Source organism: Stenotrophomonas sp. 62841_Sma, from assembly GCF_056482945.1.
This window is the reverse complement of sequence record NZ_CM151224.1, coordinates 2,507,743-2,564,793: the sequence shown is the minus strand read 5'-3', so window position 1 is coordinate 2,564,793 and position 57,051 is coordinate 2,507,743. Positions and strand designations below refer to the sequence as shown.

General features: G+C 65.8%; 51 protein-coding genes (1 of these 51 only partly in view). 27 read left to right on the top strand and 24 right to left on the bottom strand.

What is annotated here, in order from left to right; translation table 11 throughout:
* The 3 genes from ACZK5G_RS11930 to ACZK5G_RS11920 all read left to right on the top strand — a co-directional run.
* A protein-coding gene (locus tag ACZK5G_RS11930) for an FdhF/YdeP family oxidoreductase (RefSeq protein WP_478463446.1) crosses the window boundary here: on the top strand, positions 1–331 show its 3' portion. It extends 1,955 nt beyond the left edge of the window; 331 of the gene's 2,286 nt are visible here — the last part of the coding sequence; the start codon falls outside the window, past its left edge; it ends in the stop codon at positions 329–331.
* 25 nt (positions 332–356) lie between these two features.
* On the top strand, positions 357–692 hold the full coding sequence (locus ACZK5G_RS11925; protein WP_478466518.1) for a hypothetical protein: 336 nt from the start codon (positions 357–359) through the stop codon (positions 690–692).
* Between the two features lie 116 nt (positions 693–808).
* Positions 809–1,348, top strand: a complete 540-nt coding sequence (locus ACZK5G_RS11920; RefSeq protein ID WP_478463445.1) for a DUF411 domain-containing protein — start codon at positions 809–811, stop codon at positions 1,346–1,348.
* A gap of 172 nt (positions 1,349–1,520) precedes the next feature.
* Here the strand turns inward: ACZK5G_RS11920 and blaL1 are convergent, their stop codons facing one another.
* The 4 genes from blaL1 to ACZK5G_RS11900 all read right to left on the bottom strand — a co-directional run bounded on the left by blaL1 (position 1,521) and on the right by ACZK5G_RS11900 (position 6,362).
* Positions 1,521–2,393, bottom strand: coding sequence for a L1 family subclass B3 metallo-beta-lactamase (gene blaL1, locus ACZK5G_RS11915; protein ID WP_478463443.1), 873 nt, complete (start codon positions 2,391–2,393; stop codon positions 1,521–1,523).
* Between the two features lie 95 nt (positions 2,394–2,488).
* Positions 2,489–4,918: a TonB-dependent receptor gene (locus ACZK5G_RS11910; RefSeq protein ID WP_478463441.1), complete on the bottom strand. Its 2,430-nt coding sequence runs from the start codon at positions 4,916–4,918 to the stop codon at positions 2,489–2,491.
* Positions 4,919–4,989: 71 nt separating this feature from the next.
* Positions 4,990–5,841 (bottom strand): FecR family protein, encoded by an 852-nt coding sequence (locus ACZK5G_RS11905; RefSeq protein WP_478463439.1) that lies wholly within the window; start codon positions 5,839–5,841, stop codon positions 4,990–4,992.
* Positions 5,838–6,362, bottom strand: coding sequence for an RNA polymerase sigma factor (locus ACZK5G_RS11900; protein WP_478463438.1), 525 nt, complete (start codon positions 6,360–6,362; stop codon positions 5,838–5,840). The genes ACZK5G_RS11905 and ACZK5G_RS11900 overlap by 4 nt, the downstream gene beginning before the upstream one ends.
* A gap of 203 nt (positions 6,363–6,565) precedes the next feature.
* On the opposite strand from ACZK5G_RS11900, the gene ACZK5G_RS11895 reads away from it, so the two are divergent.
* A complete protein-coding gene (locus ACZK5G_RS11895) occupies positions 6,566–6,832 on the top strand; it encodes a hypothetical protein (RefSeq protein WP_478463436.1) in 267 nt (88 codons plus the stop codon).
* Positions 6,833–6,841: 9 nt separating this feature from the next.
* The gene (locus ACZK5G_RS11890; protein WP_478463435.1) at positions 6,842–8,014 is read left to right on the top strand and encodes a low temperature requirement protein A; all 1,173 of its coding nucleotides are present in this window, start codon (positions 6,842–6,844) and stop codon (positions 8,012–8,014) included.
* A 99-nt stretch (positions 8,015–8,113) separates the two neighbouring features.
* Here ACZK5G_RS11890 and ACZK5G_RS11885 read toward each other — a convergent pair whose 3' ends face one another.
* The 7 genes from ACZK5G_RS11885 to ACZK5G_RS11855 form a co-directional block, all read right to left on the bottom strand.
* The gene (locus tag ACZK5G_RS11885) at positions 8,114–8,659 is read right to left on the bottom strand and encodes a DUF1697 domain-containing protein (RefSeq protein ID WP_478463433.1); all 546 of its coding nucleotides are present in this window, start codon (positions 8,657–8,659) and stop codon (positions 8,114–8,116) included.
* Positions 8,656–9,297, bottom strand: coding sequence for a response regulator transcription factor (locus tag ACZK5G_RS11880; protein ID WP_478463432.1), 642 nt, complete (start codon positions 9,295–9,297; stop codon positions 8,656–8,658). Before ACZK5G_RS11880 ends, ACZK5G_RS11885 begins: the two co-directional genes overlap by 4 nt.
* A complete protein-coding gene (locus ACZK5G_RS11875) occupies positions 9,290–10,345 on the bottom strand; it encodes a sensor histidine kinase (protein WP_478463430.1) in 1,056 nt (351 codons plus the stop codon). The genes ACZK5G_RS11880 and ACZK5G_RS11875 overlap by 8 nt, the downstream gene beginning before the upstream one ends.
* A gap of 524 nt (positions 10,346–10,869) precedes the next feature.
* Positions 10,870–11,607 (bottom strand): MgtC/SapB family protein, encoded by a 738-nt coding sequence (locus ACZK5G_RS11870; protein ID WP_478463428.1) that lies wholly within the window; start codon positions 11,605–11,607, stop codon positions 10,870–10,872.
* Between the two features lie 31 nt (positions 11,608–11,638).
* Entirely contained in the window at positions 11,639–14,398 is a 2,760-nt protein-coding gene (mgtA, locus tag ACZK5G_RS11865; protein WP_478463427.1) for a magnesium-translocating P-type ATPase, read from the bottom strand.
* 62 nt (positions 14,399–14,460) lie between these two features.
* Positions 14,461–14,760 (bottom strand): hypothetical protein, encoded by a 300-nt coding sequence (locus ACZK5G_RS11860; protein WP_032129479.1) that lies wholly within the window; start codon positions 14,758–14,760, stop codon positions 14,461–14,463.
* Between the two features lie 293 nt (positions 14,761–15,053).
* Positions 15,054–15,353 carry an EF-hand domain-containing protein gene (locus ACZK5G_RS11855; protein ID WP_201116233.1) on the bottom strand — a complete coding sequence of 100 codons (300 nt, stop codon included), beginning with the start codon at positions 15,351–15,353 and terminating at the stop codon, positions 15,054–15,056.
* 297 nt (positions 15,354–15,650) lie between these two features.
* Here ACZK5G_RS11855 and ACZK5G_RS11850 point away from each other — a divergent pair, with 297 nt between their 5' ends.
* The 4 genes from ACZK5G_RS11850 (at position 15,651) to ACZK5G_RS11835 (ending at position 20,770) form a co-directional block, all read left to right on the top strand.
* Entirely contained in the window at positions 15,651–16,358 is a 708-nt protein-coding gene (locus ACZK5G_RS11850) for a CS1 fimbrial subunit B flags: Precursor (protein WP_478463425.1), read from the top strand.
* 110 nt (positions 16,359–16,468) lie between these two features.
* Complete coding sequence (locus ACZK5G_RS11845) at positions 16,469–16,963, top strand: CS1 type fimbrial major subunit (protein ID WP_478463424.1); 495 nt, start codon at positions 16,469–16,471, stop codon at positions 16,961–16,963.
* Positions 16,964–17,030: 67 nt separating this feature from the next.
* Positions 17,031–19,535 (top strand): TcfC E-set like domain-containing protein, encoded by a 2,505-nt coding sequence (locus tag ACZK5G_RS11840; protein WP_478463423.1) that lies wholly within the window; start codon positions 17,031–17,033, stop codon positions 19,533–19,535.
* 23 nt (positions 19,536–19,558) lie between these two features.
* Positions 19,559–20,770 carry a hypothetical protein gene (locus ACZK5G_RS11835; protein WP_478463421.1) on the top strand — a complete coding sequence of 404 codons (1,212 nt, stop codon included), beginning with the start codon at positions 19,559–19,561 and terminating at the stop codon, positions 20,768–20,770.
* Positions 20,771–20,864: 94 nt separating this feature from the next.
* Here ACZK5G_RS11835 and pip read toward each other — a convergent pair whose 3' ends face one another.
* Positions 20,865–21,812, bottom strand: coding sequence for a prolyl aminopeptidase (gene pip / locus ACZK5G_RS11830; protein ID WP_478463419.1), 948 nt, complete (start codon positions 21,810–21,812; stop codon positions 20,865–20,867).
* A 112-nt stretch (positions 21,813–21,924) separates the two neighbouring features.
* Here pip and ACZK5G_RS11825 point away from each other — a divergent pair, with 112 nt between their 5' ends.
* Positions 21,925–22,596, top strand: a complete 672-nt coding sequence (locus tag ACZK5G_RS11825; RefSeq protein WP_478463417.1) for a TraX family protein — start codon at positions 21,925–21,927, stop codon at positions 22,594–22,596.
* A gap of 120 nt (positions 22,597–22,716) precedes the next feature.
* Positions 22,717–23,142 carry an organic hydroperoxide resistance protein gene (locus tag ACZK5G_RS11820; protein ID WP_478463416.1) on the top strand — a complete coding sequence of 142 codons (426 nt, stop codon included), beginning with the start codon at positions 22,717–22,719 and terminating at the stop codon, positions 23,140–23,142.
* Between the two features lie 49 nt (positions 23,143–23,191).
* Here the strand turns inward: ACZK5G_RS11820 and ACZK5G_RS11815 are convergent, their stop codons facing one another.
* A complete protein-coding gene (locus tag ACZK5G_RS11815; protein ID WP_478463414.1) occupies positions 23,192–24,061 on the bottom strand; it encodes a lysozyme family protein in 870 nt (289 codons plus the stop codon).
* A 216-nt stretch (positions 24,062–24,277) separates the two neighbouring features.
* On the opposite strand from ACZK5G_RS11815, the gene ACZK5G_RS11810 reads away from it, so the two are divergent.
* Positions 24,278–26,950, top strand: a complete 2,673-nt coding sequence (locus tag ACZK5G_RS11810) for an ATP-binding protein (RefSeq protein WP_478463413.1) — start codon at positions 24,278–24,280, stop codon at positions 26,948–26,950.
* 32 nt (positions 26,951–26,982) lie between these two features.
* Positions 26,983–30,360 (top strand): hybrid sensor histidine kinase/response regulator, encoded by a 3,378-nt coding sequence (locus tag ACZK5G_RS11805; RefSeq protein ID WP_478463411.1) that lies wholly within the window; start codon positions 26,983–26,985, stop codon positions 30,358–30,360.
* A gap of 20 nt (positions 30,361–30,380) precedes the next feature.
* On the opposite strand, the gene ACZK5G_RS11800 is transcribed toward ACZK5G_RS11805, so the two are convergent.
* Positions 30,381–31,034, bottom strand: a complete 654-nt coding sequence (locus ACZK5G_RS11800) for a response regulator (RefSeq protein WP_478463409.1) — start codon at positions 31,032–31,034, stop codon at positions 30,381–30,383.
* A gap of 89 nt (positions 31,035–31,123) precedes the next feature.
* Between ACZK5G_RS11800 and ACZK5G_RS11795 the strand changes: the two genes are divergently transcribed.
* The 11 genes from ACZK5G_RS11795 (at position 31,124) to ACZK5G_RS11745 (ending at position 42,134) form a co-directional block, all read left to right on the top strand.
* Positions 31,124–31,789 (top strand): response regulator, encoded by a 666-nt coding sequence (locus tag ACZK5G_RS11795; RefSeq protein WP_478463407.1) that lies wholly within the window; start codon positions 31,124–31,126, stop codon positions 31,787–31,789.
* A 25-nt stretch (positions 31,790–31,814) separates the two neighbouring features.
* On the top strand, positions 31,815–32,102 hold the full coding sequence (locus tag ACZK5G_RS11790) for a hypothetical protein (protein ID WP_478463406.1): 288 nt from the start codon (positions 31,815–31,817) through the stop codon (positions 32,100–32,102).
* Between the two features lie 152 nt (positions 32,103–32,254).
* Positions 32,255–33,181, top strand: a complete 927-nt coding sequence (locus tag ACZK5G_RS11785) for a hypothetical protein (RefSeq protein WP_478463404.1) — start codon at positions 32,255–32,257, stop codon at positions 33,179–33,181.
* An 83-nt stretch (positions 33,182–33,264) separates the two neighbouring features.
* Entirely contained in the window at positions 33,265–33,954 is a 690-nt protein-coding gene (locus tag ACZK5G_RS11780; RefSeq protein WP_478463403.1) for an outer membrane protein, read from the top strand.
* 165 nt (positions 33,955–34,119) lie between these two features.
* Positions 34,120–34,677, top strand: coding sequence for a fimbrial protein (locus tag ACZK5G_RS11775; protein WP_478463402.1), 558 nt, complete (start codon positions 34,120–34,122; stop codon positions 34,675–34,677).
* Between the two features lie 51 nt (positions 34,678–34,728).
* Entirely contained in the window at positions 34,729–35,475 is a 747-nt protein-coding gene (locus ACZK5G_RS11770) for a fimbrial biogenesis chaperone (protein ID WP_478463401.1), read from the top strand.
* A 91-nt stretch (positions 35,476–35,566) separates the two neighbouring features.
* A complete protein-coding gene (locus tag ACZK5G_RS11765; protein ID WP_478463400.1) occupies positions 35,567–38,164 on the top strand; it encodes a fimbria/pilus outer membrane usher protein in 2,598 nt (865 codons plus the stop codon).
* Positions 38,165–38,208: 44 nt separating this feature from the next.
* Positions 38,209–39,228, top strand: coding sequence for a fimbrial protein (locus ACZK5G_RS11760; protein ID WP_478463398.1), 1,020 nt, complete (start codon positions 38,209–38,211; stop codon positions 39,226–39,228).
* Positions 39,229–39,402: 174 nt separating this feature from the next.
* Positions 39,403–40,110 (top strand): fimbrial biogenesis chaperone, encoded by a 708-nt coding sequence (locus ACZK5G_RS11755; protein WP_478463397.1) that lies wholly within the window; start codon positions 39,403–39,405, stop codon positions 40,108–40,110.
* 72 nt (positions 40,111–40,182) lie between these two features.
* Positions 40,183–41,193, top strand: a complete 1,011-nt coding sequence (locus ACZK5G_RS11750; protein ID WP_478463395.1) for a fimbrial protein — start codon at positions 40,183–40,185, stop codon at positions 41,191–41,193.
* 575 nt (positions 41,194–41,768) lie between these two features.
* Positions 41,769–42,134: a hypothetical protein gene (locus ACZK5G_RS11745; protein WP_478463394.1), complete on the top strand. Its 366-nt coding sequence runs from the start codon at positions 41,769–41,771 to the stop codon at positions 42,132–42,134.
* Positions 42,135–42,306: 172 nt separating this feature from the next.
* Here the strand turns inward: ACZK5G_RS11745 and ACZK5G_RS11740 are convergent, their stop codons facing one another.
* Positions 42,307–44,502: a TonB-dependent receptor gene (locus tag ACZK5G_RS11740; protein ID WP_478463392.1), complete on the bottom strand. Its 2,196-nt coding sequence runs from the start codon at positions 44,500–44,502 to the stop codon at positions 42,307–42,309.
* 239 nt (positions 44,503–44,741) lie between these two features.
* Between ACZK5G_RS11740 and ACZK5G_RS11735 the strand changes: the two genes are divergently transcribed.
* Positions 44,742–45,326 carry a TetR/AcrR family transcriptional regulator gene (locus ACZK5G_RS11735; protein ID WP_279912130.1) on the top strand — a complete coding sequence of 195 codons (585 nt, stop codon included), beginning with the start codon at positions 44,742–44,744 and terminating at the stop codon, positions 45,324–45,326.
* Between the two features lie 53 nt (positions 45,327–45,379).
* The gene (locus ACZK5G_RS11730) at positions 45,380–46,492 is read left to right on the top strand and encodes a DNA glycosylase AlkZ-like family protein (RefSeq protein ID WP_478463390.1); all 1,113 of its coding nucleotides are present in this window, start codon (positions 45,380–45,382) and stop codon (positions 46,490–46,492) included.
* 255 nt (positions 46,493–46,747) lie between these two features.
* Here the strand turns inward: ACZK5G_RS11730 and ACZK5G_RS11725 are convergent, their stop codons facing one another.
* From ACZK5G_RS11725 to ACZK5G_RS11705, 5 genes are all read right to left on the bottom strand, one after another.
* Positions 46,748–47,026, bottom strand: a complete 279-nt coding sequence (locus tag ACZK5G_RS11725) for a DUF3325 domain-containing protein (protein ID WP_478463388.1) — start codon at positions 47,024–47,026, stop codon at positions 46,748–46,750.
* The gene (locus ACZK5G_RS11720; protein ID WP_478463387.1) at positions 47,023–48,633 is read right to left on the bottom strand and encodes a PepSY-associated TM helix domain-containing protein; all 1,611 of its coding nucleotides are present in this window, start codon (positions 48,631–48,633) and stop codon (positions 47,023–47,025) included. Before ACZK5G_RS11720 ends, ACZK5G_RS11725 begins: the two co-directional genes overlap by 4 nt.
* A complete protein-coding gene (locus ACZK5G_RS11715) occupies positions 48,630–48,929 on the bottom strand; it encodes a DUF3649 domain-containing protein (RefSeq protein ID WP_032129500.1) in 300 nt (99 codons plus the stop codon). Before ACZK5G_RS11715 ends, ACZK5G_RS11720 begins: the two co-directional genes overlap by 4 nt.
* A 52-nt stretch (positions 48,930–48,981) precedes the next feature.
* Complete coding sequence (locus ACZK5G_RS11710) at positions 48,982–51,159, bottom strand: TonB-dependent receptor (RefSeq protein WP_478463385.1); 2,178 nt, start codon at positions 51,157–51,159, stop codon at positions 48,982–48,984.
* Between the two features lie 195 nt (positions 51,160–51,354).
* A complete protein-coding gene (locus tag ACZK5G_RS11705; protein WP_012511171.1) occupies positions 51,355–52,191 on the bottom strand; it encodes a siderophore-interacting protein in 837 nt (278 codons plus the stop codon).
* A 170-nt stretch (positions 52,192–52,361) separates the two neighbouring features.
* Between ACZK5G_RS11705 and ACZK5G_RS11700 the strand changes: the two genes are divergently transcribed.
* A complete protein-coding gene (locus tag ACZK5G_RS11700; RefSeq protein ID WP_478463383.1) occupies positions 52,362–52,970 on the top strand; it encodes a TetR/AcrR family transcriptional regulator in 609 nt (202 codons plus the stop codon).
* Between the two features lie 427 nt (positions 52,971–53,397).
* On the opposite strand, the gene ACZK5G_RS11695 is transcribed toward ACZK5G_RS11700, so the two are convergent.
* From ACZK5G_RS11695 to ACZK5G_RS11680, 4 genes are all read right to left on the bottom strand, one after another.
* Positions 53,398–54,324: an ABC transporter six-transmembrane domain-containing protein gene (locus ACZK5G_RS11695; protein ID WP_285303698.1), complete on the bottom strand. Its 927-nt coding sequence runs from the start codon at positions 54,322–54,324 to the stop codon at positions 53,398–53,400.
* Positions 54,325–54,512: 188 nt separating this feature from the next.
* Entirely contained in the window at positions 54,513–55,589 is a 1,077-nt protein-coding gene (locus tag ACZK5G_RS11690) for an ATP-binding protein (protein ID WP_478463382.1), read from the bottom strand.
* 3 nt (positions 55,590–55,592) lie between these two features.
* Positions 55,593–56,363, bottom strand: a complete 771-nt coding sequence (locus ACZK5G_RS11685; RefSeq protein WP_478463380.1) for a response regulator — start codon at positions 56,361–56,363, stop codon at positions 55,593–55,595.
* Positions 56,360–56,926, bottom strand: coding sequence for a hypothetical protein (locus tag ACZK5G_RS11680; protein WP_478463378.1), 567 nt, complete (start codon positions 56,924–56,926; stop codon positions 56,360–56,362). Before ACZK5G_RS11680 ends, ACZK5G_RS11685 begins: the two co-directional genes overlap by 4 nt.
* Between the last annotated feature and the right edge of the window lie 125 nt (positions 56,927–57,051).

The following is a 57,051-nucleotide window of genomic DNA, read 5'->3' as shown; positions in this document are numbered from 1 at the left end:
GTACAACACCACCATCTACAGCTACAACGACCGCTACCGCGGCGTGTACAACGATCGCATGGTGCTGTTCATGAACATCGAGGACCGGCTGGCGCGCGGGCTGGAGAAGGAGGCGCTGGTCAGCCTGGAGACCATCAGCGGTGATGGCGTGCAGCGGCGCATCGAGGGCCTGACCGTACTGGACTACCCGATGCCACGCGGCGCCCTGGCCGGTTACTACCCCGAGTTGAATCCGCTGCTGCCGCTGGACTACTACGATCGGGTCAGCGGTACCCCGGCGGCCAAGTCGATCCCGGTGCGGATGAGCGCAATGGTGGCGGCGATTGCGTGACGCGCGCATCGGCTATCATCAGCGGGTGAATCTGCCTGGCCTTCTGCTGCGATGGATGCTCCTCCTTGCCCTGGTGCTGAATGCACCGGCGCTTGCGGTTGCCTCATCCTCGTACGCGGCGCAGTCCAGCGCGGACCACTGCGCCGCACCGCATCCGGCGGCCATGGCCGGATGCTGCGACGAGGCAGCATCAACGGTCTGCCAGAGCAATGAGTGCGAATGCCCACCGGCCAGCCTCGGCATGCTGGCCACCCTGAGCGGAACGCCAGCGTTACCCTGGCGCGAGGCGCCTTTGCCAGCCAGCACCCAGCAACGCGCTCCGCCGCCGTTGCCGGATCCGCTACGGCCGCCCATCGTGTGATTCCCTGCAGGCCTCAAGCGCCTGCCGTAGCTGCTCGACTCATTCTCGACTCTGCCTGTGCCTTCGATGCGCAGGCAGCGGGCCGCGTTGCCCGCATCTGCAAAGGAATCAACACCATGAACCGTTCTCTCTCCCTCGGCCTGCTGCTTGGCACCGTGCTGGCCACCACCGCCTGCGCGCGTGCTGCCGAAGAATCGCCTGCCGCGCCGGTTGCCAGCGAAGCCCCGGCGGCACCGATCAAGGCCAGCCCGTCGCAGGTGGATCCGGCACTGCCCATCGCCATCGTGCACAAGACCGCCAGCTGCGGCTGCTGCGGTATCTGGGTCGACCACCTGAAGGCCGAAGGCTTCCAGGTGGATGTGCGCGATACCGATGACATGAACCCGATCAAGGTCCGGCTGGGTGTACCGGTCGGCAAGGCGTCCTGCCACACCGCCGAGATCGGTGGTTACGTGGTTGAAGGCCACATCCCGGCCGAGGACATCAAGCGACTGCTGGCGGAGCGGCCGGCAGCGCGCGGCCTGGTGTTGCCGGGCATGCCGGCCGGCTCGCCGGGCATGGAAATGCCGGACGGCTACGTGCAGCCGTATACCGTCGAGCTGGTGCGCACCGATGGCACCACCGAGCCGTTCGCGCAGCACGGCCAGGGCGGCTGATGGTCACGGGTGCCGGTCGTATTGACCGGCACCCTTCCACGCGTCCTGTGTAGAGCCTAGCCCACGCTCGGCTTGCTCTTTGTAGAGTCGAGCCCACACTCGACTTGCTTTTTTGTAGAGTCGAGCTTGCTCGACTGCTCTGCTTCAGTCGAGCAAGCTCGACGCTACAGAATCAGCGGGCGCGGGCTGTTTCCTTGGCCAGCTGTGCGTCGAACTTCTGTTCGGCCGCATCCGCGTAGGCCTTGCAGGTCAGTGCCTTGGCGCTGGCCTTGCTGCCGGAGGCGTAGTCCCAGTTGCTGGCACCCGGATGAGGGGTCAGCAACACGTCACAGGGCAACGCCCGCACCGTCGCGAAGCTGCGCTTGTAGTCATCGACCAGGCGCGGATAGCGCGCATTGCCCTGCAGCTGGTAGCCCGGTGCACTCAGGCTGTCGGCATAGGCGATGCGCACCGGCTTGCCCTCGCGGGTATCGGTCCAGGTCCATGCGGTGCTGCCCGGGGTGTGCCCCGGCATGAAGTGCGCAGTGAACGCGATGCCGCCCACGGTGACCACTTCGCCATCCATGATGATGCGATCGACACTGGCTGGCGGATAAGTGATGTCATCACCGAAGTGCAGATCGTCGCTGCCACCGCGCGCCAGCAGCACCGCCGATTCGGCGTTGGCCGCTACTTTGGCGCCCGTACGGCGCTTCAGCTCCGCCACCGGCCCGGCATGGTCGGCGTGTGCGTGGCTAAGCAGGATCAACCGCAGGTCCTGCGGGGCCACGCCGCGCGCCTTCATGTTGCTGATGAGGTGGCCGGCCATCTGTGGCATGCCGCCGTCGAGCAGCACCGCGCCCTCGGCGGTCTGCACCAGCAGTGCGGTCAGGTTCTCGGTGCCGATCTGCCAGGTGTGGTCAGCAATCTGCAGCGGTGCCATCGGCTGCAGCCACGAGGCGTCCACGGTGTAGGCCCGCAACTGCGGCAGGGGTGCCTCGGCTGCGCTGGCGTGCGCGACCGGAAGAACAGCGGCCAGTGTGACGGCGAGCAGGGAAAAACGCATGGTTCACGTCCGTTTGAAGGAGGCCCAGAAACTAGCATGGGCCTCCTTCATCGCGTCGCGCATAGATTTCATGGCTCCCATAAGGGCGCTATGGTTCAGTACCGGTACTGCCACCCCAGCGTCAGCACCCGGCCACGGCCCGAGAAATAGCTCGGGTTCGACGGCGTGGTCTGCGAGTAGTAGCTGATGTACTGCTTGTTCGCCAGGTTCTGCACGCCCAGGGTGAAGCTGTGCTTGTCCAGTACGTAGCGAGCCACCAGGTCCAGCGTGGTGTAACCCTCGAACTCCGCCACCCGCGCGCCACGCAGGTCGAAGTCGCGGTCGAAGGCGTGGCTGGCCTGCAGGCGGGTGCTCAGCTGTGGTGTCCAGCTCTGCTCCCAGAACGCGGTCAGCCGGTTCGGCGCGATGTTGACGCCGGCCAGGTCGCTGTCGAGGCGGCCGTCGACGTCGGCATCGTAGCGGCCGTTGGCGCGTGCATAACCCAGGCCCAGCCGGCTGTCGCCCAGGCGCAGGCGCAGGTTGCTTTCGAAGCCCTCCACGCGGGTGGCCTGGCGCTGCACCGCATAGGCGTCGATGCCCGGATCGTAGATCAGCACCGAGCCCAGCTTGGATTCGGAGGTGTAGTAGGCGATGTCACCGCTGAAACGACCATCGTCGTACTCCAGGCCGATCTCGCGGTTGTCCGACACCACCGGTGACAGGTCAATCAGATTGTCAACGCGCTGGCCGTCGCGGTTGATCGCGCGCAGTACGCGACCGACGTCGGCCACGGTGTAGCCTTCCGAATACGAGGCGTAGGCATTGAGGCGATCGTTGATGTACCAGACCGCGCCGAAGTTGGGCAGGGTCTCGCTCATGGTCGGCTTGCCGCCAGCCACCTTGCGTGCGCCGTAGCGGGGCAGGGTGGTGTAGTCGCCTACTTCCAGCTCGCCCTTTTCGTAGCGCAGGCCGCCGGACAGCATCAGGTGGTCGGTTGGCCACCAGTGCAGCTGCAGCAGCGGCGACAGGCTCTGGTAGGTGGTCTGCGGCACCCAGTTCATGCCGCTGGCCAGCAGCACCTGGTGGGTGCGGTCGCGCAGGCCGTCCAGGCCCAGGGTCACGTCCAGCGTGGTGTCGGCGATGCGGGCCCAGCTCTGGGTCAGCTTGAAGCCGCGCTTGTCCGATTCGTTCTGGGTCTGGTCCCAGGCGGCGTTGGCGCCGGTGTTGCCCCACGGGTCCCACTGGCTGGCGCCATAGCGGCCTTCGAAGTCCACCGCGAAGGCCTGCGCCTGGAAGCGGCCACCGAGCAGGTCGGCGGCGCTGTAGTCCAGCGTCAACGAACGCGAGCGGTTCATCGGTGGATCCAGCGGCGTATCGCCGGGCACCGATATGGTCGGGCGGCCGGTGCGGTAATCACCGTTCACCGCCAGGTAGTTGTCCAGCCCGCGTAGCTCGTAGCGGTTGGCCATCAGCTGCAGGCGGTGGCCCTCGGCAATGTTCCAGCCCAGCTTGGCGAACACGTTCGACGAGGTCGAATCCATCAGTTCGCCCTGCGCGTTGGTGCCGATCGAACGGCCCTCACCGTCGTGGTACAGGCCCTGCTTCTCATAGGCCAGGCCGGCCACCAGGTCGAACTGCTCGCCGCGTACGCCGACCAGTGCCGAGCCGCGCTGGCCGTTGTCATCGTGGCGGCTGGGCAGGGCCGAGCTGTAGCTGACGTTGGTGTCGAGCAGGAAGGCGCCGGGCTCGCTGGGCGCGCTGCGGGTGATGATGTTGACGATGCCACCGGTACCGCCGATGCCCTGCAGTGCGTTGGCGCCGTGGATGACCTCGATGCGTTCGATCATGGCCGGATCGATGGTGTGCGAATCACGTGAGCCATCGCGCAGCGGCGTCGACTGCGGCACGCCGTCGACCATGTACAGGATGCCGCGGCCGCGCATGGTTTCGCCGTAGTTGGACATCTTCTCGCGCGCCGGGGCAAACGCCGGAATCTGTGACGACAGCACCCGCGACACATCCGAACCCAATGCCAGCTGCTGGGCGATGTCTTCGCGGGTCAGCACGGTGATGGTGTTGGGCATCGCGGTCTCGCCCTGCGGCATGCGCGCGGTCGAGGCCGATACCGTAACGCGCGCCAGCGAAGTGGTCGTGGCTGGGGACGCTACCGATGACGTGGCCCGGGCCGGAGCGCGGGGCTTGGGCGATGCTGGCGCGGCACTCACCACGAACACCCCCGGTGAGCGCTCCTGCATCGCCAGGCCTTGCCCGGCCAGCAGGCGCTGCAGGGCATCGTGCGGGGTGTAGCGGCCGTCGAGGGCGGGCGCGTTGCGGCCGCTCACGCTCTCGGCCGCGAACAGCAGCTGGATGCCACTCTTGCGCGCCAGCGAGTTGAGCGAAGCCTGCAGCGGGCCGGCTGGCAGGTGCAGTTCGACGGGTGCGGACGCAGCGGTCTGCGCGGTGGCGGGCAGCGCCGCACACAGGCAGGCGGCGAGCAGGGTGGGGGCCAGCCGGCGCAGCGCGGCGGGCGGAACAGGGCGGGTCATGCGGGGGTCCTTCGGAAGGGTTCAAGCACTTGCCGGATGGGACGGCGCGCAACCCACCCTCGGCGTGGCAATCAATCGCGGGCGCGCAGATGCAGGCTGCCGTCGGCGGCGGTATGCACCTGGACCGGCAGGATCTCCGGCAACAGCGCGACCGCCGTCTCGGCACGATCGGCATCGAACACACCCGACACCTGCAGCGGACCCAGTGCCGGGTCGTCCAGCACGATCGGACGGTCGTGATAGCGCTGCAGGATGAGCAGCACCTCGCTCAGTGGCATGCGGTCGAACTGCAGCCGGCCGGTGGTCCAGTCGGCCCGGTCCGGATCCACGGCTTCCGGAGGAGACAGCGACCCGGGCTGGGCCAGCAGGCGCTGCCCCGGTTTCAGCCGCTGCTCGGTGCCGCCGCCATCAACGCTGACACCGACCTCGCCGCGCCAGAGCGTGACCTCGCTGAGATCGCCCTGGCGGTCAACATCGAACACCGTGCCGTAGTTGCGTACCTGTACCGGCCCGGCATCGACCTGGAAGCGGCGCCACGCCGAATGCTGCACCTCGAAGCGCGCATGGCCCTGCGCCAGCAGCACCTGCCGCGAACGCAGATGGTGACGGACCTGCAGGTGGGTTCCCGCGTCGAGCAGCACGCGGCTGCCGTCCGGCAGCTCGATGTCGCGGCGCTCGCCGACGGCGGTCTGGTAGTCACGCACCTGCCAGGCCGGGTCGGTCAACAGCAGCGCTCCGGCCGCAAGCAACAGCACCGGCAGTACCCGTTTTGCGCCAGATCCGCCGCGGCGCCGCTGCAACTGCTCCGGGCCTGGCAACGGGAAACGCTCCTTCAGTGCCTCCCGGTGCTGATCGAGCGTGTCCTCGGCGGACGGTTCGGCGGGCGCCGACGGCGGTGCCGGATCGGGTGATGCAGGGCTCACCGCAGCGCACCGTGCAGCCGGCAGTCGGCCATGGCCAGGCGCAGATGACGTTCCACTGCCTTCAGGCCGATGCCCATCCGCTGCGCCACCTCGGCCTGGGGCAGCTCGTGGATCTTGTGCAGGATGAACACCTGCTGCCGCCGGCAGGGCATGCGCTCGATGCTGGTGGTCAGCCGCTGCAGCGCCTGCTGGCCCTGCGCCTGGCGCTCGGGTCCGGGGCGCTCGCAGGCGCCTTCGGGAAGCTCGGCGCGGGGCTCTACCCAGTGCCGGCGCAGGTCCTCGGCGCGGCAGCGGTCGACCGCCGCATCGTGGGCGATCCTGCGCAGCAGCGCGATCGGTTGGCGGGCGTCATGCGCGGCCGGGCGTTCCAGCAGGCGCACACAGATATCGTGCACCACTTCGCGGGCCAGCCCGGGCGAGCGGAACCGGCGATGCAGGTAGTCCACCAGTTCCTCGTAGTGGCGCACCAGCGAGGTCACCAGCGGCAGCGCAGGTGGGCGGGGAAGTGTCGGCTGGGACATCCGGACGGGCAGCAAGGGTGAAAGGCGGGTGCCGGGAGGTCATCCCTGCGCAATGACGCAATACTAATGGGAACTGTTCTCGTTTGCCATGCCGCGATCGCCAGGGCGATTGTTCGCCGCGCCTGGAAAGTGAATCCACGATCATCGGCTGGAGCGCAGAATCGGCCACGGCTAGCCTGCCTGCAGGCTCAAGGAGGTGGACCATGCATGTGCTTCTGGTGCTGGTGGGTGGCGTCGTGCTGCTTGGGGTGTTCCTGCTGTTCGGGCGGCTGTGGAGCGTGGGCACCTCACAACTGCCCACGGCCCTGATCGCGTTCATTGCCACCTGGCTGCTGGTGACGGTGGCCAACCTGTGGGTGGGGGTCAGCAAGGCCGGCTACGGGATACGTGAAGAACTGCCGATCCTGCTGCTGGTGTTCGCGGTGCCGGCCCTGCTGGCCGGTCTGCTCTACTGGCGCCTGGCGCGCTGAAGGACAGCCATGAGTACACGACTGCGATTGCCGGCCCTGCGCCAGCGCGATGGCCACCACGCGCGCGTGACCTACGAAGAGCTGTTCTTCGACCTGGTCTACGTGTTCGCGGTCACCCAGCTCAGCCACCACCTGCTGCATCACCTGGATCTGGCCGGCGTGCTGCAGACGCTGGTGCTGTGGTTTGCCGTGTGGCTGGGCTGGCAGTACGCCTGCTGGGTCAGCAACTGGTTCAATCCGGAAGCGCCGCGCATCCGCGGCCTGTTGTTTGCCACCATGCTGCTGGCCTTGATGATGTCCTCGTCCATTCCCGAGGCCTTCGCCGACCGTGCCTGGGTGTTCGCCGGCGCCTACGCCACCATGCAGGTCGGGCGTACCGCCTTCGTGCTGTTCGAGGTTGGCCGCACGCACCCGCTGGCGCCGAACTTCCGTCGCATGCTGGCCTGGGTGAGCGTGTCGGCCTGCTTCTGGCTGGCAGGTGCGGCAGCCGAGGGCAATACGCGGTTGGCGCTGTGGGCGGTGGCGGTGGCGTGCGAATACATCTCACCGATGTTCGGCTTCGCATTCCCGGGGCTGGGCCGTTCGCACACCCGCGAGTGGACCATCGAGGGCGGGCACCTGGCCGAGCGCTGCCAGCTGTTCGTCATCGTCGCACTGGGCGAGACGCTGCTGGCGACCGGTGGCGTGCTCAGCGAGGTCGAACAGTGGAGTGGGGCAGTGGTGTCGGCGGTGCTGGCAACGTTCGCCGGCACGATCGCCATGTGGTGGCTGTACTTCGGCATCTCCAGCCGCGATGCCACCGAGGCCATCAGCCATGCCGAAGACCCGGGCCGGATGGGGGCCAACTTCCACTATGTGCATGCGTTGCTGATCGCCGGGATCATCGCTACGGCGGTGGGCAATGACCTGGTCATGGACCACCCGCACGCTGCGGTGACGCCGGTGTATGCGACGGTGCTGGTGGCCGGCCCGTTGATCTACCTGCTGGGCAGCGCGCTGTACAAGCGGGTGGTGTACGGGCGCGCACCGTACTCGCATCTGATCGGTGCGGTGGCACTGGGCGTGATGGGTTTCGTATTGCCGCAGACCCATCTGTTGGCCGCTGGCTGGTTGACCAGCGCGGTGCTGCTGGCGGTGGGGTTGATGGATACGCGATTGAAGCACCGTCTGCAACGGGCGTGATCAGCCCTCTGCCGGGTAGAGTCGAATGTTGGTCGACTGCTCTTCCACAAAGTTGCGGAAAATCCCGCGCTGCGCGCGATAGTCGGCTGACAGTCGACTCTACCGCCGCTCTCTACTGTCTGAGGTGGCCTGGCCGAGTGCGGCGGCCATTGCCGCAAGCTTGCCAACCGTGTTGAGGTTGCGGGCGGTGCCCTGTTGGGCATAGGGAATCCGCAGGCGTGAGTCGGCCATGCCGTCGCCATAGTGGACGAAGATCTCGCGGGTGCCCAGCACCAGCTGCTCATCGCGCAGGCCGGTTACCCCGGTCAAGGGATCGGTAGGCAGTATCTCATCCACGAACAGCGCGACCACGCGATTGCCGGCGGCATGTGGAAACGGATTGCCGGCGGCAACCGCCGCGATCTCGGCTGCCGAGCGCACCAGCACACCCACCGGTTTTCCTGCATAGGCCTGCAGCCGTTGGCCAAGGGCTTTCCGCACGCCGGCTTCGCCAAGTCCGCTGCGGAACACCACGTTGCCGCTGGCGATATAGGTGCGGACGTCGGTGAAGCCGGCGTCTTCGCACATCGCCACCAGTTCAACCATCGGCAGCTTGCCGGTACCTCCGACATTGACTGCTCGCAGCAGTGCGACATGCACGCTCATGGGGAACCTGCCTGCAGGCGGTCGTACATGCGTACCAGGTCGACCAGCGTACGCGCGCCCATCTTGCGCATCACCTGCGCGCGGCGCACCTTCACCGTGATCTCGCTGACCCCGAGATCGCCGGCGATCTGCTTGTTGAGGCGGCCGCGCACCACACCGTCGACCACCTCGCGCTCGCCGGCGTTGAGGGTGTTCCAGCGCTGCTGCAGGGCATCGAGTGCCTCGCCGTCACTGCGGCGCTGGCGGTCGATGTCGATGCCCTTGTGGATGGCATCGAGCAGTTCCTGGTCACGGAACGGCTTGGTCAGGAACTCGATGGCACCGTCCTTGATCGCGTTGACGCCCATTGCGATGTCGCCGTGGCCGGTGATGAACACCACCGGCAGCTGCAGGCCGTGGCTGCCCATCGTGCGATGGAACTCCAGCCCGCTCTGGCCGGGCATGCGCACGTCCAGCACCAGGCAGGCCGGTGCATCTTCCAGTTCGTGTTCGAGGAACGCCTGGGTGGAGGCGAAGGCCCGTACCTGCAGGCCCATCGAGGCGAGCAGGTCTTCCAGCGCGGCGCGCACCGACGGATCGTCGTCGATCACGTAGACGATGGGCGCCGGGTCGGTGATGGGTGCAGCGGGCTTACGCATGGGGGAGTTCCGTGGCGATGGGCAGGTCGAACACAAAGCAGGCGCCGCCGCCTGCCGGTCGTTCGGCGCGGATCTGGCCGTCGTTGGCCTCGATCATCGAACGGCTCAGGCTGAGACCGAGCCCGAGTCCGTGTGATTTGGTGGTCCAGAACGCATCGAACACGCGCTCAGGATGGTCGATTGGCAGGCCGATACCGCGGTCGCGCACGCTGAGGCTGATCCGCTGTCCGTCGCGTTGGGTCAACAGGGACAGACGGCGGTCGGCAGGCGGCACTGCTTCCATCGCGTCCACCGCATTGAGGATCAGGTTGCCGATCACCTGCTGCACCTGCACGCGATCAGCCTGTACCAGCGGCAGGTCGGCATCGAGCAGCAGGGCCACGGCCACGCCGTGCTGGTCCAGCTCGCTGCGCGACAGCGCCAGCATTTCCTCCACGGCCTGGTTCAGATCGAAGGCGCGTCGTTCCGGTGCGGCACCCTGGGTCAGGCCACGGATACGGGCGATTACGTCACCGGCGCGATGCGCATCGGCCAGGATGCGGGCCACGGTCTGCCGGGCCTTGTCCACGTTCGGTGGGTCCTGTGCCAGCCAGCGCTGGCAGGCTTCGGCGCTGCTGGCGATCGCCGCCAGCGGCTGGTTCACTTCATGTGCGATGGAGGTGGTCAGCTCGCCCACGGTCGATGCGCGCGCCACCCGCAGCAGGCGGCCCTGCGCTTCCTGCACTGCGGCCTTGGCCGCTTCCATCTTCAACGCCAGGTAGGTGGTGATGCCGATCACCAGCATGCCGATCACCGAGTTGACCAGGCCGATGCGGTAGGTACCGAAGCGGGTGAGGAAGAAGCTCAGGGCGGTGAGTGCGATGCAGGCAATGGCCAGGCTGATCAGCCCGCGCGCGGCGAGTACGCGCGATGCGGCGAGGATGACCGCTGCATAGAAGCAGGCCGCCGCCACGGCGTAATCGGTGACGGTATCGACCAGGAAGATCGCCGCCATCACGACGATCAGGGCCAGCAGCACCAGCGGGCGACGGGGCGACAGCGATGGCATCGGGGCGGCTCCCTAGCGTGGGGTGGAAGGATAGCAAAGCCGCCTCGTGGAGATGCCGACCGGTAGTGCCGGCCGCTGGCCGGCATCTTCAGGATTGTGCCGAACAAGGTCGGCAGGCTCTGGCAGGAGTCATGGCATCTGATGGATCTGTGCCGACCAAGGTCGGCACCTACCAGAGCGGTGCATGAGGGCTGTTGGTAGATGCCGACCTTGGTCGGCAGGCTCTGGCAGGAGTCATGGCATCTGATGGGTCTGTGCCGACCAAGGTCGGCACCTACCAGAGCGGTGCATGAGGGCTGTTGGTAGATGCCGAACTTGGTCGGCAGGCTCTGGCAGCAGTCGTGGCATCTGAGGGTTCTGTGCCGACCAAGGTCGGCACCTACCAGAGCGGTGCATGAGGGCTGTTGGTAGATGCCGACCTTGGTCGGCAGGCTCTGGCAGCAGTCGTGGCATCTGAGGGTTCTGTGCCGACCAGGGTCGGCACCTACCAAGCGGTGCACGATGTTGCCGGCCAGCGGCCGGCACTACTCCTCCAGACTGGCGTTCCAGAACCCCTGCAGCACGCCGGGGGTGGTCGCCAGCGTGGTCAGTACCGCATCCAGTTCACCGGAATCGACCGTGGTGGCATACAACACCGCTTCAATCTCCACGTCGCGCTCGCCGAACGGGCGCTGGTCCACCGCGCGTACCGGGTAGTGCGCCTGTTCCAGTAGCAGCAACAGCTGGTCCAGCACCTCGGCCTGCTGCTCGCGCTGGCAGACCACGTTGATCGCATAGGTCGCCTCGCTGAACGCCTCCGGCAGCGGCTGCCGCTGGATGCGGTTCACCACCGGCCGCAGCAGGGTGTTGGCGGCCAGCACGAACACGGCCGCCAGCACCGCCTCCGGCAGCAGCTTGATACCCGCACAGGCGCCAACCGCTGCCGAGCCCCACAGGGTGGCGGCGGTATTGAGGCCAGACACCTGTGCGCCGTCCTTCATGATCGCGCCGGCGCCGAGGAAACCGACGCCGGAGATCACATAGGCCACCACATGCAGCGGTGAGGGCGGGCCGCCATACAGGTCATGGAAGCGCACGGCCAGGTCGACGAACACCGCCGCACCCACTGCCACCAGCGTATTGGTACGCAGGCCGGCGGTGCGTTGGCGCAGCTGCCGCTCCAGGCCGATGACGGTGCCAAGCACGAACGCCACCGACAGGCTGATCAGCGAACTCAGGGTTGCGCCGGCGTTGAACGCCGGCAGGTTCGGATTGATGTCCATTGTGTTTCTCCCTGGACCAGGCGGCGGGCGCTTACTGCCAGCCGTAACGACGGATGTAGATCTTCTTCAGCAAGGTCGTCAGCACCGCGTAGCCGAACAGGATCGCCACCAGGAACGGCCAGTAGCCAGTCGGCAGGGCCTGCAGCTTGAAGTAACCAGCCAGCGGGCTCATCGGCAGGGCCACGCCAATGGCCATGATCAGGCCGGTCATCACCAGCAGCGGCGGCGCGGCGATGCTCTGCAGGAACGGCACCTTCGGTGTACGGATCATGTGCACGATCAGGGTCTGGGTCAGCAGGCCCACCACGAACCAGCCGGACTGGAACAGGCCCTGGTCGGCCGGCGTGCGTGCATCGAACACGTACCACATCAAGGCGAAGCAGGTCAGGTCGAAGATCGAGCTGATCGGCCCGAAGAACACCATGAAGCGGCCGATGTCCGCCGGGTTCCACTTCAGCGGCTTGCGCACCAGTTCCTCGTCCACGTTGTCGAACGGAATGGCGATCTGCGAGATGTCGTACAGCAGGTTCTGTACCAGCAGCTGCAGTGGCAGCATCGGCAGGAACGGCAGGAAGGCCGAGGCCACCAGTACCGAGAAAACGTTGCCGAAGTTGGAGCTGGCGGTCATGCGGATGTACTTCAGCATGTTGTTGAACGTGCGCCGGCCCTGGATGACGCCTTCCTCCAGCACCATCAGGTTCTTTTCCAGCAGGATGATGTCGGCCGCCTCCTTGGCGATGTCCACCGCGCTGTCCACGCTGATGCCGATGTCCGCCGCACGCAGCGCCGGTGCATCGTTGATGCCATCGCCGAGGAAACCGACCACCTTGCCCTGTGCGCGTAGCTCGCGTACGAGGCGCTCCTTGTGTAGCGGGGTCAGGCGGGCGAACACGCGGTGGTGGTGCAGCGCCCGTGACAGCGCACCGTCATCCATGCGCTCGATCTGCGGGCCGGTCAGGATGGTGTCCGCGTCCAGCCCGACCTGGGCACAGACGCGGGCGGTCACCAGCTCGTTGTCGCCAGTGAAGACCTTCACTTCCACGCCATGCGCGGCCAGCGCCTGCAGCGCCTGCGCAGCCGATTCCTTCGGCGGGTCGAGGAAGGCCACGTAGCCGACCAGGGTCAGGCCGCACTCGTCAGCCTGCGAATACACGGTCTGGCTGGCGGCGGTTTCCTTCATCGCCACTGCCACCACGCGCAGGCCCTGTTCGTTCAGTTCTTCCGTGGTCTGCCGCACGCGCGCCAGCCGCTGCTCATCCAACGGCTTGTCCTCGCCGTTCTCGCGCACGGTGCTGCATACCGCCAGCATCTCCTCAACCGCACCCTTGCAGATCAGCTCATGGTGGTCCTCGCGTTCGGACACCACCACCGACATACGGCGGCGCTCGAAGTCGAACGGAATCTCATCCACCATGTGGTAGTCCTGCGACAGCCGCAGTGAGCTCTGCAGCTCCACGTGCTCCAGCACCGCACGGTCGAGCAGGTTGATCAGCCCGGTCTGGAAGTGGCTGTTGAGGTAGGCAAACTTCAGCACGTCCTCCGAATCGTGACCGAACACGTCGGTGTGCCGTTCCAGCGCGATCTTGTCCTGGGTGAGGGTGCCGGTCTTGTCGGTGCACAGCACTTCCATCGCACCGAAGTTCTGGATCGCATCCAGGCGCTTGACGATCACCTTGCGCCGCGACAGCAGCACCGCACCCTTGGCCAGGGTGGAGGTGACAATCATTGGCAGCATTTCCGGGGTCAGGCCCACCGCCACCGACAGCGCGAACAGGAACGCCTCGGTCCAGTCGCCCTTGGTCCAGCCGTTGATCAGCAGCACGAACGGCACCATCACCAGCGCGAAGCGGATCAGCAGCCAGCTGACACTGTTGACGCCGGCCTGGAACGCAGTCGGCGCGCGGTCGGTGGCGGCGCTGCGCTGGGCCAGGGTGCCGAAGTAGGTACGGTTACCGGTGGCCAGCACCACGGCAGTGGCGGTGCCGGACACCACATTGGTGCCCATGAACAGCAGGTTGTGCTGCTCCAGCAGGCCGGCCAGGCCGTCGCCCGGGTGCGCGAACTTCTCCACCGGCAGCGACTCGCCGGTCATCGCCGCCTGTGCCACGAAAAGGTCCTTGGCGGTCAGCACGCGGCAATCGGCCGGAATCATGTCGCCGGCCGACAGCACGATGTGGTCACCGGGCACCAGCTCGCGGATCGGAAGGTCCAGCAGCCGCGCCGGGCGACGGCTGTGCAGGTGCGCACCGAAGTACTGGTCGGCCACATCGGCCGCCTCGGTACCCGGATTGCGGCGCAGCACGCGCGCGGTGTTGCCGACCAGTGCCTTCAGCCGCTCGGCGGCACGGTTGGAACGGCCTTCCTGCACGAAGCGGATCAGCGTGGACAGCAGCACCATGGCGCCGATCACGATCGTGGCCTTGATGTCCTCGGTCAGCCAGGACACCGCCGCCAGTACGGTCAGCAGCAGGTTGAACGGGTTGCGGTAGCACTGCCACAGATGACGCCACCACGGCAGCGGCTTTTCGTGATCGACCTCGTTGGGGCCGAGCGTGGCCAGACGCTCCCCGGCCTCGTGCGGGCTGAGGCCATCGACGTGCGAGTCGAGCGCGGCCAGCAGGCGCGGCTCGTCCAACTGCGACAGGGTGACCAGGCCGGTGGTGAGTGCGAACGGTGCGGCCTCGGCGCTGCCCGGGCCGAAGCCGGCTTCGGGCATGGCGCGACGACCGAACAGGTTGCCTGCGCGACGGCTGCGCAGGAATGCATTGAACCAGGCGTTGAGCAGGCTCATGGGAACTCCTTGAATGTCAGAGCCGGCCGCGGCCGGAACACGAACGGAACGGATGCAACGGTTCAGGCGTGGCGCATCGCCAGCACCGCCGGTGACCACGGCTGCATGTGCAGGCGCTGGCTGCCGCCGATGCACAGCGGCTTCATCGCGTCGCGAAGGGGGTAGGGCAGATGGCGCAGCACGTTGATGCGTTCGCTGATCGGCAGCAGCGACAGTGCGTCGGCGACCACGCGCGGCGAACCGAGCGACAGCGAACGGGCGAAAACCACGGCGCCGTGCTGCAGCAGGTGGCTGCGCAGGGCGGCAACATCGCGCTCGCCGATCAGGCGGCGCAGGGTGATGTAGAGGATCTTGTAGGACATGGGGGTGATCTCCAGGCAGGCGGCGCCTGGCGATCCCCCGTCACTCAGGCAGGCAGGGATCGGCGGGCAGGCGCCAGGAACAGGCAACAGGCAGGCATACGGGGCGCGTTGCGCCCGGCAGGGTCGGGGTCCATCTGCGTCTCCATGAGGGGAGGTAGCCAGCCAGGGTTGCCCTGGCCAGTGGCGCTATTGTCCGCCCCTGAATGGGGTAGTCCTAGAGGCTCGTGGGTTAGCCCGGCTATACCTTGGTATAGCCGGGCAAGCATCGCGCCAATCGATGGCGCATCAAGGGATCAATGCGAGGCACTGGTCTGCTTGCACACGTCGTACTCGCCGCGGCTCAACGTCTTGTTGCGATCGGTATCGCAGGCGTGCAGTCGTTCGGCCCAGTCCGGCGCAACCGCATCGACTTCGGCGAGGGTGACGATGCCGTCCTTGTCCTTGTCCAGCGATTCATAGGCAGGGATGAGCTTCACTTCGGTCACGTCCTCGGCGGCGGTGGCCTTGCTGGCGTCCTGCGTTTTGGAACAACCGCCCAGCAGAATGCCGGCCGAGAGGATGAGGAGAGCGGGAAGGTAGCGGAAACCGGTCATGGCGTGCTCCTGAGGAGGGGGGGGGCACCGGTGTGGTGGCCACGGCCGGATCTTCGGCGGGGGACTGTAAGCCGGTTGCGAAGAATGCAGGCAGGCGTGCACGCAAGTGGGGCGCCGTTCACCGCGATTGCGCCGGTCCCGCGGGTCGGGACCGGCAGACCAGCAATCGTTTCAAATGCGTAGGACATGTCCGGCTTTTGCAACTTTTCGCATATCGAGATTGTGATGGGGCCGTGAAAATTCGCGCTCGCCTTTCCCTGCGGGCTCGCCATGCGTCGTCTTCTCTCATTGATTCTGTTGGTCATCCTGTCTGGCAGCGCGCACGCATCCACACCCCAGATCAACGTAGGCGTGCTGTTCGACTATCTGCAGCCCACGCACAGCAACCTGCTCAAGCGCATCCGCAACACCGGTGACGCCACGGCTTACGTGCGGGTTGAAGTCACCCAGATGCACTTCGATGCAGACGGCAAGGCCAGCGAATCGCCGGTGGATACCACCGCGCTGGTCCGCAATACGCCGGATGCCCAAGGGGTCATTGCCAGCCCCAGCCGCCTGATCATCGCGGGCAAAGGACAGCAGGCCACGCGCCTGGTGTATCGCGGTGCGCGTGACCAGGAGCGCTACTACCGGTTGCGCTTCATCCCGGTGGCGCCGACAGCCGAGGAATTCTTGCTCAGCGAAGACCAGGCCCGGGAGGCAGCGGAGCTCACCTCTGCCATCCGCGTGTTCACCGGCTACGGCACGATCTTCTTCGTCGCGCCGGAGAACCCGCACTACGACACGCTCATCGAACAACAGCAGGTGCGCAATCGCGGCAATGCCACCGTGGTGCTGGACAACCTGCGCCAGTGCGAGCGCGATCGTCCAGATATCTGCACGCCGGGAATCATCGCCCATGTGCGTCCTGGCAACAGCTATGCGCTGCAGGCTGCCGAGCATCAGTTTCTGCGTTTCGAGCTTCGCGAAGGCGACAGCCAACGCAGCATCGACTCACGCCGTTAAGCCCACTTCCACCCTTGGATCAGTTCCGAACGGGCCTGCCAGGCGCCCGATGGGATGGCGTTGCCCTTGCCTGGCACCTTGATTTCCACCCTTGAACCTGGAGTGCATCCATGTCCCTGAAGACCACCCTGCTGGCAGCGGCCACCGCCCTGCTGATCACCCCGGCCGTTGCCGTGGCCGCTACCGAAACCAAGTCCATCACTATCAATATCACCGCCGACGTACCGAACAGCGCCGGCCTGCAGGTGTCCACCCCCGATGGCTGGGAAGGCCTGCCGCAGAACCTGCCGTGGGATACCGCCCGTCAGACCCTGAGTGATCTGACCGGCCGCGTCATCAACATCAAGTCACCGGCGGCGATCAGTGCCTATCTGTCGGCACCGGCGCAGATGGCATCGGCCGCCGACGTGGTCGACCTGGCAGTGAAGCTGGACAACGTGGTGGTGCCGGCCACCTCGGCCGCCAAGATAACGGTGGCCAATGCCGCACAGGCCGCGGCCGGCAAGTCGTTGGCGTTTGCCATTGCCCCCACCGTGCCGACCGATGGCTACAAGCAGGGCAGCTACGGCGGCCAGTTCCACATGATCTTCGAAAGCGACATCTGACGATCATGCAGCTTCGAGCCCTTCCTACCGCGTCGGCGATGCGGGGGGAGGGCACTGGTATCCGCCCATGAGACGTCCCCTCGCTCCCGCATATCCGGCCCTTGCGCGATTGGCTGCTGGTATCGGCGCCGTGGTGTTTGCCGCGTCCAGCCATGCCGCCGGTCTTGCGCTGGGTGAACTGCCCAGCCTGCTGGAGCAGCGCGAGCGCATGCCTGCGGAGTTCCGCGAGCATCTGTTCGGCAACCCGCTCACCGTGCGGGTGGAGCTGGACGGGCGCTACCTGGGGGACGCCGAGGTGCTGCTGCACGAAGACAATCGTGTGCAGCTGATCGGCTTTGGCGAAGCCCATGACAGCCCGCTTCCGCAGACGGAGCGGGCGCGCTGGGCCGAGACGCTGGCCGAGCCGATGGCGCTGGGCGTGTGCCGCCAGCAATGCCGGGGCCTGGCAGCGTTGCACTACAGCCTGTCCAATTCCCTGCTCAGCCTGTTGACCCAAGCAGGTGCGCACAAGGAAGGACGCCACGTCGCGCTGCCGGAGCGCGGCAGCCATGGACTGGTCGTCCGCAACAGCGTGGCCGTGCATGGCGGCCAGGAGCAACAGGCGTCCGCACGCTACAGCGCCGAGCTGCGTGGCAGTGTTGGCCGCTGGAGCACGGTCGGCAGCTACCAGTATTACGCCCAGCCGGGCAGCCGCGAGCACTATCTCAGTGCCCTGTATGCGCAGCGCGAGCTGGGCGACCATTTCGTGCGTGCGGGCTACTTCCTGCCCACCTTCGAAGGCATCATCCGCCAGCCGCGCGCACCCGGCACGCAGAACGATACCGCGCTGGGCTTCATGCTCGGCTCGTCGGACGTGCTGCTGGCCGACACGCGCAGCCCCAGTGTGTACCCGGTCTATGTCACGGCCAGCCGCGAAGGCGTGGTGGAGATCCTGCGCGACGGCAATCTGCTGTCCACGCAGGCCGTCAAGCCGGGCATCCAGGAAATCGACACCCGCCGTCTGCCCGGTGGCATCTACGACGTGGAACTGCGGGTCATCGAGGATGGCCACGAGGCCTCGCGTGAGATCGCGTCGATCCACAAACCAAGTCGTTGGAGCGACCCCAGCCGCCGCTGGCGCTACAGCGTGTTCGCCGGTCAACAGCGTGGCCTGCTCGATAGCGGTCGCTCAGCGCAGGAGAGCAAGGTCGCCGCAGGTGCGGTGGTCAATTACCTGGTGCACCCCCGTGCTGTGGCCGGTGCCACGGTGCAGCAGATCGGCACGCGTCACGCGGCTGGGCTGTCGATGGACTGGCAGGCCAGCGATCGCTTCAGCACCTACACCAATGTCTACACGTCCAGCGACGCCGGGCGCGGTGTGGACCTGCAGGGCCTGTACCGTTACCGCGCCGGTTCGGTGGTGGCCAACCATGCGCGCAGCTGGGCCGAACAACGCCAGCGTGTCCTGCCCGGTGACGGCTCGGCGCCGCGCTGGGAAACCCGTGGCGGCTGGCAGGACACAACTGCCGTGTCGATCACCCATCGCTTCAGTCATCGCGACAACGCCAGCGTGCGGGTAGCGCGCAGCTCGGGCATCACCAAAGGCACCGGCATCGATGTGTCCTATGGGCGCCGGGAGACCCTGTTCGGCAGGCACGACGTGAACTGGCGGATTTCGGCCTACGACCGCCCCGGCAGCCGCTTCATCCACTACCGCCGCCAGCGCGGTGTCGACCTGACCGTCAGCGTATCGCTGGGCAGCGAGCGCCGCAGCTACAGCGGCAGCCTGGGCAGCCGTACCGGCGAGGCCGGCCAGCGCGATACCTATGTCAGTGCGGCTGCCACTCAGCGTGTGGACGGCAAGCTGCTGCAGAGCGTGAACGGCATGATCAGTGCCGAGCGCAGCGGCATCGGCGCAGGCGCAGGTGCCTATCTGCAGAGTTCGCTGCTGGAAGGCGATGTGCAGTTGTACCGGGGCGCGGGCTCGGGCCACGTGAGTGGCAGCGCCAACCTGGACAGTACGCTGGTGATTGGCGGTGGCCGAGCAGCGGTGCTTGGCCAGGGCCGCAGTGGCAGCGTGGATACCGGCATCATCGTCGACGTGCGCAGCGACTATCCCGATGTCGCGCTGCGCGCCGATGACAGCCAGGGCGGCGGCGTGGCGCTACGCCAGGGCCGCAACTTCGTTCCGGTCAGCGCATACCGTGCAGGCCACGTGCAATTCGATTTCCAGGGCCGGCATGCGCCAGCGGCCGCATTGCAGCCGTCCACCGTCAGCTATCACCTCAACAAGGGCGGGGTGATGCACGCCACCGTGGATGTGCTGCGCACCTTCACCGTGATGGGCCAGGTGCTGGATGCCGACGGCAACGGGGTGCGCGGCGTGCAGGTGATCAACCATGCAGGGCGCAGCGTCAGCCAGGAGCAGGGTTTCTTCACGCTCGAACTGAGTGCGCGCGCGCCTGTGGTGGAGCTGCGCTATCCGAATCTGATCAGTTGTGTGCTGACGATGGAAGAGGAGCGCTATCCGCGTGAGGGTGATGTGCTGATGGTGGGTAGCGTTGGCTGCCCGATGCCCCTTGCGGGCCCGTAGGTAATCCGCTGAGAGATCGCTCCATGTCTACGATTGAACGCTCCATTTACGCTATATCACTGTGTGGTCCACTTGTGCGGGCGAGTGGGCTTCTAGCTGTGCTGATGGCCTCGGCGGGCGCAGCCGAGTTGCAGATAATGGCGGAGTTTCGTCCAAGTGCTTTGGACCCTTCACATAATCGCTTCGTCAACACGACGCCCCAGTCTGGCTACTGCGCACAGCATTCAAGTCTCTGCAGAGTTGGCGACTTCACGATCGACACCGGGATGGATGTAAGCCAGCGCCGCCTGTTTGGCGGCGGCGAGGATTCACGCGAGAAGTGGTATCTGGCCGTCGATGGGAACTGGCAGGACGTAGTTGTTCGCAATGCAAGCAATCACGAGTTGAGGGCCCGGATCCGCGTATTTCTCGTCGGAATGGGTTGGGGCCTGCCAAACGACGGCACCGGACCCGGAGCAAATGGAGCGGCGATCGGTGGCTGCCGTGGGCGGATCGGAGTTGGAAACTCAACATTCTACCGCTATGCGTGGGAGGTTCCGGAAGGCAATACTGTCTGTGTACGAGACCCAAGAGTGACCACCGATCGGGTTGCGCGCTACCTGAACTTCTCGATTGGCTATCACCTTGAGACGCCGGATCCGCTTCAGGCCCAGGACGGTCAGTACACCGGCAGCGTGACTTACACGGTGGGTAATGGGCAGCAGATCGATCTTGGTCAGGGCGACTACTCGGATTCTGAGCTGACGCTGCAGTTGCTGCTGAACGTGGCGCACGATTTCAAGGTTCGATTCTCGAGCGAATTCCCCGGTGTACAGCTGGTTCCGGATGGCGGCTGGTCGCTGTGGATCGATCATGGTCGTCCCCCCGCACGTCTGCGCGAGGAACTGCCGTTCCACCTGACCACGTCAATGGATTTCAGCATGAAGCTGCGATGCGAGCATGAGGTCGGCGACCGCTGCGGCATCCGCAATCTGCGCGACGAAGTGGTTGTGCCGGTGGACGTGGGCGTGACCGTTCCGGGCATGACCAACGTACACGATGGTCGTCCAGCGCAGGACACACCGTTGCTACCGGACGACGCACGGGCACCGCGCTTCACCCCGGATGGCTATCTGATACAGCGGCGTTCTACGCTGCGCTTCACCGCTGGTCGTGATGCGGTGATGGAGATGCTGAAGTCATCTGGTTCGCACTGGGCAGGCAACATGACCGTGGTGTTTGATGCCAATCCGTGACGAGGGGGCAGCTGGCATGGGTAGAGTCGACTGTCAGTCGACTCTACCTGCAATCGCAGGGATGCCGGCCAGCGGCCGGCACTACCTCGTGCTTTCAGAAGCGGTCGGCGAACGCGTCCGTGGCGCGCACCAGCGCATCCACCGTCGCCGGCTCGTTCGCGCTGTGGCCGGAGGTCACCATCTCCAGCCTGGCTTCCGGCCAGGCCTTGGCCAGGTCCCAGGCGCTACGCGGTGGGCAGATGATGTCGTAGCGGCCCTGCACGATCACACACGGCAGGTGGCGGATACGATCGACATCGCGCAGCAGCTGATTCGGCTCAAGGAAGATGCCATTGCGGAAATAGTGCGCTTCGATGCGGGCCTTGGCCAGCGTATCCAGCGGGTCATCCGTGGAAACAGCATCCACGTCGTGCTGTAGGGTGGCGGCGTTGTCCTCCCAGCCCAGCCACGCCTGCGCGGCGGCGATGCGGGTGGCCTCATCGGGGCTGTCCATGCGCGTCCAGTAGGCTGCAATCATGTCGCCGCGCTCGGCTTCTGGAATGTAGGCCTCATAGCGGTCCCAGCGCTCCGGGAAAATCCAGCGCGCACCGCCGTTGGCCTCGGCAAACCAGCGGTTCTCGATCTCACGACCGAGGAACACGCCGCGTACGATCAGGCCAGTGGCGCGTTCGGGATGTGCCTGCGCATAGGCCAGCGACAGGGTGGAGCCCCAGGAGCCGCCATAGACCAGCCAGCGCTCGATACCCAGGTGCTCGCGCACCTTCTCGATGTCGGCCACCAGATCCTGCGTGGCGTTGTCGCGCAGCTCGCCGAACGGCGTGGAGCGGCCGCTGCCGCGCTGGTCGATCAAGACGATGCGGTAGCGCGCCGGGTCGAAGAAGCGCCGATGGGTCGGCGAGATGCCGGCGCCCGGGCCACCGTGCAGATACACCACCGGGATCCCTTCCGGCGTGCCGCACTCTTCGATATGCAGGGTGTGCAGATCGCTCACCGGCAGGGTGAACTCGCGGTAGGGCTCGATGGCGGGGTAGAGGGTACGCATGGGGGTGCTCACAAGCAGGGGCGGCCAGCATAGCGCCGCAGCTCGGTGCCTGCAGTGGCACATGCTTTCGCGGTGCTGGAAATGGGCTGGCCGATGCGCATAAGCTTCCGCGATGCAAGCGACCACGACAGGGATGTCCACGCCCGACCCCAGCCTCAGCAGCGGCGCACGCGAGCTGCTGAAATGGATCGCACTGCTGACCATGACCGGCGACCACGTGGCAAAAGTGGTCTACGGCGGCTACCTGCCGGTCATAAGCGAACTGGGGCGCATCGCGTTCCCGCTGTTTGCACTGGTCATGGCCTGCAACCTCGCCCAGCCGGGTGCAGACCTGCGCAAGTCGATCCGTCGCCTGGCCGTATGGGGCGTGGTCGCGCAACCGCTGCATGCACTTGCCTTCGGTCCCTGGTTGCCACTCAACATACTGCTTACTTTTGCCCTGGCTGCGGTGGCGGTGCATGCGCTGGCCAACAATCGGCCACTGCTGTTGCTGCTGGCGGCGGGCATGGCGCCGATGCTGGTGGACTACCAATGGGCGGGCGTCGGCTTCGTGCTGCTCGGGTGGCTGGCGTTCCGCCATGGTGCGTGGTGGCTGCTACTGATCGGGTTTGCTGCAGTGTGCTGGGCCAACCACAACGGCTGGGCGCTGCTGGCCATTCCAGTGGTGCTGGCCGTGGCGCGCGTGCGGTGGCGGCTGCCGAGATGGCGCTGGGCGTTCTATGGCTACTACATCGGGCACCTTGCGCTACTGGCGTTGTACGTGCAGCTGCGCGGTCAAGGGTGATGGCCGCAGCGGGGCCGCGCTATCGTCGCTGTCCGATGGAAGCGGCGCTCATCGCCCGGGAGGATGGTTGGGTGGCGGAACGTACCGCCACTCCACTCAGTCAACCGACCGGAGCAACCCATGAGCATCGAATCGATCCTGTACTCGGCCCAGGCCACCGCTGTCGGCGGCCGTGAAGGCCGCGCCACTTCGTCCGACAAGACCCTGGACATCGCCCTGTCCACCCCGGCCGAACTCGGTGGCACCGGCGGCACCGGTACCAACCCGGAGCAGCTGTTTGCCGCTGGCTATTCGGCCTGCTTCCTCGGTGCCCTGAAGTATGTCGCCGGCCAGGAGAACATCGCCATCGCAGACGATGCCGCGGTCACCGGCCGCGTCGGTATCGGTGCGGTCAGCACCGGCTTCGCCATCGATGTGGCACTGACCATCTCGCTGCCGGGCGTGCCCACCGCGCAGGCCGAGGAGCTGGTGCGCAAGGCGCATGTCGTCTGCCCGTACTCGCATGCCACCCGCAACAACATCAACGTGGCACTGGTCATCGCCTGATGCCCGCGGCCGCAGACGGCGATTGCCTGCTGCGGCCTTTTCGTTGTGCCTAGCGATCCAGATCATGCCAATCGTGCGGTGCCGCCGCCAGGAACGCGTGCGCGGCGGCGTACAGTGCAGTGGCCCCCTCGGCCAGCGACTCGGCACTGAACTCACCCAGCACGGACAGGGTGCCTGCCTCGCTGCCATCGCGCCGGTGAGCCAGCACCAGCACCGGCACCTGTGCCAAGCGGGCCAGGCGCAGTGGTGCAGGTTCTCTCGCCACTCCCGTCTCCCGCCACGGGCAGGGATCCAGCAGGGTCACCACCGTCGCCCCGCGGCGCAGCTGCCGCCAGGCCTGGCTCCGTTGTTGCGCGTGGCCGATATCCAGGCGATGCCCCTGGCGCTTCAGTGCCCGCAGTGTGCGCAGTTCGGGAGAATCGTCGCGGTGATGGGTGTTGACGAAGTAGTGCGCGGGCGCGCCCGGACGATCGAGCACGGCGGCCACCGCCAGTTCGACATCGCCAGTGGGCAGCAGGCAGACCACGCGTCGCCGACCGGCCGCAGCGGCCCACAGCGCATCACGGTCTTGCCAGGCCATGCCACGCAATACGTGTTGCAGCGCGCTGAAGGGCAGCGACTGCAGGCGCTGGAAATGAGCCTGCCGCAACCAGCGCCCGGCCAGGAAACGGGCGCTCAGCTGCGCCGCAGCCGAGGGTGGATGTCCCAACCGCTGCAGGGTGTCGAAGGCGCGGTCATGGCGTTCTGCCTGCAGCAGTGGCCCGAGTGCGGAGGCCGCACCCTCAACTAGAGAGACCCGCGCAGGAGCCGGTAGCAGTGGCAGCAGTACTGCGCCCAGTCGCAGGCTTGCACGGTGGCAGGCGTGCCGGGCCATCAGACGGAGTGCCCACAGGCGTTCGCGGCCTCTTGATGCCTTCATCGTGATGTCCTCGTCAGCGGGGAGACGCACAGCCTCGCCAGCCGGGAGCAGCCCGGAAACCGGACAAGTTCGAAATGTGGACAGAACTGTCTATGCGGGCAAATGCGTCACGTATGGCCGCCTTTTTGGACCTTGTCCTACATCGACGGCGGCGACCGCCACGCATGCTGGCGCTTCCATTTTCTTCACGCCGAGCGCTCGACGCCGCCCGATGCCATGCCGTCCGTCGCCCCTCCCATTGCCGATTCGCTGCGCCACCTGCACTCCGCTGCCGGACCGGCGCCGGCTGGTGCGGGCGAGCTGCAGGCGCTGCGGCGGTATCCGCGCCGGCTGATGCTGGCCTGTGGGGCCGTCCTGAGCCTCCTGTCCCTGAGCGTGCTGATCACCCTCATCGTGGTCCAGGTCAACGGCTACGAGGCGCGTCGCATTGCCGAATTCCGCCGTGCGCACACGGCGCTGCAGTTCCAGCTGGCACGCCAGGACGCCGCCTACGCACGGCTGTCGAACATGGCCGAGTACGCCTGGGATCGCGACATCCAGCTGGGTGACGCCAGTGCCGAGGCCATGCGCTACGCGTATCTGCAGGGCGGCCAGCGCCTGGTGGTGGCCGCCGATGCCAGCAGCCGGCCTCAGATGGCGCTGGGCCTGGAGACGGCACAGTGGCGCGCGCACGAGCTGCAGCGTTATCTGCAGCTGACCACGGCGGTGTCACTCATCCAACGCCTGAGCGGAGCCGCGGACGATGCCGAGTCCGCCGGTGCATCCTATTTCTTCGACCCCAGCGGGCAGTACCTGTCACTGGACAAGGGTTTGACCGAGCGCAGCCTGATCACCGCGCTCGCTGCCAGTTCGCGCAGCGATGTATTCGAACACCTGCGTGCGCCGGCGCAGCTGTTGGCACCGGCTTCCAGTCACGACCAGGTGCCGCTGCTGGAAAGCGTGGAGCGCAGCGATACCCCGCGGCGGACGTTCGGTCGCCACCCGATCAGCGGCGAGCCCTCGCTGGTGTCGGTGTTCCAGGCCAGTGCGGGCACGACGCCCATCGCCACCTTCGTGGCCTACGAGCCGATGGCGCGCCTTCAGGCACTGCTGCGCCACAACAGCCAGGGGCATATCGCACTGCTGGACCGCGACGGCCTGCGCGTGCTGGCCTCGGACGGCGCCGATGCCACGGCCGCGCGCACCTCGGCCGACACCGACTGGGTGTTGCTGGGTGACGCCACGCGTGCGCGGTTCCACAATGGCCGATTCACCCTGGCTCTGGCCGTAGCGGGAACGCCGTGGACGCTGGTCGAGACCTATTGCTGGGTCGATATCCTGCGTGGCATTGCACCGATGCTGCTCAGTGGTGGTGCCTGCCTTCTGCTTGCGTGGGCCCTGCTGTGGTTCCTGCTGCTATGGCTGCACCGGCGCATGTACACGCCAGCCGTCCGCCAGGTGAAGGCGATCTACGCCCGCGACCGCCGATTGCGCCTGCTGCTGGAGCACGTGCCGGTGGGTGTGGCGCTGCTGGAAGCCAGCACCGGCCATGTGCAGGACTGGAATGGTCCTTTGCAGCGCATGGATCGTGCGGCCGGCGCGCGGCTGATGCCGCAGCTGCGCGAAGCGATGATGCAGGCCGATACCCGTACCGGCGTGGTGACCGTGACGGGGGATCTGCCGCTGGCTGCCGACCCTCAGCAACGGCTGTTCCACCGCACGCACATCCACTCCGGCGGCGAGGCCTGGCCAGACGGCGTCCTGTTGATGGTGGAGGACATCAGCAACGACATGCGCGAAAGGGATGTCGAGCGCGGGCGTACCACAGCGGCCGAGGCCTGCAGCCGGGCCAAATCGAACTTCGTGGCAGCGATGAGCCATGAGATACGCACGCCGCTGCACGGCATCATCGGCCACCTCGAACTGCTCGCACGCAGCGCGTTGCAGGCCGAGCCCGCCGAGCGGGTGACGCGCCTGCGCCAGTCTGCCGATTCGCTGATGGACATCATCACCGATGTGCTGGACCTGTCGCGCATCGAGTCCGGACAGTGGACGCTCACGCCCGAACGCTTCGCGCCAGCCGCATTGCTGGAGCGCGTTGCCGTGCTGTATGCACCGGTGGCACAGGCCAAGGGCCTGCAGCTGGATTGCGTGATCGATGCCGATGTACCGGTTGCGGCTGTGGCGCCGATGGCGGCCATCGAGCGGGTGCTGCGCAACCTGGCCAGCAATGCGCTGAAGTTCACCACCTCGGGCCGGGTGCAGCTGCGGCTGTCCAGCCGGCACGATGATGACGGTCGCTACCTGCGGCTGGAGGCCACCGATTCCGGCATCGGCCTGAGTCCGGCCGAATGCCAGCGTCTGTTCCAGCCGTTTGTGCAGGCCGCGCCCAGCATCGTCGCGCGCTTCGGCGGCTCCGGCCTGGGCCTGGCGCTGTGCCAGCAGCTGTGCGAACGCATGGATGGGCGCATCTGGGTGGAGAGCACCGCCGGGGTCGGTAGCCGGTTTGTGTTCGAGGTGCCGCTGCTGACCTCGATCGCCATTCCGGTGCCGCTGCCGCTGGCCGGGCAACGCATCCATCTGCTGGCAGCGCCCGGGCCGTGGTGTGGCGAACTGGAACGGCGCCTGCGTGGCTGGGGTGCGCAGGTACAGCTTCCGCAGGGGCCTGCGCTGGAGATTCCGCCAGGTTCGGTCTGGGTGCTGTTCGAGCCATCGTTGGAGGAGCAGCGAGGGGTCGAGCGCAGTGGCCAGCCGTGGGTGCGGGTCTGCCGGGAAGGGCCGTTGCGCCCCCGAAACGTAGACGAGGGTCATGTGGTGTCCTGCTACGCGAGTGAGGCCCTGTGTCAGGCCCTGCTGGAGGCGTTGGCTTCGGCTGGGTCAGATATGCCAGCTATTGACGCAATCGGATAAATTGCATGGGTACCCACCTCAGGATCAAGGTCATGGCAGGCATTGAAGCAGCGCAGGGAGGACCGGGTAGCACGGCCGCCGCCGCGCGCCTGGACGATCTGCGCCGGCTGCGCCGTCGGCTGTTGTTCGGGGGCGGCGCGCTGATCACCGTGCTGGTATTGCTGGCCGCCATCGTCAGCTCCATCGCCGACGTCGAGGAATTCCACGCCCGCGAACGGCAATCCTTCCTGGAGGCCCGCGCGGCGCTGGACTACTTCCTGTACCAGCGCGACCGCGCCTACGCCACCTCGGTCAATGGCAATGACGTGCTATGGCGTGACCAGCGCCCGGCGCTGCAGGCAGTGGGTACCCCGCTGGCCGAACGCTTCCACGCCCAGGGCGAGGAAGTGGTGGTGCGTGCTGAGGGGCGTACCGCTGTGCCGTGGCTGGTGCTGGGTGCCCGCGACAACCCGTTGCCGCCCGGGGAGCTGAAGGCCTACCTCGGCATGATCGACATCTACTCGGCCTATACCGCCGATTCGATCACCTCGCAGGACGTGCCCGGCCCAGTGGCGATGTTCGCCTACGAACCGCAGGGCCGCCTGCTGGCCGTATCCAACGTGCGTGATGAGGCGCAGCTGCTGCAGACGCTCGGCGTGGCTACCCGCCAGCAGGCCTTTGCCCGCCTGCTGCGTGATGAGCCCGAGGTGCGCAAGGTACAGCCGCGTCCTGGCCCGATCCGGGCGGCCTCCCGTGAGGGCAGGTTGCTGTCGCGCTTTGCAGCCAACCCGCTCAATGGGCAGTCGTCGCTGGTGGGTGTGGTCACCATGGCCGAAGGCACCACGCCGTACTTCCGGCGCGTGGTGTTCGAATCGGTCGACAACATCAAGGCCCGGCTGGAGGCGCGTGAAGAGGGCCGCTATCTGGTGTTGTCGGCCAAGCAGGATGTGGTGCTCAGCAGCGGTGGACTGAGCAGCCAGGAACAGGCCCTGCTGCTACAGACGCTGCCCGCGCGTATCGGCACCAAGCCTTCGCGGCAATACGTGCAGGGGCGCTTCATCCTCAGTTGCAGCCTGCCCGGTGTGGACTGGACGCTCAGCCATGTCTATGACTGGGCCGATATCTGGAAGGCGCAGGGCCCATACCTGCTGGCGCGCAGCCTCAGCGCGTTGTTGATCATCGGCCTGCTGTGGTGGCTCCTGCTGCGCATTGACCGGCGTGTATTCACCCCGGCGCTGGCCGATGCCTCGCGGGTCTACGAGAGCGAAGCGCTGAGCAGGGCCATCATCGGCACCGCGCCGATCGGGTTGGCGCTGCTTGCGCGCGACAGTGGCAGGCCGTTGTTGCAGAACGAAACCGCACGGCACCTGGTCGGCGAGGGCATGGATGAAGACAGTCATGCGATCGCGCCGCTGTACGTGCGGTTGGCTGAGCTGGGGCGCAGCAGCCATGGCGACGAAGCACTGGAACTGCAGTGGTCGCCCGAGGACGAGGGCAGTGACACCCAACTGCAGATCAGCATGGCGCTGGCCACCTACCACGACCAGGCGGTCTGGGTCTGTGCCCTGCGTGACGTGACCGCGCAGGTGGAGCTGGAGGACACGCTGCGCCGTGCCCGCGAGGATGCCGAGGCCGCGCGCCAGGCCGCCGAGGCCGCCACCCGGGCCAAGTCCGCGTTCGTGGCAACGATGAGCCACGAGATCCGCACGCCGCTCAATGGCGTGCTCGGCCACCTTGAACTGCTGGCCCGTTCGCCGCTGCAGCCGGGCCAGCGCGAGCGCCTGGACCGCATCCGCTTCTCAGCCGACGCGCTGATGCGGATCATCAGCGACGTGCTCGACTTTTCCAAGATCGAAGCCGGTCAGCTGGACGTGGAGCCGGCGCCGTTCGCGCTGCGCCCGCTGATCGAAGGCGTGGCGCTGCTGTATGCGCCCGATGCACTGCGCAAGGGCGTGCGCCTGTTCCATGCCGTTGAAGCGCCGGACGGCCAGGACTGCATCGGTGATGCACACCGCATCCGCCAGATCCTCAACAACCTGGTCAGCAATGCGGTGAAGTTCACCGACTCCGGGCGCATCCTGCTGCGCGCCGAGCTGCAGGCCGTGGGCGGCAAGGCTGCGCAATTGCGCGTGCAGGTGATCGATTCCGGTATCGGCATGAATCCGCAGCAGGCCGCGCAGCTGTTCCAACCGTTCCAGCAGGCCGATGCCAGTGTCTGCCGCCGTTACGGCGGCAGTGGCCTGGGCCTGGCGCTGTGCCGGCAGCTGGCCCAGGCCATGGGCGGGCAGGTGTCGGTGGAAAGCACCGAGGGTGTGGGCAGCAGCTTCACCCTGTCGCTGCCGGTGCGCCTGCAGCCCGCCGCCGTTCCACCAGCGCAGCCGCTGCTGGGCCAACGCATCACGGTGCTGTCCTCCACGCCGGAATGGCGCAGCGAGATCGAGCGCCTGCTGCGGCAACAGGGCGCGCAGGTGTTGCTGTTGGACAGGCCGCAGGCCGACGCCACCGGTGACGTGCTGCTGATCGTGGGTGATCACCGCCCCTGGAGCCTGGAAGAGGAACAGCAGCTGGCGGCTGCACATCAGCGCACGGTGTGTGCCCATGCGCAGGGGCCGTTGACGCCCGAAATGCGCAGCGGGCGCACCGAGGTGACCTGCTATGCCAGCGAGGCCTTGCTGGCGGCCATTGGCAGCCACCCGTCCGGCCAGGAGGCTGCCAGGCAGCCCGAGCGTGCCGCCGTCGCGCAATCTCGCGGGCGCGTGCTGCTGGTGGAAGACAATGCGGTGAACCGTGAGCTGATCCAGCAGCAGCTGGAAGAGCTGGGCTTCCGGGTTGACGCCGCCGGGGATGGCGCCGCTGCGTTGGTGCTGTGGCAGGACGATGCCTACCTGGCCGTGTTGACCGACATCAACATGCCGGTGATGGATGGCTATGCGCTTGCGCGCGAACTGCGCAGGCGCGGGCAATCACTACCGATCCTGGCAATCACCGCCACCGCCCTGGCCAGCGAGCGCGAACGCTGCCTGGCGGCGGGCATCGACGACCTGCTGCTGAAGCCGTTGAATCTCGAACGCCTGGAAGCTGGGTTGAGCCGGGCGGAGCAGGTGCCGGTCGCGCTGGCCGTCACGCCGCCCGCCACACGCCGGCCCTCGGTGGCCATCCGCCGCCTGTTCGTGGAAACCGGCGACAAGGACCTGCAGGCCATCGCGCAGGCGCGGACGGAAAACGACATGCAACGCGTAATGGAGCGCGTCCATTCGTTCAAGGGTGCGCTGCAGATGCTGGGCGAGCGGGAGCTGGGTGAGCGCTGCGGCGAGGTGGAACGAGGCCTGCGTGAAGGCCGTCCTGTTGCTGCCTCCGAGCTGGATGCGCTGCAGGCGGCATTGCATGCGCGGCTGGATGGCTACCGGCGCGAACTGGGGCAGGAATCGTGACGGATGCAGGACGCGCCCGATCAGCGCTGCGGATCAACCGCCTTCAATCCCAGGTCTGCGGCAAACGAGTACAGCTCCGCATCGCGCTCGACGCCCAGCTTGCGCATCGCATTGACCTTCTGGGTGCTTACGGTCTGCTTCTTGCGGTCCAGGCGTGCGGCGATCTCGGTGATGCTCAGGCCTTCCAGGAACAACCGGACCACTTCCACTTCCTTCGGCGACAGCGCGGTCACCCGGCGCTGCTCCTTGCGGCGCAGCAGTTCCGCTACCGCCGGCGAGTGATAGCGGCGATGCGCATAGACCGCCATCACCGCCGCCTGCACCTGCGAAAGCTCATCCGACTTGCTGACAATGCCGGCGGCGCCACCGGCATCCAGCTTGTGGATCAGGCCAGGCTGGTCCAGGCCAGTCATCACCACGATGCGCAGGGAAGGGTAGTGCAGGGCAAGATAGCTCAGCAGCTCCAGCCCATCGCCAAACGCACCGCCGGGCATCGCGTAGTCGGTCACCAGAACATCGCAGGGCTCGTGCTCAAGCAGGGCAACCAGTTCGGTGGAGTCGGCCACCGCGCCGATGCACTGGATCGCCGGCGCTTCATCCAGCGCACTACGAACGCCCAGGCGGATCACCGGATGATCGTCGGCAAGGGCAACACGAATAGCCAACGCGTTCATCAAGGCGAGTATCCGATGGAAGCAGGAATGAAGGGCGTGCCGGCAACCGGCAGCAACAGAACTGTGAAAAACCGCAAGGACATCATGTCATGAATATCCGCATTGTCATCGCCGATGACCATCCCGTCATTCTCGCGGGGGTGCGTGAATCGCTGGCCCTTGAGCCCGGCATCGATATCGTCGCCACTGCCGGCGATTCTACGGCATTGGTCGAGGCCCTGAGCAAGCACGCGGTGGATGTGGTCGTGACCGACTTCTCGATGCCGGGGGGCGAGTATGGCGACGGGGTGGCAATGCTGGGCTTCCTGCGCCGGCGCTTCCCGAAGCTGCCCTTGGTGGTGCTGACCAGCATCTCCGGCGTGCAGGTGCTGGCCAGCATCGGCAAGGCCGGTGTGGACTGCATTGTCGGCAAGCTGGACCCTGCGGGCGATCTGGCACTGGCTATCCGCGCGGCGTTCCGGCGCGACGGCTTTCTGTCCGCCAGCATCGTGCAGCAACTGGAGCAGCTGCAGGAGGTCGCGCTGACCAAGCGCGAGATCGAAGTGCTGCGCATGATCGCCCAGGGCATGGCCCAGAAGGAGATTGCCGAGCAGCTCAAGCGCAGCCGGCAGACGGTCAGCACGCAGAAGCACTCGGCCATGCGCAAGCTGGGCCTGAAGCGGACCAGCGAGATCTTCGATTACGCGCTCGATCAGGGCCTGGTGTCCGCCTCGCAGGTAGCACGTGGCCTGCCCGAGGGCAGCGAAGATGGATGAGCGTAGTGCATCCGGACATTGTCCGATGGAAACGCAGGATAAGGGCGCTACGGTGGAAGCATCGATTGCCGACCTGCGTGGAGTCGCCGTGCCCCCACTACTTGATGCCCGCATTGCGTCGCTGATGTGGAGTTTCGCCCAGCTGACCCCGCATGGGCAGAAGCGCTTCATGGAACTGCTCAATGGCTATCTGTATGCCTCGCCCGCGCAGCGCCGGCAGATGAGAGGCGACTGGGAAGTGGCGCTGGCCGAGCCTTGTGCATGTGGTCACGAGCAGGAGCAGGTTCTGCTGCAGGCACGCCGCAAGGCCTGATTGAGCTCGTTCCGGGCGAGTGAAGTCGGCGTGAAAATTCGGACGAGTCAGACAGCTTGAGGGCAGCGGATCAGTCAACGTGACCGGGCCGGGAACTGTACGGGTGCGTTGGGCACCGCAGTCCCGGTTTTCCCTTCAAACGAGCTGATTCCATGAAGACCACCCATCGCAATACCCTGCTGGCCGCCCTGCTGGTGTGCCTGGCCCCGGCTGCTGCATCGGCCACCGAGGCCTATCTGACCCCAAGCAAGAACGGCGGCAGCGGTGCCATGCCGTCTGGCTACAGCAAGCTGTACTTCGAGCTGGCCTCCAATGACTGGGTCAATCACATGCAGCTGCCGGCCAATCCGCAGCCGGCCGACTTCGTTGTGCTCAGCTCGCTGGCCCACGGCAGCAGCCGCCTGGATGCAGCCAGGACCGCCTTCGCCGATCTGGTCTACCTGCCGATCGACACCTTTGCCAATGTGGAGCTGCGTTGGAGCAAGGCCAACCAGCGCTGGGACATCTGGGATGGCCTGAGTGCCCGACGCGTGATCGCGCGCGAAGAGCACGGAGACTTCGCCGTGCCGCAGTCGGAGCATGCCATCACTCAGGTCTACATCGGCAGCAAGCTCAGCCCGGTGTCGATGTATCTGCCGACCGCTGCGCCGAAGGCTGCGGTGTTGGCTGTGACCAATGACAGCGCCCATGCGGTAGGTATTGCGAACTACGGGCCGGGCGGCCCGGCGTTTGTGTGTCCGGCTACCCGTGCCTGTGCCTTCGTGTTCAACAGTGACGATGGCAAGTGGCATGCCCGTCATGGCCGTGACCATATCAAGCCGACCGAGTATCAGCTGCCGAAGCCGTCGAAGCGATGGACCGATCTTGTGACCGGCAGCGCGGCGGAGGACACGACGACCCCGATCACCATGCGCATGCCGGCCGATGCAATCGACGGCGACATCTATCAGCTGACCGATCCGTCGAACTCCAACGTCTTCATGGTGGAAGGTGCAAGCACCAAGCCGCTCAGCAGCGTGTCGGTCACCCTGCGCTACGACGCCAGCCAGCGTCGCTGGGTGCGCCAGTTCGAGAAGTGATCGCGCGTTGATTTCGCGTCCGGGCGAGCCGACGTCATGGCTCGCCCGGCAACCCATCGTCACTTCGCAGTATGAGAAACCCAATGAACGTAAACGCATCCCTTCTGGGTGCGGCGCTCGCCTGCTGCCTGCCGCAGCTTGCTAGCGCCAACACCAACACCAACGAAGGCTATTACGCCACCGTTCGCATCGTTGATGCCGATCACCGCGCCCGCAACATGGATGCCAGTGCCCGCCCAGGCATCGGTCGTTTCGTCGCTGGCGACGAGCACCAGCGTTTCGTGACCGGCGCCGTAGGCCTCGGCTATGCGCATGGCAATGGCTGGCGAACCGAAGGCGAGTACAACCTGCGTCGCAGCGATACCTACACCAGCGGCTCGAGCAGCTTCGCCACCAGCTTCAACAATCACGACGTCACCTCGCAGCGCCTGATGCTCAACGCCTATCGTGACTTCGCCATCAACGAGGCATGGTCGGTCTACGGCGGCGGCGGTGCCGGTCTTGCTCAGCTGAAGTCTGCCGGCTGGCAGGGCAACGAAGGCCGTCGCTACGGCAGCACCACGCGTATCGGCCTGGCGTGGTCGGCTGGCGTGGGTGTTTCTGCCGTGGCTTCCAACGGTGTGCATATCGACCTGGGCTACCGCTACGTCGATATGGGTAGCACCGAAAGCGGCTGGAACACCTTCGGCAATGCGCGCGGCCTGCAGGACGAAAAGATGCGCCTGGACCTGGCCTCCAGTGAGTTCCATCTGGGCGCCCGCTGGGCGTTCTGAATCGTAATCCTCGATGCGGCCAGGACTGTCTTTTTTAGTCGTTGTCCTATGCCTGCCGGATCGCGGCCTGCGTAGCATTTCCTCTCGAAGGGAATGCCCTTCGCTCAAGCCCAGGAACGCGCGGCTTGAACGCAAACAACCAACCCTAAACAGGAATTTACCAACATGAACAAGCTTGCAATTGCTCTGTCCGCCGCGCTGTCGCTGGGCGCTGCCGCTTCGGCATCGGCTTCCGTCGGCACCATCAACTTCGTCGGCCAGGTCGCTGCAGATACCTGCAGCGTCGACATTGGTGGCGGCGGCGCTACGACCTCCATCACGTTGACCCCGATCACCGCTCAAGCCCTGAAGGCAGACGCAGAAGCGGGCAGCCAGCGTTTCCATGTGGTGCTGAAGGCCGGTACCGGCTCCGATGCGCCGAAGTGCGATGGCGACGTCACAAATTTGATTGTACGCAAGGACGGCATCACTGGCGCCGGTCACATCGGCAACACCCATACCGCTACTCCCGAGAAGCCGGCGTCGAACGTGGTGGTCCAGCTGTATCGCAAGGACGGCGCCAATGAAACCGCAGTGAATCTGCAGACCGACACCCTGCGAGCCGTCAAGGTCGACGACTCGTTCGACTACGAGTTCGTTGCCCGCTATCTGGTCCCGGGTGGTGGGGATGCCACCGGCGGCAGCTACACGGGCACACTGATGTTCGACGTCGTCAACCAATGATAGCCCTGCCGGAGTGCCTTGGCGCTCCGGCTACTTCAGGAGGATATGGAAATGATGCGTCTTACCCGTTCCGCTCTGCTCTGCAGCTTGGCTTTGTCGTCGCTCATGATGGCGGCGTCTGCCGACGCTCGCCTGGTGGTTGAAGGTAATCGTGTGATCTATACGCATGACAGCAAGGAAGTGTCGTTGCGCGTCAAGAATCACGGTGAAGCCGCGTCTCTGGCCCAGGTGTGGGTGGATGAGTTTGATGTTGATGCTGGCCCCGACGGTTCGAAGGCGCCCTTTGTCGCTATGCCGCCGCTGATGCGCATTGATGCCAACAAGAAGCAGCTGATTCGCATCCGTCACACGGGCGGTAGCCTTCCCCAGGATCGCGAGAGCATGTTCTGGCTGAATGTCCTCGACACGCCGGCAGTGAATCCTGAGGCGTCCTCGGCACAGATTCACATCGCGGTTCGTAATCGTTTCAAGCTGTTCTACCGCCCGGAAGCACTGAAGGGCCAGACTGCCGCCGGCACCATCAATGCGCTTCAGTGGTCGCTGGCGCAACAGGGTCGGAGTTGGGTTTTGAACGTCCGCAATGACAGCCCCTTCCATGCGAACACCGTCAAGGCAACGCTGCGGGTTGATGGTCGCAACGTCGACGTTCCGGAGTTTGGCATGATCCAGCCGCTCAGCACGCAGCATTTTGCGGTACCGGGCCTGTCAGCTCGCCCCGCAAATGCCCAGGTTCGCATGAAGTTCCTTACCGAATATGGCTCGCCCAGCGAGCACACCGCGCCGGTGGCAAGCCCCTAAGCCCGCGCGATTGACCCCGAAAACCGTCGTGTTCCCTAACCCTGCATTGCGCAGGGCAGGGCAACGCCATGCCTTGAACTGGATGAACGCCATGAACCGTCAGCGCTCGCACAACAACTCGATCCGGCGCCCCCTGGTGGCCGCGGTCGTGGCTGCCCTGTTGCCCGTCGTCGCATCGGCTGCACCGAATGTCGAGTTCAACTCCAGTTTGCTGTTTGGCTCGGCGGGGTCCCAGTCTGACCTCAGCCGCTTCGAGCAGGGCAGCCTGCTGCCGGGAACCTACAATGCAGACATCCTCATCAATGGCTCCAACGTCGGGCGGCGGGACCTCGTCGCCCGTGCTGATGAACAGGGCGAAGTGCAGCTTTGCCTGGGCCCGGAACTGTTCGAGCTGCTGGGCCTGAACGAGGCTCGCCTGGAAGCTGCGCGTGCATCGGGCGATAAGGCCAATGAGGGCCTGCAGCCGCTGCCGAGCGAGGAAACCTGTGCGCCCCTGTCGCGCTATGTGCCGGGTGCAAGCAGTGACTTCGACGTGGGCGAGATGTCGCTTTCCCTCAGTATTCCGCAGGCCTATCTGGCGCGGAATCCACGTGGCTGGGTCGATCCGAGTCAGTGGGAGACCGGAATCACCGCTGCTACGCTCAACTACAGCGTCAACCACAGCCGCCAGCGCAACGAGCAGCGGGAGTTCAACCGCACCAGCGCAACCCTGGACGCGGGACTCAATCTCGGCGAATGGCGGGTGCATCACACTGGCTATCTGCAGCACACCGATATGGACGGCACCAGCTATACTGCCGGCACCACTCAGGTACGGCGCAATCTGCCCTCAATGCGGGCGCAGTTGACCCTGGGTGAGGGTTCGACCATGGGCGACATGCTGGCGCCCGTGAACTACCGGGGCGTGAATCTTCGGACTGACCCGCGCATGCTGCCGGACTCGCAGCGCGAATTCGCGCCTGTGGTGCGTGGTGTGGCGCAGACCAATGCGCGGGTCACGATCCGGCAGCGTGAGCAGGTGCTGCATGAATCCATGGTGGCGCCGGGCCCCTTCGAAATTGACGATTTCCATGCAATCGGCGCCAGCGGTGATATCGAAGTGGAGATCACCGAAGCCGATGGCCGGGTGGAGCGCTTCACCATTCCGTATACCGCCATGCCGGAGCTGCTGCGCCCCGGCCAGAGCCGCTACAGTGTCACCGCTGGCGAGCTGCTGGATGATCGCTGGTCGGAGAAGCCGCGCTTTGTCGAGGCCACCCTGCGTCGTGGCCTTGGTAACCAGTTCACTGGCTACGCCGGTGTCACCGTCGCCGAAGGCTACACCGGTGCGGTGGTAGGTGCTGCCTGGAATACGGCCATCGGGGCCATTTCCGGCGACGTTACGCTGAGTGATGCGCGCCTGCCGGGCAATGCTCAGGCTGCGGGCGAGCGCCGCCGGGGCCAGTCCTATCGTATTGCTTTCAACAAGGCGCTGTTCTCCAACAACACCAACATCACCATGGCGGCGTATCGCTATTCCACCAGCGACTTCCTGACCCTGGCTGATGCCATGCACCTGACCAGTGAACTGAAGGAAGGCAAGAGCGGCCAGGGCCTTGTCCGGCAGCGCAGTCGAGTGGACCTGACCATCAACCAACAGCTGGGCGAGCGTTGGGGTATGTTGTACTTCAACGGCGGCAGCACCGATTTCTGGGGTGACAGCCGCCGGCAGACCAGTTTTTCGCTGGGGTACAGCAACCGCCTGGGGCCGGGCAGCGTAACGCTGACCGCCCGCCGTACGCTGGAATCGTCGTTGTTCGGCGATGGCCCCAGCAAGGCCAGCAACAGCATCTACCTGGGCTACAGCATGCCGCTGGGCAAGGCTCCCGCTGCGCCCCGGTTGGATGCAGGTATCAGCCGCGAGAGCAGTGGCTCGCATGGTGAGCGATTGGGTATGTCGGCCTCGCTGGGCGAACGCAACCAGGGTGGTTACAACGGCTACGTCAGCCGCGACAGCCAGCGCACCAGTTATGGCGCGGGCGCCTATTATCAATTCCCTTCGGTGCAGGTAACCGGCTCCTATAGCAAGTCTGGTGCTTCGCAGCAGGTCACGCTCGGCGCGACCGGTGGCGTGATGCTGCATGGCGACGGAATCACGCTGTCGCAGCGTCTCGGCGAGACGCCGGGGCTGGTCCATATCCCTGGGGCCAAGGGGGTTGCGGTCGGTCACATGAGCGGGGTCAAGACCGACTCCCGCGGCTACGCCGTGGTGCCGCATATGAGCCCCTTCCGCCGCAATGAGATCAATGTTGATCCCACCGGTATGTCGATGGACATCGAACTGAGCGCTGCCTCGGTTTCGGCCATTCCCAACGCAGGTGCCATCGTCAAGATGGTGTTGCCGACCGAGCAGGGCCGCAACGCGTTGATCCAGGCGCTGCTGCCCGATGGTACGCCGTTGCCGTTCGGCAACGATGTGGCCACGGCTGACGGCACGGTAGTGGGTGTCGTGGGTCAAGGAAGCCGGTTGTGGGTTCGCGGCATTGAGGAGCAGGGCGAACTGTTTGTGCGCGTTGGCAAACAACCGGATCAGCAGTGCCGCATTGTCTACGACATCAGCGCCGCCGAAGCAGGGGCATTGATCGAAGCCCAGTGCCGTACCCGGCAGGGCGATCACCTGGCTGCGCTGCAAGAGGCGCGCAGCCCGTGAGCGGAGGAGAGATCCGCTCATCCATATTCTTGAGGATGACCAGCATGAGACATTTTCTCCCGTGGATGAAGTCAGCGTTGATCGCGGCGTTCGCGCTTGCCGGCCTTAGCTTTGCGGGTTCTGCAGCTGCGGTGTGTACCAATCTTGGCAAGGAGGTCGGAAATCAATTCACCTTCCAGTTGCCGCATGTCCGCATTATCGGAAATGTGGAAGAGGTCGGGGGGGCGCTGACACCTTGGATCTCGAGCAACGAAATCAAAACGATGGAGTGCGGTTCCTTCGGATCGGCAGCTCAGTTGAACTACTATTCACGTCTGTTCACGGAGGTCAGTACCTACACTGAGGCGGGGAAGACTTACAGCGTGATGGATGTCGGCATTCCTGGGGTCGGCATGATCGTTGCCGTGGAGCCAAGTACCGGATGGGATCGTGTGCCGATGAACAGTCCCGATGAAACCCGTCTGAACATAGGTGAAAACATCCATGTTCTCATGTCGCTCGCCGTGCGGTTCATCAAGATCGGGACGACAGCTGGCGGCAGCTTCAGCCTGCCGTCGACGCCGATGGTGAGGATGCGACATGAACAACGCTGGACGCCAGGGTTTACCCATGAGAATTCACTGCAGGCTTCCAGCCTGGAGGTGGTGCATATTCCGCTGTGCCAGGTGCAGAGTCGTACGGTTGAAATGGGGGTTGCGACGCTTGATAAATTCCGCGAGCGATATGATCACGCGCAGACTATCAACTATGACGTCTCCCTGCTCTGTGAGTCGAACGCCGGGCGTGTCAACTATTACCTTGAGCAGGCAGGATCTCCTGTTTTCTCCCGGACGCTTGGGATTGTGGAGGTGGAAGGGGGGGCTGCTGGTGTGGGCCTGCAGTTCGTTGATGCAGCAGGCAACCCTCTGGAGATTGGAAAGGTCTATCCGTTCGGGTCCAGCGAAGCCGATGGGTTGCGCACCGAAACGTTTGGTGCGCGCTACATCCGCACGGCGGCGAATCTGACGGGCGTGAAGGCCGGCCCTGCCAATGCACAGATCCGCTACCGTATCGATTATCCTTGACCCCCTGGGTGCGGCGTGGGGCGACTACGGCATTCCTCGCTGATTTTGACGTCGCACCTCCACCGTGTTGTTCAACTTCGGAGGCTACGGATGCGTGCGATTGCTGGGTCGAAGGAACCTCGATGGACTTCTCGTTGCCAGTGGATCAGGCGTGGGCGTGGGGCGATGGTGGCCATGGCGTTGAGCCTGGCAGTGGCGTCAATCGCCTCGGCACAGGTGAGCATGCCTGGCACCCGCGTGGTCTTCCCGGGTGAGCAAGTGGAAGTTGTGGTGCCGCTGAAGAACACGGCAGCAGACCCGGTGCTGGTTCAGGCGTGGGTTTCAGATGGCGATGCGGATCAGATGCCGGAGCATTCCGGGGCGCCGTTCGTGCTTGCACCGCCGGTCCTGCGTCTGCAGCCGGGTAAAGATGCGAGCCTGCGTATACGTCAGGTGGCATCGTCTGCACCTGTCGACGCGAAGGAGCATCTCTATTGGCTCAATGTGTTGGCGATTCCTCCGCGGTCAGAGGCATCGGTGAATAATCTGGAAGTGGCCGTCCGTAGCCGCTACAAGGTGCTTTTCCGCCCGAAGGGTCTGCCGCAGCCGCCAATGGATCGCATGGAGGGAGTGGCAGTTTCCACGCGCAGTGATGGCGGGAATGCATTCCTGGTCTTCAAGAACAGCACCGCCTACCACCTGAATCTTGGAAGGGTGGCCATTGTTCATGGCGGCGCAGAAACCGAGCTTGACAATCCATTTGCCCCCCCATTTGGTGAGGCAGTGATCGCAGTGCCGTCTACGGCAGCTGGCGGCATGATGGAGGTGCGTTTCAGCTGGTTGGACGATGACGGCAGGTTGCATCCGGTTACCCAGCAGCTGGGAGCACCCCCAATGCATTGAGGCTGCGCTTGCTGCGCTTGCTGAGGCGTGAGAGAGTGCGGCCAGATTCAACGGAGAGCCGGGGACGCTCACATGCGCGGTATCCAAGGGGTCGCAACGCGTATTTGCCGAACGTTCCTGGCGCTTGTCCTGCTGGCATCTCCCTGGCTGGCACGTGGCGCATGTTACCGGGATGCATATGGGTATTCCGAGTTCCAGGCGGCGTCCGGTGTCCGGCTTGCGGTACAGGGTGTACCTGTTGGCGAGGCACTGTCCCCTTGGCTGGACACCACCCGGATCTACTCAGCCGCTTCTGACCTTGTCTGCAACTCTGCATCAGATGATATCGAGTTTGGGCTGCAAGGGGGCGCCGGGCCGGTCGCCACCTACACCGAAGCTGCGGTTACCTATGGTGTCTATGCCACCAATGCGGCTGGAGTCGGTGTCGTTGTGCGTGCCAGTCCACTTTCCCACTCGGGCAAGGGAGGTGGCTTCAGGGCTGGTCGTCAGATACTTATGGCGGGCACTGGAATCACCGGCAATATTCTGACCGCGGTGCAGCTCAAGTTCATCAGGACCGGAGACGTCGTCGCGGGTGGAGAGTTGCGGCGTTTCCAGGTCGGGAGCTTCTACGCACGGCATACCGGCCTGCAATTTGCCTACAAGCCGGCATATATCGCCGCAGTGACGTTCGAGGCAGTGGATGAGCCATCCTGTCGTGTGATCACCAAAGCGGTTTCCATGGGGTACATCACCCGGGATCGCTTTGCTGGACCAGGGACAGCGCTCGATGCTGTTCCCTATACGGTGGACCTCGACTGTGAAGCGGGTGTAGGAAGGGTGGACTATCAGATCAGTCCCGGCACGGCGGTGGTCGACGAGACGCTTGGAATTGCCGAGGTGACCGGTGGCGCTTCAGGGGTGGGCATCCAGTTCCTGGACGACAAGCAGTCTCCTTTGGCCTTCTATCGTTCCCATGGCTTTGGGGATATGCGGTCGGGAGAGACCAGTCGACTATTCCATGCCCGCTACCGGCAGGTGGGAGCGCAGGTCACCGCTGGTGAGGCCAACGCAAGTCTGACATTCGTATTCAGCTATCCGTAGCGGCCAAGCCGGTTCACTCTGGACAACCTGGGCAAGAGTGACTATCGCGCCGGGCCGAGCAAGGGCGAGTTGAAGGTCAGTGCGAACAACTTATGGCTGCAATGCCAGTTCTGAAGTCTGTCGCCGTCGGCACACTTTGGTGTCCGGATGGGATGCATCTGCGAACTTCGGGCGGCCCGGATGGCAACGGGGCTGAGGCGGGTTGAGCGCTGAAAACAAGCCGTATTCGCCGCTTCGGCAGTGTGCGACAATGCCGCCCGTTGCAAAGATGTCTCCGTCTGTACCTCGCGCTGGCTTTGCTTCTGCCGCGCAGTTGTGTACATGATGGGGTGCCACCGAAAAAGGGTGGCCGGGCCTGGAAACCCGTAGTGACTGTAGAAATACGCTTGCCAGCCGGCGTCGCTTTGTGCGGCGCCGGCTGGCAATCCGTCTGCGCCTTATGGCGGGGCGGTGCGTGGGGGTACGTGCAAACGTACCCGCCGGCAATGACTACAGTCCTCCGGTTTCCAGCCATGTGCCGTCCCGCCACCTTTGTTAAGGCGGGTGGCTCCCCATGTCTTGTACGGAGACCTGCCATGAACGCATCAGATATTCCCCCTCTGCGCGCCCGGTACGCCCCGGCCAATGCCGAAGAGGGCGAGGCGGCAAAGCCTGATCCCAACAACCTGATCAGCCTGATGCACCAGATTGGCCGCGGCGCAGCGTCCGACGGCCAGCCCTGGCCTGAGCGCCATCAACTGCCGGGCCGCTGCCTGGCGCTGGCCGATACCGATGGCGCGTTGGCTGGCCTGCGCATCGTGAACGAGATCCTGCTGGCCGCCGAGCGCGCCCGGCAGAACGGCGGCCAGGAGCATTACGTGGGCGACCGCGTGATGGAAGGCTTGAAGCTGGCCGCGCTGGCGTTGACCAACCAGGCTATTTATCGCCTGCATCCGGAATGAGATGGAAGGCCGAGGTTCAGTAGATCCACGCCATGCGTGGATGCTGTTGGCGGATTGCCCGGCATTCTGTAGAGCCGAGCCCACGCTCGGCTCATCGAAGGAGACGGAGCCGAGCATGGCTCGGCTCTACAGTAGATCCACGCAGTAGCCCCACGCCACGCGTGGATGCTTTTCAGAAATCCATCGTGGCCGACAGCAACACCGTCCGCGGCGCGCCCAGCGCCAGGCTGGAAAGCAACGGCATGCCCCAATACGCCTTGTTGGTCACGTTGTTCACGCTGGCGCGCAGGGCAAGCGGTCGCCCCGCCATCGTGGTGCTGTAACGCGCGCCCACATCAAACAACGTACGCCCCGGCACCGACAGGCGGTTGTCAGCACTGATGTACTGCTTTGACATCGCCGTGGCATTTCCGGTCAGGGTCAAACCCTCCAACGCCGGCACATCCCATTCCACGCCCAGCTTCGCCTGCCGCTGTGCAACCGCTGTGGCGATGCGGCCTTCATTCACGCCGCCGGCGGTGCGGGTCAGTTTCGGCTGCACGTAGGCCACGCCGCCGAGCAGGCGAACGCCATCCAGCGGTGAGCCGAAAAAGCCCCATTCCACGCCGCGATTCCGCTGCTCGCCACCGAACGAGAAGATATTCGTGACCGGGTCGGTGTAGCTGCTCGGGCGCTTGATCTCGTACAGGCTGAAGGTGTGCGCGAAGCTGCCCAGGTCCAGCTTCAGGCCCAGCTCCTTCTGCTTGGTACGGAAGGGTGCAAACACATCGCCGGCGTTGGCGGCGGTCATCGGCGCGGTGGCGCCCTGGCTGAGGCCTTCGATGTAGTTGGCGTAGACCGAAAGCTTGTCAGTGGCCTTCACCAGCAGGGCGGCGGCCGGGGTGGTGGCGCTCTCGTCATAGCGCGAGGTGCGCGCACCGCTGGCCACGTTGAAGGTCTCGCTGACCACCTGCTGGCGACGCACGCCTACGGTCAGCTGCACACGGTCATCGGCAAAGGACAACGTGTCGGCGAAGCCGATGCTGTCCAGCCGCAGTTCGGTGTGCGAGATATGCGGCGCGATGAACGGCGCAGCCGGACCCCACACCGGGTTGTACAGGTTGGTGGTCCAGTCCCAGCCAGGCACGCTGCGGCGGCCGTAGTCGTTCTGGGTGTGCTGGTAGTGGGTCACGTTGGCGGCCCACTGATGGCTCACGCTGCCGGTACGGAAGCTACCGCGCAGCCCGGCGTCACCGGATTGCTTCTTGATGTCGAATGCCAGCTGGCCCATCACCGTGGTGAAGTCACCGGCCGGGTTGAGGATCTGCGCACTGATCGAACCGTTGTAGCGGTAGTCGGTCTTGCTGGTGCCATAGGCCAGGTAGGCCAACAGGTTGTCACTGATGTCCAGCTCGCCGCGCAGCATCGCGCCCTTGTCCTGGCTGTCCACGTAGGCCCAGTCCGGGTTGATCAGGGTGTCGCCGCGCGGCGGCCGCGGAATCGCTACGCCCGGTGCCAGGCCGACACCACGGGCCGGTCCATCGACGCGGTCGTCGGCGCTGTACAGATCGGCGGACAGGCGGGCGCGCTCGCCGCGCCAGTCCAGCGCCAATGAACCCAGCTGCACCTTCTTGCTCTGCTTGCCGACAGCACCGTCGCCATCACGGTAAGCACCGTTGAAGCGGATGCCGAACTGCTTGTCGGCGCCCAGGCGGCGGCCCACATCCACATGGGTGCCGAACTGCACATCGGAGGCGAAGTTGGCGCTGACCCGCAGCAACGGTTGCTCGCCGGCACGCTTGGGCACCAGGTTGACGCTGCCACCGACCGAGCCGCCCGGTGGCATGCCGTTGAGCAGCGCGGACGGGCCCTTCAGCACCTCGATGCGCTCGAACATCTCCGGCGAGGTGCGGTAGTAGGGCGCCATGCCGCTGAGGCCGTTGAAGGTGGTATCGCTGGTGCTGGAGGCGAAGCCGCGGATGGCGTAGTTCTCGCTCCAGGAACCAGTCACGCCGTTGCTGAACACCGTGGGGTCGGTGGCGGCGATGACGTCGGTGAGGTCCTTGGCCTGGCGGTCGCGGATGAAGGACTCGGTGTAGCTGACCGTACTGAAGGGCGTGTCCATGAAGTCCTTGTCGCCGAGCAGGCCAACCCGGCTACCGGAAGCCACCTGGCCGCCGGCATAGTCGCCGGTCACCCGGCGCTGTTCCTGCACCTGCACCGAGGGCAGGGTGGACGGCGAGGAGTCGGCCAGCGCAGCAAACGAGGCCAGCAGCCCCAGCGCCAGGGCCGACACCCGGTAGCGCCGGGCCATCGGCGGATGCATCTGCTCGCGGCTCGCGGCGGCCGCTGCGGGCTGCAGGGGAGAGGAAAGGTGGTACACGGTCATGCCAGGTTCCTGTGAATCGCAGGTGCGAGCGCGCCTGGCGCGCTGCCGACGGCAAGCACGGGGGAGGGCGCGGCGCAGGGTTGTCGGCTGGGTGGGGACCTGGCGGGAAGTGAGCCTTGGGCTCGATCGCGGACGGCGGCGGGGTTGCGAACCTCACGCAGTCCGAATTAGTTGAGTAAATTAAACTAAATCATATGAAGCGGACAAGAGGGTCCCTTTGCTGGCACCCTCGCTACGGTATGAACATGCACCCTGAAACCCCGGCGTCGGCCCGTGGCCGTCCGCCCACCATCACCCCCGATCGTCTGGCCGACATCGGCATCACGCTGGGCCTGCCGAACCTGACGATGGCCAACGTGGCCGCCGAACTGGCGGTGACCCAGGCCGCGCTCTACAAGCGCGTGGCCAACCTGGAGGCCTTGAAGCGGCTGGTGGCCGATACGGTGTTCCAGCGCTGGCAGATTCCACGTGCTTCGGCCGATGCGCCGGGTGGGCTGCAGGCCTACCTGCTGGCGTTCGTGGAATCGCTGTGCGAGGTGGTGAAAGCGCACCCCGGACTACCGCCCTACCTGCTACGTCGTTCGGTGGCGACCACGCCGATGCTGGACAAGATCGCCTCGCACCAGGCGCATGTGGCAGAGGTGTTCGGCCTGCCGCTGGACAAGGCGCGCTGGCTGCTGGCCACGATCGCGTTCTACTGCATCGCCGGTGCGGATACGGTCTACGGGATTGCCGACGACGAAGAGGGCCAGGTAATCACCGAGTTCAAGCAGGGCATGCGTGCGCTGGTGATCGGTTCGTTGGAGGTGTTGGAACTTCGGTAGAACCACGCCATGCGTGGATGCCGTTGCACGGTTCGCCGCGACCCCATCCATGCATGGCCTGGATCTACAATGCGGCCATGCCTGCCACACCCACCCTCGATGATCTGCGCCGCCACGCGGTGGCGCGCACGCTGTTCAAACCCACCACGCTGCTGACCGCGATCCGTCGCCTGGGCTTCGTGCAGGCCGACCCGATCCGCGCACCGGCACGTGCACAGGACCTGACCCTGCGCCACCGGGTGAAGGACTACCGCGCCGGTGATCTGGAGCGGCGTTATGCTCGCCTGCCAGTGGAAGAGGATTGCCTGGTGAACTACGGCTTCCTGCCGCGCGAACATCTGGCGCTGATGCACCCGCGCGTGTCCAAGCGCGAATGGGACACCGAGACCCAGCGGCGTGCAGCGGATGTTCTGGCCTTCGTGCGCGAACGTGGCAGCGTCCATCCGCGCGAGGTTGACCAGGCGTTCGCGCATGGCCGGGTGACCAACTACTGGGGTGGCACCAGCAATGCCAGCACGCACCTGCTGGACGGCATGCACTACCGCGGCCTGCTGCGCGTGCAACGGCGCGACAGCGGCACCCGCATCTACGCGGTGGCCGACCACGTAGAGGCGGATGCCAGCGAGCAGGCGCAGATTGAACGCGCCGCGGCCCTGATCGATCTGGTGGTGCGCAAGTACGCGCCGCTGCCGTCGGCCAGCCTGACTTATCTGGTGCGCCTACTGGGCTACGGCGCACCGCATCTGGCCGAACAGACCCGGCAGGCGTTGATGCTGGCCAAGCAACAGCTGGCCAGCTGCACGCTGGAGGGCACCACCTGGTACTGGCCGGCGGACGAGAACCCGCGCTCGCGCCGGCATGCGCCGGACGATAAGGTGCGCCTGCTGGCGCCGTTCGACCCGGTGGTGTGGGACCGCCGCCGCTTCGAGCTGCTGTGGGGCTGGGTCTACAAGTTCGAGGCCTACACGCCTGCACCGAAGCGCCAGTACGGTTACTACGCACTGCCCGTGCTGTGGCACGACCAGGTGGTGGGCTGGGCCAATCTCAGCGTGCGCGACGGTGAACTGGCGTCCAGCGTGGGCTACGCCGGCAAGTCGCTGGCCTGCGACAAGGTGTTTCGTGGCGCGCTTGAAGACGAACTGCAGCGCATGGCCGCTTTTCTGTAGCGCCTAGCGGCGCATGGGTGCCTGTAGGTCCAGGTAGTCGCCAACCTTGGTTGGCGCCGCGATGCATCGGTGCCCACCAAGGTGGGCATCTACCGAAGCAACGCCGCTCAGGCCCGGTAGTCGCCAACCTTGGTTGGCGCCGCGATGCATCGGTGCCCACCAAGGTGGGCAGCTACCAAAGCAACGCCGCTCAGGCCCGGTAGTCGCCAACCTTGGTTGGCGCCGCGATGCATCGGTGCCCACCAAGGTGGGCATCTACCGATTCCACCGCCCATGCACCACCATCGCCAACACCACCACGCCCGCGGCAACGCTGGTGTGACCGGACAGCGCAGCCAGACCGAAACCCACGCCCAACCCGCGCATGGCAAACACGGTACTGAACACCAGCAGTGCCCAGCCAATCGCGCGCAGCTGCTGGGTTGCCTGCGCGCTCAGCACACGACGGAATACGTCCCGCTGATGACGCTCCATCGCCAGTGCCAGGCAGGCGAACGCGGCCAGCGACAACACGAACAGAATGACGTGGATCATGCGCTGGCCTCCGGTGCCGCAGTGCGTGACGCGGCAGACGGCCGGGCGCGTTTCACCTTCGGCGCATGCCGCCAGGTGCGCCAGGCCAGCAGCGTGTGCAGGGCGGCCAATGCCAGCAGGGTCAGGTCGGTGCCAGCGAATGCCCAGTCGCCCGCGGCCAGCGTGCGCCACAGCGGATGCAGCGTGGTCACCGCAGTCAGCACCGGCAGCAGCGCCAGCAGCAACGCCGCCAGCAGGAACTGTTCGACCCATGCTCGCTTCGGTGTACGCAGCGTGGCGTGCACGAACATGGCCGCCCAGGCCAGGAAGAACACATGCACCTCCCACGCCGCACGCCCGCCCGTGGCAACGGGCAGCAGGCGGTTCGCCCACAGGTAGGCGGTCATCGCCACCGACAGGCCGGCGACCGTGGCAATGTTGAGCCGCTCGACCAGGCGGAAGCCGAAGTACGGTCGCTGCGGATCGGGCAGCTGCGCACGGCGCTTGACCGTCCACAGCACCAGCCCGGTGCCGACCATGGCCGTGCCGGCCAGGCTGACGATGAAGTACAGCCAGCGCAGGGCGGCATCGGCGAAGCGGCCCAGGTGCAGGCCATACAGCACGCCCTGGGTATCGGCGGCAACGCCCGAGTGTTCCTTGATCTGCAGCAGCTGCCCACCGCTGCCGTCGAACAGCAGATAGTTCGGGGTGGTCGAAACACGGCTGGACTGCGCACGCACCACGGCCACGCGTGCGTTCTCGTCGCCGGGATTCTGCACCTGCACGCTGCCCACCGTGCCGGCTCCCCAGCGCTGCTCGGCCTGCTGCACCAGTGCACCGACGTTGGTGAGCGGAGCAGGGTGGCCGGCGGCCTTCTGCGGTGGCAGGAACAGGCGCATCTCGCTGACGACCTCGGCCTGCTGGCGCTTGTCCGGGAGCTTGGCCAGGCCCCACGGCATGTACAGTACCGCCAGCATCACCAGGCCGCTCCAGGTGATCATGAAGTGGAACGGCAGGCCGAGTACCGACAGCGCCGCGTGTCCATCCAGCCAAGAGCGCTGGCCCTTGCCCCAGCGGAAAGTGAAGAAGTCGGCGAAGATCTTCTTGTGGGTGATTACGCCGCTGACGATGGCGACCAGCATGAACATCGCGCACAGGCCGACGATCCAGCGGCCCCACATCGCCGGCATGTAGTGCAGGTTGAAGTGGAACGCATAGAAGAAGTCACCGCCGCCGGTGTCGCGTGCCTGCAGTGGCGCACCGGTGCTGGCGTCGAACAGGCCCGAGTCGAAACCATGCCGGCCGCGCCCACCCGGGCTGGCCCACATCGCCGACACCCACGGCATGCGCGTGCTCGGCAGGCTGAGGTTGATCTGGCTGGCCGCAGGCGTGTCGGCCATGATCGCCGTGACGGTACGCTGCGCAACCACAGCGGCGTCCGGCAACAGGGACGGTGTGGCGATTTCCGGGCGGGTGTAGCGCGAGAGCTCGTCGCGGAAGTAGCTGGCGGTGCCGGTGAGAAACATCGCGTACAGGATCCATCCGGCCAGCAGCCCCACCCAGATATGCAGGTCGGACATGGTCTGGCGGATGCCGCGTGGCTTCGGAGTGCGATCTACCTTGCTCATGCAGCGCCTCCGTTGCCGACCGTCTGTGCGATCAACCACAAGGGCAACGCGACGAGGAGCAGGCCCAGCCACGCGCGCCACGCCGAGCGCACCGCGAACACCCAGACCACGGCGCCGGCGTACAGCAGGAAGCTGGCCAGCATGCCAGTGAACACGGCCTGGCGACCATCGATGGGCAGCGCCAGTGCCGCGATGCTGCACAGTGCGGCCAGCACATAGCCGCCGAACAACGCGGCGATGATGCGTGAGACCAGGGGCAGCCAGGTCAGCACGGAGGCGGTACGGGAAACGGTCAAAGCACTTCTCCAGGGCACCACGCGCAATGGCGTGGCGCCCTTGAAACGAGGATCAGAAATCGACGGTGGCCGACAGCAGGGCGGTGCGTGGCGTGCCCAGCCCGGAGCCGAGGCTGCCTGCCCAGTACGCCTTGTTGGTCAGGTTCTGCACAGTGGCGCGCAGTACCAGCGGATGGCCGGCCGCTTGCGTCGCATAGCGGGCACCGAGATCGAACACGGTGCGGCCCGCCACCCACTGGCTGTTGTCAGCAGTGATGTAGCCCTTGGACAGGCTGACCGCGTTGCCGGTGAGGGTGAGGCCGGCCACGGTCGGCACGTCCCATTCGACGCCGAGCTTGCCCTGCCATTGCGGTGTGGCCGTCGCCAACCGACCTTCGTTGACGCCGCCCTGGGTACGGGTCAGCTTCGGCTGCAGCCAGCCGATGCCACCGAGCACGCGCAGCTGTTCGGTGGCCTGGCCGAACACAGTCCATTCCACGCCCCGGTTGCGCTGCTGGCCGCCGAACGAGAACACGTTGGTCGCCGGGTCGGTGTAGGAGCTGGGCTTTTCGATCTCGTACACGCTCAATGCGCTGGCCAAGCGGCCGAAGTCGAGCTTGGCACCGACCTCGCGCTGGCGGGTCTTGAACGGCGGGAACACGTCGCCCGCGTTGGCGGCGGTTGCCGGGGCGGTGCTGCCCTGGCTCAGGCCTTCGATGTAATTGGCATACAGTGACAGGCGGTCGCTGGCCTTGAAAAGCAGTGCACCGGCCGGGGTGTTGGCGCTGGCGTCGTAGCGTGCGGTGCGCTTGCCTGTGCCGCCATCGAAGGTATCGCTGAGCACGGTCTGGTGACGGATGCCCAGGGTCAGCTGCACACGATCATCGATGAAGGACAGCGTATCGGCGATGCCGAAGCTGGTGGTGCGCACTTCCGCGGTCTTCGGCAGCGACGCATCACTGAAGCTGCGGTCGATGGCAGGGCCCCACTGCGGGTTGTAGATATTGGTTACCCAATCGCGGGCCAGCAGGTTGCGCTTGAAGCCGAACTTCTGGTCGTGCTGGTACCAGGCTGCACTGATGGCCAGCGCGTGATCGACCGCGCCGGTGCGGAAGCGCGCCGACAATCCGGCTTCGGCGGTGTCCTTGCTGTAGATGAAGCGTTGGTGGGCGAAGTTGTTGCGGAAGTCGCCGGCGGTGTTGGTGATCAGCGTGGTGGCACTGGCGATGGAGTCGAAATCGGTATGGCCGTGGCCGTAGCTGGCATGCGCCTGCAGGTAGTCATTGATGTCGAACGACCAGCGCAGTGCGGCGGCCTGGTCCTTGACGGTGCTGAAGGTCCAGTCCGGTGCAAACAGGGTGCTGGCTTTCGGCGGGCGGGGCACGGCCAGGCCGGGCGCCAGCGAGACGCCACGGTTGAGGCCATCCACATGGTCGCGGCTGCTGAACAGGTCCAGCGACACCTGCGAGCGCTCACCACGCCAGTCCAGGCCGAGCGATGCGAGCTGCGTCTTGTGCTGCTGGTGGTCGGTGGCGGTGTCGCCGTCGCGATGCACGGCATTGAGGCGTACGCCGAACTGCTTGTCCGCGCCGAAGCGGCGGCCGACATCCAGGTGACCGCCCCACTGCGCGTCGCTGCCGTAGCTGGCGGTGAAGCGGGTCAGTGGTGTGTCGCCTGCACGCTTGGGTACCACGTTAACCGCACCGCCCACCGAGCCACCGGGCGGCATGCCGTTGAGCAGCGCGGACGGGCCCTTCAGCACTTCGATGCTCTCGGCCAGTTCGGGAGTGACGCGGTAGTAGGGGATCAGCCCGTACAGGCCACCAAAGCCGATATCCGACGAGGCGACACCGAAACCGCGGATGTTGAAGTAGTCGGTGATGCCACCACTGGAGCCACTGTTGTAGACGCTGGGGTCGGTCAGTGCGATGACCCGCACCAGGTCCGGCGCCTGGATGTTGTCGATGAATTCGGCGGTGTAGCGGGTGGTGTTGAACGGCGTGTCCATGAAGTCGCGCTCGCCGAGCAGGCCGACGCGGCTGCCGCGCGTGACCTGGCCACCCGCATAGGCATCGGTGGGAGCGGACTTGTCGGCGCGCACGTTCACCGTGGGCAACTGGCGGGCGCCATCGGGTGCATCGTTGGCGTGCGCGGCGGTGGCGATCAGCAGGGTGGGCAGCAACGCTGCACGGGCGGCCAGGGACAGCGCCGAGCGGCGTGGGAGGGGCAGGGTTCGCAGGGGGAGGGACATGGCGGTTCTCGTGTGGTGGGTCGTGCGATCGGCCAGCACGGCGCCGTCTGTGACCTGCAGGGGCAGGACGACGCGGGCTGTGGAATGGCTGGCAGAGGGCACGGCACTTCCGGTGTGGCAGTGCTGCACGCGAGGTGCGTGGGCGATCTGTGGCTGGGTGGAACGAAGCGCGGGGCGCGGATACTGCGGGGTGGATCAGATATCGTCGGCGAGGTCGTCGAGGTCCTGCAGGCCACCGCCGCGTGCCAGCACGCGCTCGTAGTTGCGGCGGCGACGCTGGTCGGTCTCGGTGGTGGTCTCGCCACGTTTCCAGTAGCCGGCCACGGCAACGTCGCTGCGTGGCAGGCCGACCGTTTCGATGAAGTGGCGGCGCAGGGCACGCATTTCCTCGCGCTCGCCGGCCGCCCAGACCGTGCTGCCGGGTTCCGGCCGCAGTTGGCGCGCCTGCTGCAGCAACGGCACGTCACCGGTGGCGAGGCGGAGCACGCGGACACCTTCAATGGCGGGCAGTTCGTCTACCGGGAATGCATCATCCGAGGCGATCCAGGCCTCTGCGCGCAGGTCGGCCGGCCACTGCTGCAGCAATGCAAACAGGGCAGGGATGGCGCTTGGGTCGGCGAACAGGAGGGCGCAGGTGCCCTCGCGCTGCGGTACCTGCAGATGGGGGCGCGGTCCGGTCAGATCGAAGGCATCACCGGGGCGCAGCGCACGTACCCAGGCCAGCATCGGCCCCGGCGCCTCGTGCAGCACTACGTCCAGGGTGAACTGGCGGGTGTTGGGATCGAGGCTGCGCACGGTGTAGATCCGTGACACATCGCCGAACGTGGCGCCGAGCTGGATGCGCACGGCGGTGTTGGCACGCTGCCAGGGCGCGAGTTCTGCATGTTCCGGCAGCTGGACCACGAGGCGCAGCAGGCTGGCGCACGGCTGTGCAACCGCGACCACCTGGACCTGCAGCGCCTGCAGGCCGCGATCATGGTCGGCGCCGCGCAGCGGCCCGGCCGGGGTGATTGAAGTGGGGGACGCGGACATCGACAACGATCCTGGACACTGCAAATGCGAATTAGTTACATCATAGTAAACTAAATTGATCGTGCCGCAACCGGGGCCTGTCCACGGACCGCAGCGACGCGTTGACCGCGGCGTCGCTGCGGACCACCATGACAGCCCTTGCCCGCGCACCGCGCAGGAACCGTTACCGCATGGCTGCACCGAAAAAGACCGCTGCCCGTGGGCGACCGCCCAGCATCACCCGCGAGCGCATCGCCGACGCCGGCATTGCCATGACGCTGCCGGGGCTGAGCTTCGTGGGCGTGTCGGCGGCACTGGGGGTCAGCCACATCGCGCTGTACAAGCATGTGGCGAATCTGGCGGCACTGCGCGAGCTGGTGGCCGAGGCGATCTTCGAGCGTTGGCAGGCACCGGCACTGGATGCCGCTGGCCGGCGCAGCATCGAGGAGGATCTGCGTGCGTTCCAACGTTCACTGCGGACGCTGGTGGACGGGAATCCGGGCCTGGCGCCGTTCCTGGTCAGCCACGGCGCGAAGACACCGGAGATGCTGGCGCGCATCCAGCGCCACCATGCCGAATTCAGCCGCGTGCATGATCTGCCGCTCGAGCAGGCGGCGTGGCTGCTGTCGACCGTGGCCTATCACGCCGTGGCGTTGGCCGACACCGTGTACTCACGCCATGCGGTGGTGGATACCACGCGACGCCCGCTGGATCGGAAGGCGCAGGAGGCCGAGTTCGACCGCAGCATGGAAGCGTTGATCATCGGTGCATTGGCGATGTGCGGGCGCACGGCAACGTAGTCGCCAACCTTGGTTGGCGCCGTTGCCTTGGTAGTCGCCAACCTTGGTTGGCGCCGCGATGTGTCGGTGCCCACCAAGGTGGGCATCTACCGGTCACGCGGCATCCTTGTGCTCCGCATCTTCCATGCCCGGGCTGACGCGGCGGCCGATGTCCTTCCGCGAGGTAATCGCCAATCCTGGTTGGCACCGTTGCCCCGGTAGTCGCCAACCTTGGTTGGCGCCGCTATACATCGTTGCCCACCAAGGTGGGCATCTACCGGTCACGCGGCGTCCTTGCGCTCCGCATCCTCCATGCCGGGGCTGACGCGGCGGCCGATGTCCTTCCGCGAGGTAATCGCCAATCCTGGTTGGCACCGTTGCCCCGGTAGTCGCCAACCTTGGTTGGCGCCGCTATACATCGTTGCCCACCAAAGTGGGCATCTACCGGTCAAGCGGCATCCTTGCGCTCCGCATCTTCCATGCCCGGGCTGACTCGCCGGCCGATGTCCTTCAACCGCGCCAGCTGATCCACCATCGACGGTGCATCGTCCAGGCTCCCGACGAACGTCCACAGATAGGTCATCACCGCGTACACATGACCCGGCGTCACACCGTCGGTGGTGGCGAGACGGCCGATCGTCAGCGCGAACAGCACCGCTGCCGCTGCGCCAACAACCACGAAGGCACCGGCTTCGCGATCGGAGAGCAGGATGCGCAGCCGCGACAGCGTGGTGTAGTGGCGACGCAGCACCGAAGGACTGACCCGGTCGACCAGGCGGATCTCATGCTCCAGCCGGTTGTTCAGTCGCCCATGCAGCTGCTCGTTGCGGCGTGCGAACGACGGCATCAGCAACACCGCTCCGAGCAAGGCGATCAGGCTCGCGGCGCCCACCAGCGGTTCGATCACCAGCAGCATCACCGCCGCACCAAACATTGATACCAGCGCGGTGGCGATGATCGGTACGTGCTTTTCGAAGAAGTCGACGAACTCACGGGCCAGCACAACGCGTGCGGCCGAGGTGGAGGTGGCGTGGCCCAGCCTGCGCTGCGCCTGCACCACGTTCACCGCCAGGTCGGCATAGATGCGGGTGAAGGTACGCGTATCGACCGCACGGCGGGCAGCACCGACCAGCCAGAACAGCAGTACCACGCCGGCGTAGGAGATGGCGTGGCCGATGTTGCCGCGGATGATCGCATCCACCGCGAAGCCGGCAAACAGCGGATACGCCAGCAGCAGCGCATTTTCCAGCGCCACCAGCGAAAAGGTGCCGGTGAGCTGCCACGGATAGGTTCGCAGGATGGCCTTGAGAGTGGCGGCCGCGTTCTGCTGGCCGATGCTGCCGGCGGCGGCCGCCGGATCGTGTGGGGGTTTCATGGGGATGCCTGGGTGGGTCGGAGTCAGGGCAGGGGACGGATGCCTGCCATCTCCCGGATCGCGCCCAGTATCTGCAGCCCTTTGGAGAAGGCATGGAGGGACGATGGAGATTGCGTGGAGAAACCGGCGCCGTTCAGCGATGCGAATGTCCACCAAGGTGGGCCGCTACCAGGGCAGTGTCTACCGCCTCAACGGCGGGCATGCACCGGCCAGCGGATTTCGAAGGCACTGCCACCACGTTCGGTGGCCCGGCATAGCGCTGTTCCGTGATGGGCCACGGCAATCGCACGCACCACGGCCAGGCCAAGCCCGGAGCCACCACTCTGCCGCGAACGCGAGACATCCGTGCGCTGGAAGGCTTCGAAGATGCTGTCGCGAAGGTCGTCCGGCACACCGGGGCCGCCATCTTCCACCGTGACGGTGCAATGGCCTTCGGCCAGCGTCACGTACACCCGCAGCGGGCAGGGAATGGCATGGCGGCGCGCGTTCTCCAACAGCGCCAGCACCGCCTGGCGGATGCGCGCGGGATCGCAGTCGGCCAGCGACGGCCGTGCGTCCAGCGTTACCGAGAAACCACTCTGGGTCAGTGCCTCGGACATCGCTTCAACCACCGCGGCCACCTGCACACTGACATCGCTGCGCTGCAGGCGCAGATCCAGGTGGCCACTCTCGGCCAGGCTGACCACGCGCAGGTCCTCGATGATGCGGGTCAGGCCTTCCAGCTGGGTGAGCATGCTGTTGAACTGCTCAGGCCCCGGCTCGAACACGCCTTCGGCGATGCCCTGCAGGCGGCCGCGCAGGATGGTCATCGGCGTGCGCAGTTCATGCGCGATCGCCGCGTTCCAGAACACCCGGTTCTCGGACATCCGGCTCAGCCGTTCTGCCATGGAGTTGAAATCGCTGACCAGCGTGGCCGCTTCGGCCATCGTGGTATCACCACCGCGTGCACGCGCTTCCAGATCGCCACTGGCGACCCGGCGCAGGCTTTCGGCCACCGAGTTCAACGGCGTGATGATGCGCCGGGTCAGGCGCGAGGCGACCAGCGTGGCGAAGATGACGACCACGGTGGCGGTCAATCCGATCCACAGCCATTCCAGCCCGGACGGCATGATCGTTTCCGGCTCGTCGTACCAGCGCGGATAGAACACCTCCATGAGGTAATAGAACAGGTAGAAGCCGCTGATCGACAGCACTGTCGAACACAGCGAGGCCACCGTGATGGACAGCGTGATCTGGCGTCCGATGCTCTTGCCTTTGGGGTTCATCATTCAGTCCAGGAAGCGGTAGCCGACGCCGCGGATGGTGGCGGGAATGCCGATCACGCCGACATCCTCCAGCTTGCGCCGCAGTTTGCTGACATGGCTGTCGACGGTGCGTTCCTGCGCGTCGCCCTCGGGCAGGCAGGCATGCAGGAGATCGGCCCGCGCATGCACCTGCCGTGGCGCACGCGCCATGTGCACCAGCAGCCGGAACTCGGTGAGGGTGAAGTTCAGCTCGTGCACCTGCTCGCCATGGCGCACGGTCACCTCGTGGCTGCGCAGGTCGATCTCGAAGGGCCCTTGGCGGATCAGCCCGTTGGGCGCTTCGACCAGGGGCCGGGAACTCCGGCGCAGCACGGCCTGGATGCGGGCGACGATCTCGGCCGGATTGAACGGCTTGGCCACGTAGTCGTCGGCGCCCACGCGCAGGCCGGTCAGCTTGTCCACGTCCTGGTCGAGCGCAGTGAGCATGATGACGGGGGTGTTGCCGATCCGTCGCAGTTCGCTCAGCACCTGCCAGCCATCCAGTTTTGGCATCTGCACATCCAGCAGCACCAGGTCCGGACGCAGTTGGCGGTGGCTGGCGAGTGCCGCCTCACCGTCGGCGGCGCGGGCGCTGCGCAGGCCGGAACGGGCCAGGTAGGCACTGAGGATGTCGGCGATTTCGCCCTCATCTTCGGCAATCAGCACCAAGGGTGCCTGTCGGGTACGGAGATCGTTCATTGCGTGATGCGGGTTCGGGGCAAGGGTGGGCAAGAGCGGGATCTGGGGCAGGGTCATCGTCGGCACTGCATGTCCTGCGCCTCTTCGTTGGCAGCCCAGGCCAGGGTGGCCAGCACCAGCGTGCGCCGCAGACTCGGTTCCACTGCACCTGCGCCGCGCAGCTGCTGCAGCATCAGGGTGGACACCGCCGCCGGCAGCTTGCTCCAGCGCGATGCCATGGGAGTGGCATCTATCCGGGCCTGCAGCCGCAAGGCCATGCCCAGGATGGCGCGCAGGCGCAGTGCCAGCAGGGCGACGACCACGAGAGTGGCTAGGGCGAGCAGCAGATGCAGGGTGGCGTCGGCGACCGGGTGCGTTGCCGCCCAGACCGCCAGACCAATCAGCGCCAGCGACGCGAGTGCGCCGGAACGGCCAGTGCCACCGGGCCCATCGCTGCGGAACCCCACCAGGGCGGCCGCCCCGAAGCCCGCCAGCAGCGGGGGTAACGGATCCGGCGCGGCCAGCATCCAGCTGGTGGTCGATGCCAACACGACGGCGATCAACCACGGCGAAGGCGCACACCACGCCAGGTAGGCACGGCGCACATCGATGGGTGGCAGGTCTGGATGGGAAAGGGACACGGCAGGCGGGCAGTCGGCGAGGCCGACGAGGCTAGCGACCGTTGATGGAGACTCGGTCGAGATTGTGTCGAGATTGCGTGGACGCAGGCCGCAGCATTCAGGCGCGGGGCTGGTGCCTGAACGGC

Bases quoted from the DNA above. Each gene is read 5' to 3' on its own strand.
- ACZK5G_RS11920 (WP_478463445.1), top strand. From the start codon at position 809: ATGAACCGTTCTCTCTCCCTCGGCCTGCTGCTTGGCACCGTGCTGGCC.
- blaL1 (WP_478463443.1), bottom strand. From the start codon at position 2,393: ATGCGTTTTTCCCTGCTCGCCGTCACACTGGCCGCTGTTCTTCCGGTC.
- ACZK5G_RS11910 (WP_478463441.1), bottom strand. From the start codon at position 4,918: ATGACCCGCCCTGTTCCGCCCGCCGCGCTGCGCCGGCTGGCCCCCACC.
- ACZK5G_RS11900 (WP_478463438.1), bottom strand. From the start codon at position 6,362: ATGTCCCAGCCGACACTTCCCCGCCCACCTGCGCTGCCGCTGGTGACC.
- ACZK5G_RS11895 (WP_478463436.1), top strand. From the start codon at position 6,566: ATGCATGTGCTTCTGGTGCTGGTGGGTGGCGTCGTGCTGCTTGGGGTG.
- ACZK5G_RS11890 (WP_478463435.1), top strand. From the start codon at position 6,842: ATGAGTACACGACTGCGATTGCCGGCCCTGCGCCAGCGCGATGGCCAC.
- ACZK5G_RS11885 (WP_478463433.1), bottom strand. From the start codon at position 8,659: ATGAGCGTGCATGTCGCACTGCTGCGAGCAGTCAATGTCGGAGGTACC.
- ACZK5G_RS11880 (WP_478463432.1), bottom strand. From the start codon at position 9,297: ATGCGTAAGCCCGCTGCACCCATCACCGACCCGGCGCCCATCGTCTAC.
- ACZK5G_RS11875 (WP_478463430.1), bottom strand. From the start codon at position 10,345: ATGCCATCGCTGTCGCCCCGTCGCCCGCTGGTGCTGCTGGCCCTGATC.
- ACZK5G_RS11870 (WP_478463428.1), bottom strand. From the start codon at position 11,607: ATGGACATCAATCCGAACCTGCCGGCGTTCAACGCCGGCGCAACCCTG.
- mgtA (WP_478463427.1), bottom strand. From the start codon at position 14,398: ATGAGCCTGCTCAACGCCTGGTTCAATGCATTCCTGCGCAGCCGTCGC.
- ACZK5G_RS11860 (WP_032129479.1), bottom strand. From the start codon at position 14,760: ATGTCCTACAAGATCCTCTACATCACCCTGCGCCGCCTGATCGGCGAG.
- ACZK5G_RS11855 (WP_201116233.1), bottom strand. From the start codon at position 15,353: ATGACCGGTTTCCGCTACCTTCCCGCTCTCCTCATCCTCTCGGCCGGC.
- ACZK5G_RS11845 (WP_478463424.1), top strand. From the start codon at position 16,469: ATGTCCCTGAAGACCACCCTGCTGGCAGCGGCCACCGCCCTGCTGATC.
- ACZK5G_RS11840 (WP_478463423.1), top strand. From the start codon at position 17,031: ATGAGACGTCCCCTCGCTCCCGCATATCCGGCCCTTGCGCGATTGGCT.
- ACZK5G_RS11835 (WP_478463421.1), top strand. From the start codon at position 19,559: ATGTCTACGATTGAACGCTCCATTTACGCTATATCACTGTGTGGTCCA.
- pip (WP_478463419.1), bottom strand. From the start codon at position 21,812: ATGCGTACCCTCTACCCCGCCATCGAGCCCTACCGCGAGTTCACCCTG.
- ACZK5G_RS11825 (WP_478463417.1), top strand. From the start codon at position 21,925: ATGCAAGCGACCACGACAGGGATGTCCACGCCCGACCCCAGCCTCAGC.
- ACZK5G_RS11820 (WP_478463416.1), top strand. From the start codon at position 22,717: ATGAGCATCGAATCGATCCTGTACTCGGCCCAGGCCACCGCTGTCGGC.
- ACZK5G_RS11815 (WP_478463414.1), bottom strand. From the start codon at position 24,061: ATGAAGGCATCAAGAGGCCGCGAACGCCTGTGGGCACTCCGTCTGATG.
- ACZK5G_RS11810 (WP_478463413.1), top strand. From the start codon at position 24,278: ATGCCGTCCGTCGCCCCTCCCATTGCCGATTCGCTGCGCCACCTGCAC.
- ACZK5G_RS11805 (WP_478463411.1), top strand. From the start codon at position 26,983: ATGGCAGGCATTGAAGCAGCGCAGGGAGGACCGGGTAGCACGGCCGCC.
- ACZK5G_RS11800 (WP_478463409.1), bottom strand. From the start codon at position 31,034: ATGAACGCGTTGGCTATTCGTGTTGCCCTTGCCGACGATCATCCGGTG.
- ACZK5G_RS11795 (WP_478463407.1), top strand. From the start codon at position 31,124: ATGAATATCCGCATTGTCATCGCCGATGACCATCCCGTCATTCTCGCG.
- ACZK5G_RS11790 (WP_478463406.1), top strand. From the start codon at position 31,815: ATGGAAACGCAGGATAAGGGCGCTACGGTGGAAGCATCGATTGCCGAC.
- ACZK5G_RS11785 (WP_478463404.1), top strand. From the start codon at position 32,255: ATGAAGACCACCCATCGCAATACCCTGCTGGCCGCCCTGCTGGTGTGC.
- ACZK5G_RS11780 (WP_478463403.1), top strand. From the start codon at position 33,265: ATGAACGTAAACGCATCCCTTCTGGGTGCGGCGCTCGCCTGCTGCCTG.
- ACZK5G_RS11775 (WP_478463402.1), top strand. From the start codon at position 34,120: ATGAACAAGCTTGCAATTGCTCTGTCCGCCGCGCTGTCGCTGGGCGCT.
- ACZK5G_RS11770 (WP_478463401.1), top strand. From the start codon at position 34,729: ATGATGCGTCTTACCCGTTCCGCTCTGCTCTGCAGCTTGGCTTTGTCG.
- ACZK5G_RS11765 (WP_478463400.1), top strand. From the start codon at position 35,567: ATGAACCGTCAGCGCTCGCACAACAACTCGATCCGGCGCCCCCTGGTG.
- ACZK5G_RS11760 (WP_478463398.1), top strand. From the start codon at position 38,209: ATGAGACATTTTCTCCCGTGGATGAAGTCAGCGTTGATCGCGGCGTTC.
- ACZK5G_RS11755 (WP_478463397.1), top strand. From the start codon at position 39,403: ATGGCGTTGAGCCTGGCAGTGGCGTCAATCGCCTCGGCACAGGTGAGC.
- ACZK5G_RS11750 (WP_478463395.1), top strand. From the start codon at position 40,183: ATGCGCGGTATCCAAGGGGTCGCAACGCGTATTTGCCGAACGTTCCTG.
- ACZK5G_RS11745 (WP_478463394.1), top strand. From the start codon at position 41,769: ATGAACGCATCAGATATTCCCCCTCTGCGCGCCCGGTACGCCCCGGCC.
- ACZK5G_RS11740 (WP_478463392.1), bottom strand. From the start codon at position 44,502: ATGACCGTGTACCACCTTTCCTCTCCCCTGCAGCCCGCAGCGGCCGCC.
- ACZK5G_RS11735 (WP_279912130.1), top strand. From the start codon at position 44,742: ATGAACATGCACCCTGAAACCCCGGCGTCGGCCCGTGGCCGTCCGCCC.
- ACZK5G_RS11730 (WP_478463390.1), top strand. From the start codon at position 45,380: ATGGCCTGGATCTACAATGCGGCCATGCCTGCCACACCCACCCTCGAT.
- ACZK5G_RS11725 (WP_478463388.1), bottom strand. From the start codon at position 47,026: ATGATCCACGTCATTCTGTTCGTGTTGTCGCTGGCCGCGTTCGCCTGC.
- ACZK5G_RS11720 (WP_478463387.1), bottom strand. From the start codon at position 48,633: ATGAGCAAGGTAGATCGCACTCCGAAGCCACGCGGCATCCGCCAGACC.
- ACZK5G_RS11710 (WP_478463385.1), bottom strand. From the start codon at position 51,159: ATGTCCCTCCCCCTGCGAACCCTGCCCCTCCCACGCCGCTCGGCGCTG.
- ACZK5G_RS11705 (WP_012511171.1), bottom strand. From the start codon at position 52,191: ATGTCCGCGTCCCCCACTTCAATCACCCCGGCCGGGCCGCTGCGCGGC.
- ACZK5G_RS11700 (WP_478463383.1), top strand. From the start codon at position 52,362: ATGGCTGCACCGAAAAAGACCGCTGCCCGTGGGCGACCGCCCAGCATC.
- ACZK5G_RS11695 (WP_285303698.1), bottom strand. From the start codon at position 54,324: ATGAAACCCCCACACGATCCGGCGGCCGCCGCCGGCAGCATCGGCCAG.
- ACZK5G_RS11690 (WP_478463382.1), bottom strand. From the start codon at position 55,589: ATGAACCCCAAAGGCAAGAGCATCGGACGCCAGATCACGCTGTCCATC.
- ACZK5G_RS11685 (WP_478463380.1), bottom strand. From the start codon at position 56,363: ATGACCCTGCCCCAGATCCCGCTCTTGCCCACCCTTGCCCCGAACCCG.